39 protein-coding genes, 1 tRNA gene and 1 riboswitch (2 of these 41 only partly in view) are annotated in these 57,671 nt (G+C 68.5%); of the genes, 26 read left to right on the top strand and 14 right to left on the bottom strand.

All coding sequences use genetic code 11. The features are described 5' to 3' along the window. The 3 genes from A4F85_RS21615 to A4F85_RS21605 all read left to right on the top strand — a co-directional run. Window positions 1–79: the end of a sensor histidine kinase gene (locus A4F85_RS21615; protein ID WP_063327681.1), read on the top strand. It extends 2,264 nt beyond the left edge of the window; the window shows 79 of its 2,343 coding nt (coding positions 2,265–2,343); its start codon lies beyond the left edge, outside the window; the stop codon is at window positions 77–79. Between the two features lie 41 nt (window positions 80–120). Beyond that, on the top strand, window positions 121–792 hold the full coding sequence (locus A4F85_RS21610; protein WP_012202448.1) for a response regulator: 672 nt from the start codon (window positions 121–123) through the stop codon (window positions 790–792). A gap of 66 nt (window positions 793–858) precedes the next feature. After that, window positions 859–934: transfer RNA gene (locus tag A4F85_RS21605), tRNA-Phe, on the top strand. 104 nt (window positions 935–1,038) lie between these two features. On the opposite strand, the gene A4F85_RS21600 is transcribed toward A4F85_RS21605, so the two are convergent. Continuing rightward, complete coding sequence (locus tag A4F85_RS21600) at window positions 1,039–1,377, bottom strand: cupin domain-containing protein (protein ID WP_063327680.1); 339 nt, start codon at window positions 1,375–1,377, stop codon at window positions 1,039–1,041. Window positions 1,378–1,498: 121 nt separating this feature from the next. Here A4F85_RS21600 and A4F85_RS21595 point away from each other — a divergent pair, with 121 nt between their 5' ends. The 6 genes from A4F85_RS21595 (at window position 1,499) to recD (ending at window position 13,233) form a co-directional block, all read left to right on the top strand. Next, window positions 1,499–2,695 carry an NnrS family protein gene (locus tag A4F85_RS21595; RefSeq protein WP_063328053.1) on the top strand — a complete coding sequence of 399 codons (1,197 nt, stop codon included), beginning with the start codon at window positions 1,499–1,501 and terminating at the stop codon, window positions 2,693–2,695. A 13-nt stretch (window positions 2,696–2,708) separates the two neighbouring features. Continuing rightward, window positions 2,709–3,149: an RrF2 family transcriptional regulator gene (locus A4F85_RS21590; RefSeq protein ID WP_063327679.1), complete on the top strand. Its 441-nt coding sequence runs from the start codon at window positions 2,709–2,711 to the stop codon at window positions 3,147–3,149. Further along, window positions 3,146–3,598, top strand: coding sequence for a CopD family copper resistance protein (locus A4F85_RS21585; protein WP_063327678.1), 453 nt, complete (start codon window positions 3,146–3,148; stop codon window positions 3,596–3,598). Before A4F85_RS21590 ends, A4F85_RS21585 begins: the two co-directional genes overlap by 4 nt. Window positions 3,599–3,668: 70 nt before the next feature. Further along, window positions 3,669–7,193, top strand: coding sequence for an exodeoxyribonuclease V subunit gamma (recC, locus tag A4F85_RS21580; RefSeq protein ID WP_063327677.1), 3,525 nt, complete (start codon window positions 3,669–3,671; stop codon window positions 7,191–7,193). After that, a complete protein-coding gene (recB, locus tag A4F85_RS21575; protein ID WP_063327676.1) occupies window positions 7,190–11,041 on the top strand; it encodes an exodeoxyribonuclease V subunit beta in 3,852 nt (1,283 codons plus the stop codon). The genes recC and recB overlap by 4 nt, the downstream gene beginning before the upstream one ends. Further along, window positions 11,038–13,233, top strand: a complete 2,196-nt coding sequence (recD, locus tag A4F85_RS21570; RefSeq protein ID WP_063327675.1) for an exodeoxyribonuclease V subunit alpha — start codon at window positions 11,038–11,040, stop codon at window positions 13,231–13,233. The genes recB and recD overlap by 4 nt, the downstream gene beginning before the upstream one ends. An 18-nt stretch (window positions 13,234–13,251) precedes the next feature. On the opposite strand, the gene A4F85_RS21565 is transcribed toward recD, so the two are convergent. Continuing rightward, window positions 13,252–13,914, bottom strand: coding sequence for a glutathione S-transferase family protein (locus A4F85_RS21565; protein WP_012202455.1), 663 nt, complete (start codon window positions 13,912–13,914; stop codon window positions 13,252–13,254). A 119-nt stretch (window positions 13,915–14,033) separates the two neighbouring features. Between A4F85_RS21565 and A4F85_RS21560 the strand changes: the two genes are divergently transcribed. From A4F85_RS21560 to A4F85_RS21545, 4 genes are all read left to right on the top strand, one after another. After that, entirely contained in the window at window positions 14,034–14,393 is a 360-nt protein-coding gene (locus A4F85_RS21560) for a hypothetical protein (protein ID WP_013800287.1), read from the top strand. Between the two features lie 96 nt (window positions 14,394–14,489). Then, the gene (locus tag A4F85_RS21555) at window positions 14,490–15,002 is read left to right on the top strand and encodes a copper chaperone PCu(A)C (protein WP_013800288.1); all 513 of its coding nucleotides are present in this window, start codon (window positions 14,490–14,492) and stop codon (window positions 15,000–15,002) included. A 142-nt stretch (window positions 15,003–15,144) separates the two neighbouring features. Then, entirely contained in the window at window positions 15,145–16,113 is a 969-nt protein-coding gene (locus A4F85_RS21550) for a PhaM family polyhydroxyalkanoate granule multifunctional regulatory protein (RefSeq protein ID WP_063327674.1), read from the top strand. A gap of 76 nt (window positions 16,114–16,189) precedes the next feature. Beyond that, window positions 16,190–17,425, top strand: coding sequence for an FIST signal transduction protein (locus tag A4F85_RS21545; RefSeq protein WP_034397936.1), 1,236 nt, complete (start codon window positions 16,190–16,192; stop codon window positions 17,423–17,425). 41 nt (window positions 17,426–17,466) lie between these two features. On the opposite strand, the gene A4F85_RS21540 is transcribed toward A4F85_RS21545, so the two are convergent. Then, the gene (locus A4F85_RS21540; protein WP_063327673.1) at window positions 17,467–18,798 is read right to left on the bottom strand and encodes a D-amino acid dehydrogenase; all 1,332 of its coding nucleotides are present in this window, start codon (window positions 18,796–18,798) and stop codon (window positions 17,467–17,469) included. Window positions 18,799–18,890: 92 nt separating this feature from the next. Next, window positions 18,891–19,001: riboswitch (glycine riboswitch) on the bottom strand. A 651-nt stretch (window positions 19,002–19,652) separates the two neighbouring features. Here A4F85_RS21540 and A4F85_RS21535 point away from each other — a divergent pair. Together A4F85_RS21535 and A4F85_RS21530 are read left to right on the top strand one after the other, a co-directional pair. Beyond that, window positions 19,653–32,342, top strand: coding sequence for a beta strand repeat-containing protein (locus tag A4F85_RS21535; RefSeq protein WP_231890590.1), 12,690 nt, complete (start codon window positions 19,653–19,655; stop codon window positions 32,340–32,342). A 345-nt stretch (window positions 32,343–32,687) separates the two neighbouring features. Next, window positions 32,688–35,306, top strand: a complete 2,619-nt coding sequence (locus A4F85_RS21530; RefSeq protein WP_063327672.1) for a PepSY domain-containing protein — start codon at window positions 32,688–32,690, stop codon at window positions 35,304–35,306. Between the two features lie 137 nt (window positions 35,307–35,443). Here the strand turns inward: A4F85_RS21530 and A4F85_RS29825 are convergent, their stop codons facing one another. From A4F85_RS29825 to A4F85_RS21505, 5 genes are all read right to left on the bottom strand, one after another. Then, complete coding sequence (locus A4F85_RS29825) at window positions 35,444–36,604, bottom strand: CMD domain-containing protein (RefSeq protein ID WP_012202463.1); 1,161 nt, start codon at window positions 36,602–36,604, stop codon at window positions 35,444–35,446. A gap of 7 nt (window positions 36,605–36,611) precedes the next feature. Beyond that, entirely contained in the window at window positions 36,612–38,093 is a 1,482-nt protein-coding gene (locus A4F85_RS21520; RefSeq protein ID WP_063327671.1) for a SidA/IucD/PvdA family monooxygenase, read from the bottom strand. Between the two features lie 65 nt (window positions 38,094–38,158). Continuing rightward, window positions 38,159–39,166, bottom strand: a complete 1,008-nt coding sequence (locus A4F85_RS21515; RefSeq protein ID WP_034368821.1) for a Bug family tripartite tricarboxylate transporter substrate binding protein — start codon at window positions 39,164–39,166, stop codon at window positions 38,159–38,161. A gap of 162 nt (window positions 39,167–39,328) precedes the next feature. Further along, window positions 39,329–39,718: a YXWGXW repeat-containing protein gene (locus A4F85_RS21510; RefSeq protein WP_013800295.1), complete on the bottom strand. Its 390-nt coding sequence runs from the start codon at window positions 39,716–39,718 to the stop codon at window positions 39,329–39,331. 182 nt (window positions 39,719–39,900) lie between these two features. After that, a complete protein-coding gene (locus A4F85_RS21505) occupies window positions 39,901–40,641 on the bottom strand; it encodes a helix-turn-helix domain-containing protein (protein ID WP_012202467.1) in 741 nt (246 codons plus the stop codon). Between the two features lie 114 nt (window positions 40,642–40,755). On the opposite strand from A4F85_RS21505, the gene A4F85_RS21500 reads away from it, so the two are divergent. Then, the gene (locus A4F85_RS21500) at window positions 40,756–41,574 is read left to right on the top strand and encodes a hypothetical protein (protein WP_063327670.1); all 819 of its coding nucleotides are present in this window, start codon (window positions 40,756–40,758) and stop codon (window positions 41,572–41,574) included. A gap of 11 nt (window positions 41,575–41,585) precedes the next feature. Further along, window positions 41,586–43,550: an MFS transporter gene (locus tag A4F85_RS21495; protein WP_063328052.1), complete on the top strand. Its 1,965-nt coding sequence runs from the start codon at window positions 41,586–41,588 to the stop codon at window positions 43,548–43,550. On the opposite strand, the gene A4F85_RS21490 is transcribed toward A4F85_RS21495, so the two are convergent. Continuing rightward, window positions 43,547–44,731: a saccharopine dehydrogenase family protein gene (locus tag A4F85_RS21490; protein WP_063327669.1), complete on the bottom strand. Its 1,185-nt coding sequence runs from the start codon at window positions 44,729–44,731 to the stop codon at window positions 43,547–43,549. The two genes, A4F85_RS21495 and A4F85_RS21490, sit on opposite strands and share 4 nt — an antisense overlap. A 310-nt stretch (window positions 44,732–45,041) precedes the next feature. Here A4F85_RS21490 and A4F85_RS21485 point away from each other — a divergent pair, with 310 nt between their 5' ends. From A4F85_RS21485 to A4F85_RS21455, 7 genes are all read left to right on the top strand, one after another. After that, complete coding sequence (locus A4F85_RS21485; RefSeq protein ID WP_012202471.1) at window positions 45,042–45,515, top strand: YiaA/YiaB family inner membrane protein; 474 nt, start codon at window positions 45,042–45,044, stop codon at window positions 45,513–45,515. A gap of 37 nt (window positions 45,516–45,552) precedes the next feature. Beyond that, window positions 45,553–46,023 carry a hypothetical protein gene (locus A4F85_RS21480; protein WP_013800299.1) on the top strand — a complete coding sequence of 157 codons (471 nt, stop codon included), beginning with the start codon at window positions 45,553–45,555 and terminating at the stop codon, window positions 46,021–46,023. Between the two features lie 8 nt (window positions 46,024–46,031). Next, window positions 46,032–46,850, top strand: a complete 819-nt coding sequence (locus tag A4F85_RS21475; protein ID WP_180318608.1) for a DUF2145 domain-containing protein — start codon at window positions 46,032–46,034, stop codon at window positions 46,848–46,850. 67 nt (window positions 46,851–46,917) lie between these two features. Continuing rightward, the gene (locus A4F85_RS21470) at window positions 46,918–48,051 is read left to right on the top strand and encodes a zinc ribbon domain-containing protein (RefSeq protein ID WP_063327667.1); all 1,134 of its coding nucleotides are present in this window, start codon (window positions 46,918–46,920) and stop codon (window positions 48,049–48,051) included. 157 nt (window positions 48,052–48,208) lie between these two features. Next, a complete protein-coding gene (locus A4F85_RS21465) occupies window positions 48,209–49,423 on the top strand; it encodes a GGDEF domain-containing protein (RefSeq protein WP_034399116.1) in 1,215 nt (404 codons plus the stop codon). Between the two features lie 160 nt (window positions 49,424–49,583). Next, on the top strand, window positions 49,584–50,744 hold the full coding sequence (locus A4F85_RS21460; protein WP_231890589.1) for a GGDEF domain-containing protein: 1,161 nt from the start codon (window positions 49,584–49,586) through the stop codon (window positions 50,742–50,744). A gap of 97 nt (window positions 50,745–50,841) precedes the next feature. Next, a complete protein-coding gene (locus A4F85_RS21455; RefSeq protein WP_231890588.1) occupies window positions 50,842–51,618 on the top strand; it encodes a hypothetical protein in 777 nt (258 codons plus the stop codon). 39 nt (window positions 51,619–51,657) lie between these two features. Here A4F85_RS21455 and A4F85_RS21450 read toward each other — a convergent pair whose 3' ends face one another. Then, window positions 51,658–52,656, bottom strand: a complete 999-nt coding sequence (locus A4F85_RS21450) for a Bug family tripartite tricarboxylate transporter substrate binding protein (RefSeq protein WP_013800305.1) — start codon at window positions 52,654–52,656, stop codon at window positions 51,658–51,660. Then, window positions 52,653–53,783: an aryl-sulfate sulfotransferase gene (locus A4F85_RS21445; RefSeq protein WP_063327664.1), complete on the bottom strand. Its 1,131-nt coding sequence runs from the start codon at window positions 53,781–53,783 to the stop codon at window positions 52,653–52,655. Before A4F85_RS21445 ends, A4F85_RS21450 begins: the two co-directional genes overlap by 4 nt. Before the next feature lie 111 nt (window positions 53,784–53,894). On the opposite strand from A4F85_RS21445, the gene A4F85_RS21440 reads away from it, so the two are divergent. Then, a complete protein-coding gene (locus A4F85_RS21440) occupies window positions 53,895–54,845 on the top strand; it encodes a LysR family transcriptional regulator (RefSeq protein ID WP_012202480.1) in 951 nt (316 codons plus the stop codon). Window positions 54,846–54,935: 90 nt separating this feature from the next. Here the strand turns inward: A4F85_RS21440 and tgt are convergent, their stop codons facing one another. After that, complete coding sequence (gene tgt, locus A4F85_RS21435) at window positions 54,936–56,108, bottom strand: tRNA guanosine(34) transglycosylase Tgt (protein WP_012202481.1); 1,173 nt, start codon at window positions 56,106–56,108, stop codon at window positions 54,936–54,938. Between the two features lie 135 nt (window positions 56,109–56,243). On the opposite strand from tgt, the gene A4F85_RS21430 reads away from it, so the two are divergent. Further along, window positions 56,244–56,714, top strand: coding sequence for a universal stress protein (locus A4F85_RS21430; protein ID WP_034397960.1), 471 nt, complete (start codon window positions 56,244–56,246; stop codon window positions 56,712–56,714). A 26-nt stretch (window positions 56,715–56,740) separates the two neighbouring features. On the opposite strand, the gene A4F85_RS21425 is transcribed toward A4F85_RS21430, so the two are convergent. Continuing rightward, window positions 56,741–57,193: a hypothetical protein gene (locus A4F85_RS21425; RefSeq protein ID WP_012202483.1), complete on the bottom strand. Its 453-nt coding sequence runs from the start codon at window positions 57,191–57,193 to the stop codon at window positions 56,741–56,743. 167 nt (window positions 57,194–57,360) lie between these two features. Then, window positions 57,361–57,671, bottom strand: the 3' end of a protein-coding gene (locus tag A4F85_RS21420; RefSeq protein WP_063327663.1) for a phospholipase A. It continues 910 nt past the right edge of the window; the window shows 311 of its 1,221 coding nt (coding positions 911–1,221); the start codon falls outside the window, past its right edge; its stop codon occupies window positions 57,361–57,363.

The raw sequence follows: 57,671 nt of genomic DNA, 5'->3' as shown, positions 1-57,671 counted from the left end.
CCTGGGCAACAGGGAAGACGACGGGGTGATTCAAGGTGCGCAAGTGTCGCTATCATTTGCGCCTGAGCGTACGGGATAGGCCTGACGCCCCCCGCGCCTCAGCACATAGGCTTAAGACACATGGCAAACATACTGGTGGTCGACGACGAACTGGGGATCCGGGATTTGTTGTCGGAAATCCTCAACGACGAAGGTCATAGTGTGGACGTGGCCGAGAACGCCGGTCAGGCACGCTCGGCGCGCGCCTCCAACACCTACGACCTCGTGCTTCTCGACATCTGGATGCCCGACACCGATGGCGTATCGCTGCTCAAGGAATGGGCCTCGGCAGGTCTGCTGACCATGCCCGTGATCATGATGAGCGGCCACGCCACCATCGAGACGGCCGTGGAGGCCACGCGCATCGGTGCGCTGTCCTTCCTCGAAAAACCCATCACCATGCAAAAGCTGCTCAAGGCCGTGGAGCAGGGCCTGGCGCGCAACGCCGCCAGCCAGGCACCGGCTGCAGCGCCCGTGGCAGTGGTCGAGCCGGACACTGCGGCCGTGGTCACGCCTGCGGCCAGCCGCGTGCCGGTGGACAACAACGTGCCGCATGCACACCAGGGGTTCGACCTGGACCGCCCGCTGCGCGAGGCCCGCGACGGCTTCGAGAAGGCCTACTTCGAATTCCACCTGGCACGCGAAGGCGGCTCCATGACACGCGTGGCCGAGAAGACCGGCCTGGAGCGCACCCACCTGTACCGCAAGCTGCGCCAGCTGGGCGTGGACCTGGGCCGCAACAAGCGCGGATAGACTTTTTGAAGGAATTTTGGCTTTTTCGTTTTTGGGTCAAAAAATCCTGCATATAATCTAGTTCTCGGCCCGGTAGCTCAGTCGGTAGAGCAGAGGATTGAAAATCCTTGTGTCGGCGGTTCGATTCCGTCCCAGGCCACCAAATTCAGTAAAAAATTACGGACTGCTTCGCAAGAAGCGGTCCGTTTTTCTTTGTGCTGCTGAAAAGCCTGCCGTTGTTCAGCACGCCCAGGCCACACGCTTCAGTCACTCAGGCGGGGGCGGCTGCATTGTCACGGTCACCAGCAGCACGCAGCCCTGTTCGCCCCTGGCGTGCACGTCATGGGGTTCGCCCGCCGGCACCAGCACCACCGAGCCGGCCACCAGCCGCAGGCTGGCCACGCGCGTGGCGATGCCGGCTTCGCCCGCCAGGCAGTGAATGGTGGCCTCGCCGGGCACCTGGTGGCGCGGCAGTGCATGGCCGGGCGGCAGCACCAGCCGAAGCAGCTGCAGCTGGGGCGTTCTGATCAGGCTGGTGCTGATGTGCATGCCGTCGCGGGCGTGCAGGGCGATGACATCCAGTGGCTTTGCGTGTTCGAGTGCCATGCTTGGCTCCTGCTTGATGTGGGTCAGAAGGTGGTGCCGCAGCGGCCCCGCCCGCGCGCCTGAAGATGTACGCTGAATACATCTTATGCAGGCGCACGGCGGGCCGGAAGGAGTGGACATCATGGCGCAATGGCTGGAACTGGAGGAACCCCTGCGAACCCGGGAGCCGGCACCGCAATGGAAGGCCTTCCTGGAGCTGGGATTCCGGCCGCTGTACCTGCTGGGCTGCCTCTGGGCTGCACTGTCGGTGGCGCTGTGGGTCCATGCGCCGCAGTGGATCGCGGGGCGCATGCCCGGCGTGTTCTGGCATGCGCACGAGATGCTGTGGGCCTTCGTGGCCACCATTGCCGTAGGCTTTCTGTTCACGGCAGGCAGCAACTGGACAGGGCGCAACCCCCTGCAGGGCCGGGCATTGGGCGCGCTGTGCCTGCTGTGGCTGGTGGCCCGCGCAGGCTTCTTGCTGCCGGGGCCGCAGGCCTTTGTGGTCGCCGCGCTGTGCGAGACGGCCTTCTTCTGCTGGGCCGCGCTGGCGCTGGGCCGTGCCATTCAGGTGGCGCGCAGCCGGCGCAACTACGGGCTGCCCCTGCTGCTGGCGGGCCTGGGCGTGGCCGATGCGCTGTACCTGTGGTCCATCTGGCAAGGCGACTACGGCTCGCTCATGCAGCGCTTCAACGCAGGCCTGCTGTGCATGGCCGTGATTGCGCTGCTGATTGCGCGGCGTGTGATCCCCTTCTTCGCCATGCGCGCCGTGTCCGGCCTGCAGATCCCCATGCACACGGCCAGCGGCCAGTGGCAGCTGGGCGCGGGTGTGGTGGCCATCGCCTGCCTGCTGGCGGGCTGGTGGCCGGGCCTGGCCGCCGGCCTGGCCGTGGCGGGCCTGATGGCCCTGTGGCAGGTGCTGGCCTGGAAGCCCCAGGCCGTGCGCCGCGTGCCGTTGCTGTGGATTCTCTACCTGGGCCACGCGGCGCTGGGTGCGGGCCTGCTGGTGGCGGGCGCGCATGCGGCCGGATGGGTGCTGCGCCCCGCCTGGCCCGTGCATGTGATCGGTGCGGGCGGCTTTGCCCTGCTCATCATCGGCATGTGCACACGGACGTCGATGGGCCACCTGGGCCTGCCGCTGCGCACCGACCGCAGCATGGTCGCCGCCTATGCCCTGGTCATTGCCGCTGCCGTGCTGCGCCTGGCGGCCCTGCTGCCCACGGCGCTGTCGCTGGCGGCGCTGCATGCCTCGGCCGCTGCCTGGGTATTGGCCTTTGCGCTGTACCTGTGGCGTTTCGCCCCGCTGCTGGTGCGCCCGCGTGCCGACCGGCAGGCATGATCGCAGGCCTGCCATGCGCCTGACCCTGATGACCGACTACGCGCTGCGCCTGCTCATGCATGTGGCGCGCCGCCCCGGGCGGCTGTGCACGATTGCCGAGATCGCCCAGGCCCATGCCATCTCCGAAGCACACCTCATGAAGGTCACGCACCAGTTGGCGCTGCGCGGCTGGATCGTGACCGTGCGCGGCAAGGGCGGCGGCATGCGCCTGGCCCATGCGCCGGCCGACATCGGCCTGGGCGACGTGGTGCGCGGCATGGAGCCGGACCTTGCCATCGTCGAGTGCTTCACGGGCACCAGCCCGCCGGCCTGCACGCTTGCGCAGGACTGCCGGCTGGCCGGCGTGCTGGGCGGGGCGCTGGACAGCTTCATGGCCCATCTGGACGGCTTCACGCTGGCCGATCTGCTGCCGGCTCCCGCATCCCTGCCCCTGCCGCACAGGAGCCGCGCATGAGCTACGGACTGCTGCTGACCCTGCACCTGCTGGCGGCCATTGCCTTTGCAGGCACGGTGTTCTTCGAAGTCGTGCTGCTGGCCGGGGCGCGCCGCCACCTGCCCGCTGCCGTGGCGCGCGCCACCGAGCAGGCGCTGGGCGACCGCGCGGTCGCCGTCATGCCCTGGGTGCTGATGGTGCTGTACGGCGCGGGGCTGGGGCTGGCCTGGCAGCACCGCGCGGCATTGGCTGCCGCCTTTGCCGCTCCGCTGGCCAGCAGCTTCGGCCTGTTGCTGGCGCTCAAGATCGTGCTGGCGCTCAGCGTGTTCGGGCATTTCCTGGCGGCCATGTGGTGGCGCCGGCGCGGTGTGCTGGGCGGGCGCCGCTCGCAACGCCTGCACCTGAGCGTGTTCTGCCACGTGCTGGCCATCGTGCTGCTGGCCAAGGCCATGTTCTACCTGCACTGGTAAACAGCCTGCAGGCAGGCTCTGCCCGCGTTAAGCTCGCTGCTCGCATGGCTTGGAGCACGGGGGCGCAGAGGTGGCATCGCATTGGCAGCCGGGCTTGATCGCCCTGCACGGGAATCAGACGGAGGTGCTGGCCGACACGGTGCTGGCATGGCTGGCTGCGCACCCGCTGGATGTGCTGGAACCCGAGGTGGTGCTGGTGCAGAGCAACGGCATGGCCGAGTGGTTCAAGATGCGCATGGCCGAGCAGCTGGGCGTGTGTGCCGCCGCGCGCGTGGAACTGCCCGCGCGCTTTGTGTGGCGCAGCTACCGCCAGGTGCTGGGCCGCCAGGCCGTGCCGCGCGAATCGCCGCTGGACAAGACGCCCATGACCTGGCGGCTCATGCGCCTGCTGCCGCAGTGCCTTCATGACCCGGCCTTCGCCCCCATTGCAGGCTTTCTGCGCCCCGGCGAGCCCGAGCGGCTGCTGCAGTTGGCCCAGCGCCTGGCCGACCTTTTCGACCAATACCAGATCTACCGCGCCGACTGGCTGGACGCCTGGGAGGCCGGGCATGACGTGCTGCCCATGCCCTTGCGCCCTGGTGTGGCGGACGCCCCGGTGCCCGAAGGCCAGCAGTGGCAGCCGCGCCTGTGGCGCGCCGTGCTGGCCGAGCTGGACGAGGACCAGCGCGGCGCCACGCGCGCGCGCCTGCAGGGCAGGGTGCTGGCCGCGCTGCAGTCCGGCGAGCCGCCGGCCGCGCCGCTGGCGCGCCGCGTGGTGGTGTTCGGCATCAGCCAGTTGCCGCTGAGCCTGCTGGAATTCCTGGCCGCCATTGCCCGCCACAGCCAGGTGCTGCTGGCCGTGCCCAATCCCTGCCGCTTCCATTGGGCCGACGCCATCGACGGGCGCGAACTGCTGCGCATGGCGCGGCGCCGCCAGCCGCTGCGCGGCGGGCGCGATCTGGCGCAGCTGCCGCTGGAGGCCATGCACGCCCACGCCCATCCGCTGCTGGCCGCCTGGGGCCGGCAAAGCCGCGACTATGTGCGCCAGCTCGACGCCTTCGACACCACGGGTGCCGCCGCGCAGCTGCAGATGCCGCGCGTGGACCTGTTCGACGAAACCGATGCCGAGGACCTGCGCGCCGCGCCGCTGCTGGCCCAGGTGCAGCAGCGCATCCGCGACCTGGTGCCGCTGGCCGAGCACCCGCCGCTGGAGGTGGCGCGGGCCGACCGCTCCATCGTCTTTCACAGCGCCCACAGCGTGGTGCGCGAGCTGGAAGTGCTGCACGACCAGTTGCTGCAGATGCTGGCCCGGCCACCGGATCCTGCCCAGCCAGGGCAAGCGCCGCTGGCCCCGCGTGACGTGGTGGTCATGCTCCCGTCCATAGAGACGGCAGCGCCCTCGATACGTGCGGTCTTCGGCCAGTACGGCCGCCATGACCCGCGCCATATTCCCTTCGACATCGCCGACCTGGGTGCGCGCGCCAGCAGCCCGCTGGCCGTGGCCCTGCAATGGCTGCTGCGCCTGCCCCAGCAGCGCTGCCGGCTCAGCGAGCTGTGCGACCTGCTGGACGTCCCCGCGATTGCCGCGCGCATGGGGCTGGCGGCCGACGACCTGCCCCAGCTCACGCGCTGGATGGCCGGGGCCGGCATCCGCTGGGGACTCAATGCGCCGCAGCGCGGCGCCCTGGGCCTGCAGGCCTGCGGCGAGCACAACAGCGCCTGGTTCGGCCTGCAGCGCATGCTGCTGGGCTATGCCGGCGGCGTGGCGCAGGACGGCCAGGCCTTTGGCGGCATCGAGCCCTATGACGAAGTGGGCGGCCTGTCGGCCGAGCTGGCCGGCGTGCTGGCCGCGCTGCTGGAGCGCATGCTGGCCTGGTGGCGCGAGGCCGGGCGGCCCGCCACGCCCGAGGTCTGGGCTCAGCGCTTTCGCGCACTGCTGCAGGACTTCTTCAAGGCGCAGGACGATGAGGACGAGGCCATGCTGGCCGCGCTGGACGCCGCCCTCACGGACTGGCAGCGCGCCTGCGAGCAGGCCGGCTACGCGGACGCTGTGGAACTGGGCGTGGCTCAGGAGGCCTGGATGCAGGCGCTGGAGCAGCCCTCGCTGTCGCAGCGCTTTCGCGCCGGTGGCGTGACCTTTTGCACGCTGATGCCCATGCGGGCCATTCCCTTCGAGGTGGTCTGCCTGCTGGGCATGAACGATGGCGACTATCCGCGCCGCGCCATGCGCAGCGACTTCGACCTGATGGCGTTGCCCGGCCAGCAGCGCCCCGGCGACCGCGCGCGCCGCGACGATGACCGCCAGCTCATGCTCGAAGCCCTGCTGTCCGCACGCCGCGCGCTCTACATCAGCTGGACCGGCCACCATGTGCGCGACAACAGCGAGCAGCCGCCCTCGGTCCTGGTCTCCCAGCTGCGCGACTACCTGGGGACGGGTTGGCGCGGCGAAGGCGGCCAGCCGCTGCTGGCGCAGCGCACGCAGCAGCATCCGCTGCAGCCCTTCAGCCGCCGCTATTTCGAAGAAGGCTCGCCCTGGACCACCTATGCGCGCGAATGGCGGGCCGCGCATGCGCAGTCTGACGGCACGGACGCGTTGCCTGCGCTGCCCGCGCAGCCGCGCCCGCCCTTTGTCCCCGACGCCTCGGCGCCGCTGACGCTGGCTCGGCTCACCGATTTCCTGCGCCACCCGGCGCGCGCCTACCTGAGCCAGCGCCTGCAGGTGCGCTTCGAGCAGGAGGACAACCCCGTGGTGGACGAGGAGCTGTTCCAGCTCGACGGCCTGACCGAATACCTGCTGGTGCAGCAGTTGCAGCAGCAGGTGGCGGCCGGCCTGGACGAGCCCGGGCAGGCGCCCCAGGCCATGGAAGACAGCGTGCGAGCGGCCGTGGCGCGCCTCACGCGCTCGGGGCGGCTGCCGCTGGCGGGGCTGGGCGAGCGCGGCGCGCGGGCGCTGCAGTCCTCGGTCACGCCTTCGCTGCGGGCCTGGCGCCAGCAACTGGATCGGTATGCCCATCCCGCGCCGCGCAGGCGGCTGCTGATCGAGGACGATGGCCTGGTGTTCGACGACTGGATCGATGGGCTGCGCCAGTCCTGCGAAACCGAAGAGTCCCCCGATGCGGACGACGCACAGTGCTGGCTGCTGCTGGACCCGCGCAACCTGCTCAATGCCAAGGGCAGGCCCCATGCCGACAAGCTCATGCCGGTCTACCTGCGCAGCCTGGCGCTGGCCGCCAGCGGCTCGCAGGCCGAGTTGCGCGTGGTGGCGCGCGACGGCCTGGTGCAGGTGCTGCCCATGAACCCTTCCGACGCGCTGGCACGGCTGCGTGAATTGATGGCCCTGTGGCGCGAAGGCCAGAACGGCCCGCTGCCCCTGCCGCTGCGCAGCGGCCTGGCCATGGCCGAAGGCTTTCCCGCTGCGGCCCAGCAGGCCTATGAGGGCGGTCATCTGGTCGGCGGCGAAGGCGAGGACCCGTCCTGGGCACGCTGCTACCCGGACTTCGAACAGCTGAGCGCCGATGGCCGTTTCGAGGCCCTGGCACATGCCGCCCATGCGCCGCTGCTCGACTGGGTGGCCGCGCAGGTGCAGGTCCTGCCGTACCAGGGGGATGCCCAATGAGCGCGAGCGAAATGATCGGCGCCGCGACCGGCGATGTGGACGGCGATGTGGACGGCGACGTGACCGGCCATGTGCTCGACGCGCAGCGCTTCCCGCTGTGGGGCAGCCGCCTGATCGAGGCCAGCGCCGGCACCGGCAAGACCTGGACCATTGCTGCGCTCTACCTGCGCCTGGTGCTGGGGCATGGCGAGGGCAGCACGGCCTTCGAGCGCCCGCTGATGCCACCCGACATCCTCGTCATGACCTTCACGCGCGCGGCCACGCGCGAGCTGTCCGACCGCATACGCAAGCGCCTGATCGAGGCCGTGCAGTGCTTTCGCGGCGAGGCCGAGCCCGCGCCCCACGACGCCTTCCTGCACGCGCTGCGCGAGGCCTACCCCGAAGGCGCGGCCCGTGAACGCGCGGCCTGGCGCCTGGCCATGGCGGCCGAATGCATGGACGACGCGGCCATCCACACCATCGACGCCTGGTGCCAGCGCATGCTGCGCGAGCATGCCTTCGACAGCGGCAACCTCTTCGACGAAACGCTGGAGCCCGACGAAAGCCAGCGCCAGACCGAGGCCGCGCAGGACTACTGGCGCCAGCAGTGCTACCCGCTGTCCGACGAGTTGCTGGACGAGGTCCTGAAGATCTGGCCCCACGTCGGCGCCCTGGTCGATGACATGCGCGCCCTGCTGCGCGAGCCCCCCGTGCCCGGCGCGGGCGAGGGCAGCCTGGCCGACTGCCTGCAGCGCGCCATGGAGCAGCGCCGCAGCCGCCTGCTGGCCCTGGCGGCCGGCTGGGACGACAAGGCACAGCGCCTGCAACTGTGGCTGGATGGACAGCTCGACGGCCATGGCGCGCTGTGGGACAAGCGCAAGCTGCAGCCCGCGCGCTACACCGGCTGGCTGGCCGCGCTGGCCGACTGGTCGCGCGCGCCGCTGGACGGCCCGCTGGCGCTGACCGAGGCCGCGCGCCACCGCCTCAGCCCCGAGGGCCTGGCCGAGGCCTTCAAGGGATCGGCCGGCGATGTGCTCATGCCGCTGGAGCTGGACGAGCTGCAGGCGCTGCTGGTGCAGCTGGAGCAACTGCCGCCCGTCAGCGTGGCCGTGCGCCTGCATGCGGCCGCGCGCGTGGCGCAGCGGCTGGCCCACCTCAAGCGCCAGGCTGGCAGCTTCGGCTTTGCCGACATGCTGCAGCGCCTGGATACGGCCCTGGCCGGCGACAACGGCGCCGTGCTGCGCGAGCGCATCCTGGCCCAGTACCCGGTGGCGCTGATCGATGAATTCCAGGACACCTCGCCGCTGCAGTACCGCCTGTTCGACCAGATCTACCGCACGGCGGCCAACGACCCGCACAGCGCCCTGCTGCTGATCGGCGACCCCAAGCAGTCCATCTACGGCTTTCGCGGCGCCGACATCCACAGCTACCTGCAGGCGCGCCGCGCCACCCAGGGGCGCCACTACGTGCTGGGCACCAACTACCGCTCTACCCAGGCGCTGGTGGGCGCCGCCAACCATTGGTTCGCGCAGGCCGAGCAGCGGCCGGGCGAGGGCGCCTTCATGTTCCGGCGCGGCAGCCACAACCCGCTGCCGTTCGAGCCCGTGGCCGCCCAGGGCCGGCGCGAGCTGCTGCACACGCGCGACGGCGCCATGCCCGCCCTCACCGTGGCCTGGAGTGCGGGCCGTGACGAGGACACCGGCATCCCCCTGCCTTTGTCGGCCGACGAGGTGCGGCGCCGCTTTGCGGCCCATTGCGCCGAGCAGATCGTGCAGTGGCTGGCCGACCCGCAGGCCGGCTTTGTGCAGCCCGATGGCCGCCTTGTGCGCCTGCGGCCTGCCGACATCGCCGTGCTGGTGCGCACGGGCCGAGAGGCGGCCGCCGTGCGCCGAGAGCTGCAGGCGCGCGCCGTGGCCTCGGTCTACCTGTCGGACCAGGATTCGGTGTTCGCCAGCGACGAGGCCCATGACCTGCTGTACTGGCTGCGCGCCGTCGCCGCGCCGCTGGATGCCCAGGCCGTGCGCGCGGGCCTGGCCACGCGGCTCATCGGCCTGTCGCTGGACGAGCTGGCCTGGCTGGCCGCCGACGAGGAAGCCTTTGACGTGCGCAGCGAGCAGCTTCGCGAACTGCACAGCATCTGGCTGCGCCTGGGCGTGCTGGCCATGCTGCGCCAGACCCTGTACCGGCTGGACCTGCCCGTGCGCTGGCTGCAGGACCCGGCCATGGGCGGCGAGCGGCGCCTGACCAACTACCTGCACCTGGCCGAGCTGCTGCAGACCGCCAGCGCCCAGCTGGAGGGCGAGCAGGCCCTGATCCGCTGGCTGGCCACCCAGATCGAGACGCCTGGCAGCGGCAGCGAAGAGCAGGTGGTGCGCCTGGAAAGCGATGCCGACCTGGTCAAGCTCGTCACCGTGCACAAGAGCAAGGGCCTGGAGTACCCGCTGGTCTGCCTGCCGTTTGCGGGCAGCTTCCGCCCCATGGAACGGGCCAGAACGCCGTTCCTGACCCTGTCCGCGCAGGACGAGTCGCAAGACGATGCGGCTCCGGCCCGCCGATTGCTGCTGGACTTCAGCGACGAGGAGCTGGCCCAGGCCGACCGCGAGCGGCTGCGCGAGGACCTGCGCCTGTTCTACGTGGCGCTCACCCGCCCGCGCCATGCGCTGTGGCTGGGCCTGGCCCCGCTCAAGCGCGGCAACGGCAAGGCCTGCGTGAACGAGCAGGGCGCAGCCGGCTACCTGCTGGGCGGCACCGAGCCGCGCTCGGCCCAGGGCTGGCGCGACGGCCTGCAGCAGCTGTGCGGCGAAGACCCGCACATGGCCTGGCGCGACCTGGATGCCGTGCCACTGCAGCGCACGCGCTGGCAGCCCCCAGCGGGCGCCACGCCGCTGCACGATGCCCCGGCCTACGACGCGCGCTTCGACACCCGCTGGGGCATCGGCAGCTTCTCGGCCCTGGTGCGCGCCATGGCCGCGCCCAGCCTGCCCGTGCTGCCCGTAGCCGTGCAGCGCCCGGCCGAGGATGAGCAGGCGCTGGAGCCGCCGCCATCGCCGGAACTGGCGGACATTGCCGGCCTGGCCGGCCTGGCGGGCCTGCAGCCCCTGCAGGATGGACCGGCCGCTGGGCCTGCGGTCTGGCACCGCTTTCTGCGCGGCCCCGTGGTCGGCAACTTCGTGCACGACCAGCTGGAATGGCTGGGCGGCGAAGACTTTGCCCTGCCCGTGGACGGCCAGGGTGCGCTCGCTGATCGCCTGGTGCGTCGCTGCGAGCGCGCGGGCCGGGGCGAGCAGGCGCGCGACCTGCTGGCCTGGCTCACGGCCGTGGTCCACCAGCCGCTGGCGCCGCTCGATGTCACGCTGGCCACGCTGGGCCCGCAACTGTCCGAGATGGAGTTCTGGCTGCCCGCGCGCCAGCTGCCGGCCGAGCGCATCGACCAGCTGTGCCGGCGCTTCATCCTGCCGGGGCAGGAGCGGCCCGCGCTGCCCCAGCGCTCGCTGCACGGCATGCTCATGGGCTTCGCCGACCTGGTGTTCTGCCACGAGGGCCGCTACTGGGTGCTTGACTACAAGAGCAACCACCTGGGCCCGGACGGCGCCGCCTACGGGCAGGAGGCCCTGGCCCGCGCCATGCTCCACCACCGCTACGACGTGCAGGCCGCGCTCTACCTGCTGGCCCTGCACCGGCTGCTGCGCAGCCGCCTGGGCACGGCCTACGAGCCGCAGCGCCAGCTGGGCGGCGCGCTGTACTACTTTCTGCGCGGCATCGATGGCCCGGCCGGTGGCATGCATGCCATGGCGCCCGAGCTGCCCCTGCTCGATGCGCTCGATGAACTGCTCGGCCCCGGCCGCGCCGATATGCAGGAGCCGCCATGAGCCCGCGCCCCCGTTCGCGGACCGTCGATACGGCCACGCTGGACCTGTTCGACGAACGGCCGGGCGACGACTCGCCGGGCGGCGAACCGCCGGGCGACGCATCGCTGGGCGGCAAACCGCTGGGCGCCGTGCCGCCAGACACCAATGAAGTGCTGGCCCTGCTGCGCCGCTGGGCCGATGCCGGCCTGCTGCGGCGCCTGGATGCGGCGCTGGCCTCCTTCGTCGCCGGGCAGGATGCGCAGGCCGGGCCCGCCTTGCTGGTGGCCGCCGCGCTGCTGGCGCAGATGGAGGGGCGCGGCCACAGCTGCCTGCCCCTGGCACCGCTGGCCGGCCACCCCAACGACGTGCTGGCCTGGCCCGCCGAGGCGCTGCCCGCGCAGCAGGCCCTGTGGCAGATGCTGCCCGCGCGCCTGTCCGGCTGGGTGGCGGCGCTGGGTGCCAGCCCCGTGGTGCGTGTGATCGGCGACGCGGGCCAGGATGGCGGCGAGGACCTTGGCCAGCCCCTGGTTCTGGCCGGTGCCGACGGCCCCGCGCCGCTGCTGTACCTGCGCCGCTACTGGGACTACGAGCGCGCCGTGGCCACCCATGTCATCCAGCGCACGGTGGCGCAGGCCTTGGCCGGCCAGCCGCTGGACGAAGCCCTGGCCCGCCACTGGCTGGACCGCCTGTTCCCGCCTGCGGCGGAAGGCGGCCCCGTGGACTGGCAGAAGCTGGCCTGCGCGCTGGCGCTGCGCGGCCGGCTGTCGGTGATCACGGGCGGCCCCGGCACCGGCAAGACCTATACCGCCGCGCGGCTGCTGGCCCTGCTGTTTGCCACGGCGCCCGACGCCGGCCAGCTGCGCGTGGCCCTGGCCGCGCCCACGGGCAAGGCGGCTGCGCGCCTGAAGCAATCGATTGACGGGGCCTTGCTGCAATTGCAGGGCAGCATGGGCGGCGAGATCGACCTGGCGGGCCTGGTGCAGCGCATGGGCGCGGCGCGCACCCTGCACTCCATGCTGGGCGCGCGGCCCGATACGCGGCACTGGGGATTCCATGCGGGCCGGCAGCTGGACGTGGACGTGCTCATCGTCGATGAGGCCTCCATGGTCCACCTGGAGATGATGGCGGCGCTGCTGGAGGCACTGCCGGCCGGCGCCCGCCTGGTGCTGCTGGGCGACAAGGACCAGCTGGCCTCGGTGGAGGCGGGCGCCGTGCTGGGCGACCTGTGCCGCGATGCCCAGGCCGGACGCTACCTGCCGGACACGCTGGACTACGCGCTGCGCGTGGCCGGCCAGGCGGTGCCGCCGCAGTTCGCGGCGCCGGCAGGCGACCGGCCTCCGGCTCTTGCGCAGCACACCGTCATGCTGCGCGAAAGCCGGCGCTTCGGTGGCCCCATCGGCCAGTTGGCGCGCGCCGTGAATGCCGGCCACGCCGCGCAGGCCCAGGCCTTGCTCGATGCCGGCACGCAAGGCGGTACGCACTCCGAACTCTGGGAGCGCCAGGGCGGCGGCGTGCAGGCCGTGACCGAACTGGCCGTGCGCGGGCGTGGCGGCCTGGCCAGTTATGCGCTGTATGCTAGGGCGCTGCAAAACAGGCCGGCTGCGGACGGCGGCTACGAGGCCGCGCACCGGGCCTGGGTGTTCGATGTGCTGCAGGCCTTCGAGCGCTTCCGGCTGCTGTGCGCCGTGCGCGAGGGGGACTGGGGCGTGTCCGGCCTCAACCGGGCGGTGGAGCAGGCCCTGGAAGCGCAGGGCGCGATCCGCCGCAACGGCGAATGGTATGCGGGCCGGCCCGTCATGGTCACGCGCAACGATGCGCAGCTGGGCGTGTTCAACGGTGACATCGGCATTGCGCTGCCGGGTGGGTCGCAGGGCGGGTCACAGGGGGCCCCGCAGGGTGGGTCCGGGCAGCCGCTGCGCGTGTACTTCCTGCAGGGTGACGAGCTGCGCTCGGTCGGTGTCAGCCGCCTGGCCCATGTGGAGACCGCCTTCGCCATGACGGTGCACAAAAGCCAGGGCTCGGAGTTCGAGCACACGGCACTGGTGCTGCCCTCGCGCGGCGGCAGCGTGCTGGGGCGCGAGCTGGTCTACACCGGCATCACGCGCGCCCGCCAGGCCTTCTCGCTGTTCTCCGAGGTGCCGGGCCTGCTGGCCTCGGCCGTTGGCAGCCCCACGCAGCGCGCCAGCGGGCTGCTGCGCTGGCTGCAGGACTGAGGCGGGCAGGGCGGCGGCTCAGGCCGGAGTCTTGTCGCTGGCGTAGCGGGACATCATCAGCGCCGTATTGGTCTTGCGGTCGGCATTGACCTGCTGCACCGTGGGCCGCTCGGCCATGCGCGCCAGGTACTCGCGCACGGGCAGGTCGGCCAGCACGTCGCGCCCGCCAACGATCTTGCTGGCCGCGCTGACCAGGGGCAGGTGGACGATGGCGCAGCAGTCGGCCAGCGTGAAGCTGTCGCCCGCCACAAAGGGTGAGAAACGCGCGAGTTTGGCGAAGGCCGCCACGTTCTTGTCGAGCTGGGCCAGCGTGCGCTCCCGGGTGGAGTCGCTGACCTGGCCGCCGAAGAAGGCCTGCGGGTAGAGGATGCGCGCCACCAGCTCCAGGTGCAGGTCCAGGTACACGCACAGCTCGCGCACCTTGGCCGCCTCGAAGGCGTCGGCCGGCAGCAGGGCCGGCGAGGGCGACAGCGTCTCCACGTACTCGACCATGGCGGCCGACTCGCACAGGCCCCGGCCGTCGTCGATGCGCAGGTATGGCACCTTGCCCAGCGGCGACAGTGCCATGTCGGTCTCGCCCAGCCAGTCCAGTTCCTCGTTGAAGGGCAGCTGCTTTTCCAGCAGGGCCAGCTTGACCTTGTTGTAGTAGTTGCTGGCCGCGAATCCGCACAGGGTGAGCATGGGTGTCTCCTTGGGTTGTTTGTGGTGAAGGCGAGGGTGCGCGCCTGTGATGGTAGGGGCGGGCAGGGCATGGCGCGGTCCCGGAGATGACGACTGGGGCAGACCCCTAGAATGGCGCCATGCCGCTTCGCCTGCCCTCCACCTTGGCTGCCTGCGCCCGCTGGGTGCTGGGGCTGTGGCTGTGCGTGGCTCTGGCATCGGCGTTTGCGCCGCTGGCGCGTGCCTCGGGCTGGGAGCGCCTGTGCTCGGCCGCTGGCGAATCGGTCTGGGTGCCATCGCCGGCCGGTCAGGACAATGCCCTTGCCGGAAGCCACGGCATCGACTGCCCGCTGTGCCTGCCCCCGCTGGCGCCGCCGCCCGCCCGGTGCAGTGCGGCCCCGGCACCGCTGATGGCAGATGCGCAGCCACGGGCGCACCCGGCCTCCGTCCACAGCGTGGCCATGCCGGCCTTGCCGCAAGCCCGCGCCCCGCCCCGGTGACTCCCCATTTCAATCCCTGCCTCTTTCGCTTGGCTTTTGTTTTTGCAAGGCACACAGACCGTGCTGCAACGTATTGAATTTTCTGGAGAAACCGTGATGACACTGCGTCAATGGACCACCCCTTTCCTGATCGCCGCCTCCCTGTCCATGGGCCTGGCCCATGCCCATGCCGATGCCGCCCACGTCAAGGCCGACGCCGCCTGGGCGCGTGCCAGCGTGCCGGGCCAGCAGGCCACGGGCGCCTTCATGCGCCTGACGGCCGAGGAGCCGCTGCGCCTGGTGGGTGTGGAGTCGCCCGCCGCCGGCGTGGCCGAGGTGCATGAAATGAAGATGGAAGGCGATGTGATGCGCATGCGCGCCATCGACGGCCTGGACCTGCCCAAGGGCGTGGCCGTGGACCTGAAGCCCGGCGGCTACCACGTCATGCTGCAGCAGCTCAAGAGCCCGCTGCTCAAGGACAGCCAGGTGCCCATCACCCTGGTGTTCAAGGATGCCAAGGGCGAAACCTCGCGCCTGAGCCTGCAGGTCCCCGTGCGTGCCATGGCGCCCGGCGCGGCGGCTGCCCCGGCAGCGGGCCACGGCGGCGGCCACGCAGGCCATTCGCACTGAGCCAGCGCCATTGCACCGGGTTTGTGCGCAGCCGCATGCGCATGACTTGCCGTGGACTTGGCGTGTGCCTGGGTTAAGCTGGGAGCATGGCCGGCATCCTTCGCCGGCATGCTCTTCCAACCCAGTCCTAGCGAGTGCTGCCATGAGTGACGCGTCCTCCTTCGGTTTCGGCAAGTTCATCCCCGGTTTCGACTTCCTGCAGGGCCTGGCCCAGAGCGCGGGATCGGCCACCGCCCGGCCCCTGGGGCGCCTGCCCGAATGGGTGGCGCCCACGGTGAGCATCGAGGAGGTGGACAAGCGCATCACCGAACTCAAGGCCGTGCAGTTCTGGTTGGACCAAAATGGCAAGGCGCTGGCCGCCACCATCCAGGCCCTGGAAGTGCAGCGCATGACGCTGTCCACGCTGCAGGGCATGAACGTCAGCATGGGCGAACTGGCGCAGGCCTTCCAGTTCCCCGCCGCTGCAGCCGCCACCGCTGCTGCAGCCACTGCAGGCAAAGGCGCCGCCAGCGCGGGGCAGTCCGACCACTCGGACTGGCCCATGTCCTCCGCCGGCAAGGCCGGCAAGCAGGAAAAGCCGCAGGCCGCGCCCGCGCAGCCCCCTGTCGAGCCGCCTGCAGCTGCTGCGGCCGCTGCATCCGCGGATGCCGGCAGCAAGGCCTCCGGCCCTGAAGCTTCTGCGCCCAAGGACGAGCCGGCCCAGGCCGCCGCCATGGGCCAGGCCATGCAATGGTGGGGCGCACTCACCCAGCAATTCCAGCAGATCGCCGCCAAGGCCATGGCCGAGCCCATGGCCCCCGAGGCCGTGGCTGCCGCACAGCGCGCCACCGGCATGGCCGGCGACATCGCCAAGGCCGCCATGGACCGCATGACGGCCCAGGCTGGCGCCTTCGCCGCGCAGGCAGGCAAGGCGGCTGCACCGGCGGCCAAGGCCCCGGCCGGAGCCGCCAAGGCGCCTGCGAAAGCGCCAGCCAAGGCTCCAGCCAAGGCTCCAGCCAAAGCGCCAGCCAAGGCAGCGGCCAGGAAGACGGCGGCAAAGACCACCGCAAAGACAACAGCCAAGGCACCGGCCGCAGGCAAGGCGCCGGCCAAGAGCCGGCCACCGCGCTGAGCGGCACGGCGGCACCCATGGATGGTCTAGAGCCCTCCGCAAGCCGGGCGCTGGCAGGGCTAGAAAGAAGGTTGGAATGTCGTTGTTTCCTGTAGGCCATGCCAGCCATTCCGACTGGCGCGCCGCGGCCGACGCGGTGCTGCTGCAACTGCGCTCGCAGATGGCCGATCCGGGCCACGCGCAGCGGCCCCGACTGGGCCTGGTGTACCTGTCCCACGCGCATGCCGCCCATGCAAGGCCGCTGCTGCAGCATCTGGCCAGGGCCTTGCCCCATGTGGCGGACTGGGCTGGCTGCTCGGCCGGTGGCGTGCTGGCCATGTCCCATGAATACCTGTCCGGTTCCGCGCTCGCGGTGATGCTGCTCGATGTGCCGGCGGCGCACTACCGCCTGTATTCGGGCCTGGCGCCCTTGCATGCGCCGGGCGGCGAGGCCGGGTTCACGGCCCATTCGGCCCTGGTCCATGCCGGAGGCGGCCAGCCCGAGCTGGCCGAGTTGCTGTACGAGCTGTCCGAGCGCACCGAGTCCGGCCTGCTGTTCGGCGGCGTGGGCGATGACGGGGACGATGGCGTGGAGGGCGTGCAGATCGCCTGCCGCACCGAGGACCTGCATGCGCAGCATGCGGATGCGCGCGGCATTTTCAGTGGAGGCTTCTCGGGCGTGGCCTTCGGTGCGGGCGTGCCCTGCATCACGGGCATGGCCCAGGGCTGCGTGCCGCTGGGCGAGGGCCTGGAGATCACCGAGGCGCGCGGCGCCCTGGTCACCGGGCTCAATGGAGATCCGGCCTTGCAGCGCCTGCTGCAACTGCTGGGCGTGGAGCTGGAAGGCAGCGACTGGCAGCCCGCGCTGACCACGGTGCGCAGCACGCTGGCGGCCATTGCGCCGCCGGGCCGGGGCATGGCCCACGGCGTGCTCACCGAAGAGGCCCAGGTGCTGACCCTGGTCGGGCTGGACCCGCTGCGCCAGGGCGTGGCCCTGTCATCGGCCGTGGAGGCCGGGCATTCGGTGATCTTCTGCCGCCGCCAGGCCCAGGTCGCGCGCCAGGAACTGCTGCAACTGGGCGCTGCGCTGCGCGATGCGGCGGAGCCCGAGGAGGCGGCGCCCGAAGGCGAGGCACAGCCCCGCATCCGTGGCGCCATCTACATCAGTTGCCGGGGCCGCGGCGGCGGCCTGTTCGGCGGCCCCGATGCCGAACTGCGCACCCTGCGCCACGCACTGGGCGATGTGCCATTGATCGGCTTCGTCGCCGAAGCCGAGATCATGGACGCCCGCCTGCACCGCTTCGCCGGGGTGTTGACGGTGTTCACTGCCTAGGCATCGTACACGCCGTAGACACGGTACACACCGTCTGCACCTCAGACCGCGCGCGGGCGCACCGTGCCTGCGCTGCGATCCGGGTCCATGGCTGCAGCCCCCAGAAAATCGAAATCCACGGCCGGCTGCCTGCCGCTGACCAGGTCGGCCAGCGCCATGCCGGAGCCGCAGGCATGGGTCCAGCCCAGCGTGCCGTGGCCGGTGTTCAGGAACAGGTTGGCGATGGGCGAGCGCCCGATCAGCGGCACATTGCTGGGCGTGGCGGGGCGCAGGCCGCTCCAGAACTGGGCGCGCCCGGTATCGCCGGCGCCGGGGAACAGCTGCTGCACGCGCCGCACGATGGCCTCGCAGCGCACGGGGTCCAGGTTGCGGTCGTAGCCGTTGAACTCGGCCGTGCCGGCAATGCGCAGGCGGTCGCCCTGCGCGCCGGTGTAGCGCGAGAACACCAGCTTGAACTCATCGTCCGTGAGGCTGACCTGGTAGGCCTTGGCGGGGTCCAGCACCGGCAGGGTCACGGAGTAGCCCTTTGCCGGGTAGATGGGCAGGTGCAGCCCCAGCGGCTGGGCCAGCAGCGGGCTGAACGAGCCCATGGCCAGCACATAGGCGTCGCCCTGGATGCGTTCGTAGCGGCCGTCGGCATTGGTCACCTCCACATGGTCGATATGGCGGCTGGCGCCCGCACCCGTGGTGCGCAGCGCCATGACGTGGTGGCCGTGGCGGAACTGCACGCCCGTGGTGGTGGCAATGCGTGCCAGCTCGCGCGTGAAGAGGTTGGCGTCGCCCGATTCATCCTCGGCCGTATAGGTGGCGCCCGCTATCTGCCCGCGCACATGGGCCAGGGCCGGCTCCAGGCGCACGGCCTCGTCGGCGTCGATCAGGCGGCGGTCGCAGCCCAGGGCCTGCATCTGCTCGGTGGGCTTGAGAGCGCCCTCGAACTCGCGGGCGTTCGTGTAGAAGTGCAGGATGCCCTGCATGCGCTGCTCGTACTGGATGCCGGTGTCCGATCGCAGCTGCTGCAGGGCCTCGCGGCTGTAGGTGCCCAGGCGAACGATCTGCCGGATGTTGTGGCGCGTGCGCGCGGGCGTGCAGTTGCGCAGGAAGGACAGGCCCCAGAGCCACTGGCGCATGTCGGCGCGCAGGCGGAACAGCAGGGGGGCGTCCTGCCGGCCCAGCCAGCCCAGCAACTTCAGCGGTGCGCCGGGGTTGGCCCAGGGTTCGGCATGGCTGACCGAGATCTGCCCGCCGTTGGCAAAGCTGGTTTCGGCGCCGGGCGCAGCCTGGCGGTCGATGACGGTCACTTCATGACCGAGAGATTGCAGATAGTAGGCCGAGGCGGTGCCGATCAGGCCGGCTCCGAGAACGATGACGCGCATGACAATGCCCTTTCAAAGGCATGTGCCGGTCACGCGGAAGCTGGTAGCTATGGATTCAATAGCAAGCAGCCGGCGTCCGTCGTGACGCAGCTGCCGCTCCCCCTGTCCTTGGAACCTGAGAGATTCACCGCCGTCCATGGGAACGGGGCTTGCTCCTTCGGTGCGCCGCATATTGCGTGCGGCGGCTCTCCAGACGGCATGTTGTGTTTGCAGTACGGAACCTGAGCGTGTATGGGAGTTTGCGCCTTCGGTGAGGCTCGGCACCGTGGTGCCCGCCTGCTCTCCTGCAGCGGCGATTCTATGTGGCTTGCGCAGCCGGTTCCAGTCGTACTGGGGATACCACCAGTTACTACCTGTATGTGGTGTGGCTGATTCAGGGTATTCCCTAGATCGCTCAAGCGCCTCCCTCGTAGCGCTGGTATGAGTCTCCGATTTCATGTAAAAAAACTATTGAAATAGAAAAAAACATGATTTAGCCTATCGATGTGTGCAGTGGTTTGTCAGTGCATGTTCTGGTCGATTGGACCTGCATGGGTTAACCATGGGTTGTGTATATGTCTGATAGGCGACTTACCGTTGCACAGGTGCAGGTCCATGGAAACTGGCCCGGCACTGAAAAAATACAAGCACGGTGAATATGGTTTGTGGAGGGAGGAATGATTTGCGTCGCAAACCCGACTGAAAGCGTGTTCGGCTCAATGGGCAGCGGAGCAGCTCGCAAACGTTGATGGAAATCCACCTTTTTGATTGACGCGCAGGATCTGCGCGAAACATTTTGCTTCCAAACTCACCGGCTGCAAGGTGAGTTGTGAGCTCGTGATTCAAATAGAACTATTCGAGGTACGGCGATGCAAATGCGCTGGGTACAACTGATGGCCATTGCCATTGGGAAAATCATTTTCCTGTCATATCTCCTTGAGAAAACGGGGAATATCATGCATGCTCTCAATCGCCTGCCTGGTTCGGCATTTTTTCGCAAGTGGCGTGCAGCGAAGTGCCTTTTCTCTTTGCTGCTGCTTTCATGCGCGGGTATCTCATCCACGGCACTGGCGGCGACCGTCGTCTTCACGGTCACCGACAACAGCGACGCTCCCAATGCCAATGCAACGACACCAACCACCTGTGTCAGCACGCTGGGAGGCACCTTTGCTGGCGCATGTACGCTGCGAGCGGCCATTCAGGCAGCCAACTACACGCTGCAAACGCTGGATCCGAGTGCCGATGTTTCCATCGTCTTTGCGCCGACACTGACTACGTCGGTACGAACCATACAGAGTGGGACATCCAAGGATGCGGCCGGAAACCTCCATCCGTATGTCGACAATCAGACGGTTTACGTGCGCTGTGCCAACACATTCGTCAGCGGAGCCCAGTCCGGCGCCGTGACGGGAGCCACCAATGCCTGTGGTCAAACCCAGATGATCAGCGGCGGCGATACGGGCACCACCACTGGTGCCGGTGGTGCCTGGTACTGGCTCAAAGGCACCGTGCCAGCCGGCACGGGCTCATTGACCATCGATTTCGGGGGAGTCATACAAGTCCAGAACTGGGCGGACTCCGCCTGGGAAACCTTTTATCTTGGTGGGAAGAATATCACTCTCACCAATTCGCCCAACATGACCTGTGGCGAAGCGGTATTCGTCGTTGGCTCCTCAGCAAACAATGTCATCATTGATCGCGTCGGTCTGGTGAATGTGGCGCCAACCCCTGCGGGAGAGGGGACGCCGTTCAACTGCGAGCTGTACGCGGAGATTCATCAAGGCGCACAAAACGTATTCTTTGCCAATAGCACAATCAACTCCGCGATATGGAATGGAAATTACGGCAATAACAAGGGCTCGGCCATTTCCGTTGCCGCAAGCAACGGTGCAGGCACGGTTTCCAACATCGTTGTCGATAATTTCACGGTAACGAATCTGCCCAACCCTATCGGGGGAATGCAGCTCGAGCAGTTTTTCCAGGTCATGTCGAACATGACCGTCAACGGATTGACGATCAAAAATTCGAATATCGCACTGAGCCCGACTGGTGGAAATGCGCCCAGGGCCGTGGTGTCGGTTGATGGAACGATCAGCCTGGCCAATGGAATTGGTCTGGCCGTGACGGGTAATACCTTCTCGCTGCCTATCGCCGCCTATACCGGGTCATCGCCAACGCATGTGTCGGCACCAACGGTGAATACGGCAGCCTCAGGCACGACGCAGGTAGTGACGGTGACCGATAACAACTTCACTGGCGGCGGGGACGGGGTGAATATCGGTGGTACGGGTACGGCACCAGGATTGATTGGCAACAACAAGATGACAAGCCAGTCGAGAAGTGCCATTCGTATCACTACGCGTGATTTCTTCAAGATTTCTCAGAACACGCTGTTTTCCGTGCCTGTGGCTGCAAACTCAGGCATCAGTTTGCTGACGACGGGCAATGGACAAACCGGATGGACCCCCACCCTTGGCGTTGGCGCCAGTGACACCGCCGCCTGCACCTGGACATTCAATATCACGGCAAATGCCAATGCGAGCGAGCCGGCACCGTATACGGTGGAAGCCTTTTGGTCGCCGACCGGCGCGGGCGTCAACGATGCGCAGGTCTATCTGGGCTCCGAAACCATGGCCGGAGCCTCGGGAACGCTGACCGTTCCTTCGTATCTCAGCGGCCAGGTGCGAGTCACAGTGACGGACAGCAATTCCGGCGGAGCCCAGACCTCGCAGCTTTCAACGGCTGCAAGCGTCACCGGTTTTCCCTGTGCCCTGAAATCCGGCGTTCTGGCGACGACCAACAATCAACCTGTCGGCAGCAGCGACTTGCTGGAGGTCTACATTGTTGACGGCCAAGGCAATGCCTGGACGGGGGGCAGTGACACCGTCACCTTCGCGGCGCCGCCTGCAGGTGTCACGTTCAATGGCGGCTCCGCCGCAGTCAGCTGCACGACCAACTCCAGCGGAAAGTGCGCGTCTCCCATCAATGCCAGCAGCAGTGTCGCCGGAGCATTCACCACACCCGTGACCTTGTCGTCGTCAGTCGCTGGTGCCACGTTCTCCAATCTTCCATTGGGTGGAAGTCCGGTATCTGGCGCAGTGACCTATCAGCCTTCGCCGGTTGCTTACAGCTTCACCGGGCTGCCGGCCAGCACGAGCGGGTCTGAAATCGCCGCGAGTCCGCCATCGATTGCGGCCAACGGCGTCTCCACCAGCACCTTGGCCGTGCAGTTGAAGGATGCTTTAGGCAACCTTGTCACCACCTGTACCGATACGGTGGCCTTCACCCTCAATGCGGGGACGCAAGGCGTCCCTGCCGTCAGCGTCACGGGCTGCAGTGCCGGCATGTACACGGGGACGGTGACATCGCCGGTGCTGGTCGGCAGCGGAACCTTCGGGTTCACCATCAACGGGTCTGCGGCTGTTGCCACCGCAACGGTCTCCTATGTGGCCGCAACGCCGAGCACGAGTGCATCGACGATAGTCGCCACACCGACATCGATCGTGGCCAACGGCAGCTCCACCAGCGTGCTGCGCGTGCAATTGGTCGATGCCAGCAGCAATCCGATCAACACCTGCACGAACACGGTGGCATTCACCCTGAACGGCGGAACGCAGGGAACGCCGAGTGTGGGCGCGGCCTCGTGTACCGCCGGCATCTATACGGGCACCGTCACCTCGCCCACGGCCGTCGGCAGCGGGATCTTCGGATTCACCATCAACGGCTCTGCCGCAGTTGCTACGGCTTCAGTGAGCTACACGGCGGGTCCGCCAAGTACCAGCGCCTCGACCATCGTTGCGAGTCCGACCTCGATCATTGCCAATGGCACCGCAACCAGCACATTGACGGCGCAGCTCAAGGATGCGTCAGGCAATTCGATTGCAACCTGTGCCAATACGGTGGCCTTCACGCTGAACAGCGGAACACAGGGCTCGCCTGCGGTCGGCGCGGGGTCGTGCAGCGCAGGGGTGTACACGGCAACCATCACGGCACCTACCGCAGTCGGCAGTGGCACCTTTGGTTTCACCATCAATGGCTCGGCCGCCACGGCTACGGCTGTGGTGAACTACACGGCCGGCCCGCCCAGCAATGGCGCCAATGGAAACCTGATCAGTGCCAGTCCGCTCAGCGTTGTCGCAGACAACACTGCCACGAGCTCGATCAGCGTGACCCTGCGCGATGCCAATGGCAATCCCGCCACGGATACGGTGGCGCACACGATTGTCTTCACCAAAACGGGCGTGGGCACGACCACGCCAGCCGCACCCACGTGCACGATCGCGGCCAACGCCAATCCGGCCACCTGCTCCGTGACGGTGAAATCGGCCACGGTCGGCACCGCAAGTTTCACGGCAACGGACAACGGAACGGCCGTGAGCAATGGCAGTCCGGTATCGGTCAACTTCATTGCCGGGCCGCCCAGCAATACAGCCAGTGGCAATCTGCTCAGTGCCACGCCGCTCTCGGTGATGGCCGACGGTACGAGCACCGGCACGGTGACCGTCGCACTGCAGGACGCCAATGGCAATGCAACTGTCGATACGGTCGCCCACACCATCGGCTTTGTCCATACCGGCGCCGGCACGCCGTCGGCAACTTCCTGCACGATTGCGGCCAATGCGAATCCAGCGCGCTGCTCCATCACGGTGACATCCACCGTGGCGGGTGCGGCGAGCTTCACAGCCACGGACAACAACGGCACCACCACCCAGAGCGTGGCAAACGGCAGTCCGGCCGTGATCAACTTCACGGCCAATGCCGCCGACCCCGCCAAGTCGGGGGTGCGTACCGTCAGCAGTCCGGTCACGGCCAATGGCTCGGCGACAGATGTGCTTGAAGCGTTTGTGGGAGATGTCAACGGCAATCCGGTGGCCGGAAGCGTTGTCACGTTCTCTCCCACCGCAAACATCACCTTCAGCGGTACCTGCACCACCAATGCGGCCGGTACCTGCCAGGTCACCGCCAAGACAACCGTCGCGGGTTCCTACACTTCCGGCGCAAGCATCGCGAGCGGCGCATTGAGCGGCAGCGGCGTCAGCTCCGGTGGCAATACGTACGGTGCGACGGCTGCCTATGTCTTTACAGCAGGTGCCGTCGATCCCGCCAATTCGACCATGTCGGTCGATGTGAACAACCAGGCAGCCGGCGGCGGCCAGGACGTCGTTTCCGTGGTCACCAAGGATGCGTTCGGCAATCCAGTCACCGGCGTTGCCGTGAACTTCAGCGTGACGCCTGCCGGAGCGGCGCCTGCCACCGCCAGTTGCACGACTGCTGGTGCGGCGGCGACCTGCTCGGTGTCGTTCACCAGCGTAACCGCATCGACTTACTCGGCTGCCGCCACGGTGGGTGCAACTGCCATCGGCAACAGCCCGCAATCGATGGCCTTTGTCGCCGGCAATGCCTCGGCAAGCAATTCGGGCCTGCGTGTCGTGAGCGACAACGCGGCGGCAAATGGCACGGCAACCGATGTGGTGGAAGCGTATGTGCGCGATGCCGGTGGCAATCCCAAGGGCGGCGAGGTCGTCACCTTTGCCGGTGCTGCCGGCGTGAAGCTGAACGGTGGTGCGGCAGGCGCGTCAGCCACTTGCACCACTGGAACAAGTGGCGCAACTCTGGGCATTTGCTCGATCACTGCCACCAGTACAGCAAGTGGTACCTACAGCATCGCCACCAGCATTCCTGCAGGAACCCTGGGTGGCACGTTCACCGTGGGAGCAAACGCGTATTCGCCAAGCGCCGCACAAATTCATTTTGTGAGCGTGGTGAACCTCAGTGTCACCAAGGCCAACCCGGGCAGCTTGGCTGTGGGTACGCCCTTCAACTATGCGTTCTCCGTGTCCAATGCTGCCAGTGCCTTCGGTCCTGCCAACAGCGTGACCATCAAGGACCTGGTGCCTGCGGGTATCAGCATCACGGGTGTGCCGAGCGGTGCGAACGTGGCCAGTGCGACCTGCACGCCCAACACCTTCCCGTTTGCGGGTAACGGCAGCTCCGTGCTGACGTGTACGGTGAACTTCACTGCGGCAGTGGCGGCCGGTGGTAACACCAGCTTCAACCTGCCGGCTGTTCCGACGGCGGTGGGTTCAAGCACCAACACGGCCTCCTACGATCCATCGGGCGGCATCAGCCCGGTCAATCCGACAGCCGGTTGCACGACAGATTGCGCATCGACGCCTTCCACGCCGGTCACGCCTGGTACGCCAGCGCTGACGGTCACCAAGGCCAACCCGGGCAGCCTGGCCGTGGGCACGCCCTTCAACTATGCGTTCTCCGTGTCCAACGCTGCCGGTGCCTTCGGTCCTGCCACCAGCGTGACCATCAAGGACCTGGTGCCTGCGGGGATCAGCATCACGGGTGTGCCGACCGGTGCGAACGTGGCCAGTGCGACCTGCACGCCCAATACCTTCCCCTTCGTGGGCAATGGCACGGCGATCCTGTCTTGCACGGTGAGCTTCACCACGCCGGTGGCGGCTGGCAGCAACAGCAGCTTCAATCTGCCGGCTGTGCCGACGGCGGTGGGTTCGAGCACGAACACGGCTTCCTACGATCCGTCGGGCGGCATCAGCCCGGTCAATCCGACGGCCGGTTGCACGACAGACTGCGCTTCCACGCCGGTGACTCCGGTCACGCCTGGCACGCCTGCGTTGACGGTCACCAAGGCCAACCCGGGTAGCCTGGCTGTGGGGGCTGCGTTCAACTACGCCTTCACGGTAGCGAATGCGGCTGGAGCGTTTGGTCCCGCCACCAGCGTGACCATCAAGGACCTGGTGCCGGCAGGCATCAGCATCACGGGCGTGCCGACCGGCGCGAACGTGTCCAGTGCGACCTGCACGCCCAACACCTTCCCGTTTGCGGGCAATGGCAGTTCCGTCCTGACGTGTACGGTGAGCTTCACCACGCCGGTGGCGGCTGGCAGCAACAGCAGCTTCAACTTGCCAGCTGTGCCGACGGCTGTGGGTTCGAGCACCAACACGGCCTCCTACGATCCGTCGGGTGGCATCAGCCCCGTCAATCCGACGGCCGGTTGCACGACAGACTGCGCTTCCACACCGGTGACTCCGGTAACGCCTGGCACGCCAGCGCTGACGGTTACCAAAGCCAACCCCGGCAGCCTGGCTGTGGGCACGCCGTTCAACTACGCCTTCACGGTAGCGAATGCGGCCGGTGCCTTCGGCCCTGCCACCAGCGTGACCATCAAGGACCTGGTGCCGGCAGGCATCAGCATCACGGGCGTGCCGACCGGCGCAAACGTGGCTAGTGCGACCTGCACGCCCAACACCTTCCCGTTTGCGGGTAACGGTAGTTCCGTCCTGACGTGTACGGTGAACTTCACTGCGGCATTGGCAGCGGGTGGCAACACCAGCTTCAACCTGCCGGCTGTTCCGACGGCTGTGGGCTCGAGCACGAACACTGCCTCCTACGATCCGTCGGGCGGCATCAGCCCGGTCAATCCGACGGCCGGTTGCACTGTGAACTGTGCATCGACACCGGTGACTCCAGTCACGCCAGGCACGCCTGCGTTGACGGTCACCAAGGCTAACCCGGGTAGCCTGGCTGTGGGCACGCCCTTCAACTACGCGTTCTCCGTGTCCAACGCTGCCAGTGCCTTCGGCCCCGCCACCAGCGTGACCATCAAGGACCTGGTGCCGGCAGGCATCAGCATCACGGGTGTGCCGACCGGTGCGAACGTGGCTAGCGCGACCTGCACGCCCAATACCTTCCCGTTTGCGGGTAACGGTAGTTCCGTCCTGACGTGTACGGTGAACTTCACTGCGGCAGTGGCAGCGGGTGGCAGCACCAGCTTCAATCTGCCAGCTGTTCCGACGGTGGTGGGTTCAAGCACCAACACGGCCTCCTACGATCCGTCGGGCGGCATCAGCCCCGTCAATCCGACGGCCGGTTGCACGACGGATTGCGCATCGACGCCTTCCACGCCGGTGACCCCTGGCACGCCTGCGCTGACGGTTACCAAGGCCAACCCGGGTAGCCTGGCTGTGGGGACTGCGTTCAACTACGCGTTCTCCGTGTCCAACGCTGCCGGTGCCTTCGGTCCCGCCACCAGCGTGACCATCAAGGACTTGGTGCCTGCAGGCATCAGCATCACGGGCGTACCGACCGGTGCGAACGTGGCCAGTGCGACCTGCACGCCCAACACCTTCCCGTTTGCGGGCAATGGCAGCTCCGTGCTGACGTGTACGGTGAGCTTCACTGCGGCAGTGGCGGCGGGTGGCAACAGCAGCTTCAACCTGCCGGCTGTTCCGACGGCGGTGGGTTCGAGCACCAACACTGCCTCCTACGATCCATCGGGCGGCATCAGCCCGGTCAATCCGACGGCAGGGTGTACGACAGACTGCGCTTCCACACCGGTGACTCCGGTCACGCCAGGCACGCCTGCGCTGACGGTCACCAAGGCCAACCCCGGTAGCCTGGCGGTGGGCACGCCGTTCAACTACGCCTTCACGGTAGCGAATGCCGCCAGTGCCTTCGGTCCTGCCACCAGCGTGACCATCAAGGATCTGGTGCCTGCAGGCATCAGCATCTCAGGCGTGCCGACTGGTGCGAACGTGGCCAGTGCGACCTGCACGCCCAACACCTTCCCGTTTGCGGGTAACGGCAGCTCCGTGCTGACGTGCACGGTGAACTTCACTGCGGCAGTGGCGGCCGGTGGCAACACCAGCTTCAACCTGCCGGCTGTGCCGACGGCGGTGGGCTCGAGTACCAACACGGCCTCCTACGATCCGTCGGGCGGCATCAGCCCGGTCAATCCGACGGCAGGGTGCACAACAGACTGCGCTTCCACACCGGTGACTCCAGTCACGCCTGGCACGCCAGCGTTGACGGTCACCAAAGCCAACCCGGGTAGCCTGGCTGTGGGGACTGCGTTCAACTACGCCTTCACGGTAGCGAATGCGGCTGGAGCGTTTGGTCCTGCCAACAGCGTGACCATCAAAGACCTGGTGCCGGCAGGCATCAGCATCACGGGCGTGCCGACTGGCGCAAACGTGGCCAGTGCGACCTGCACGCCCAACACCTTCCCGTTTGCGGGTAACGGCAGCTCCGTGCTGACGTGCACGGTGAACTTCACTGCGGCAGTGGCGGCCGGTGGCAACACCAGCTTCAACCTGCCGGCTGTGCCGACGGCGGTGGGCTCGAGTACCAACACGGCCTCCTACGATCCGTCGGGCGGCATCAGCCCGGTCAATCCGACGGCAGGGTGCACAACAGACTGCGCTTCCACACCGGTGACTCCAGTCACGCCTGGCACGCCAGCGTTGACGGTCACCAAAGCCAACCCGGGTAGCCTGGCTGTGGGGACTGCGTTCAACTACGCCTTCACGGTAGCGAATGCGGCTGGAGCGTTTGGTCCTGCCAACAGCGTGACCATCAAAGACCTGGTGCCGGCAGGCATCAGCATCACGGGCGTGCCGACTGGCGCAAACGTGGCCAGTGCGACCTGCACGCCCAACACCTTCCCGTTTGCGGGCAATGGCACGGCGATCCTGTCTTGCACGGTGAGCTTCACCACGCCGGTGGCGGCTGGCGGCAACACCAGCTTCAATCTGCCGGCTGTGCCGACGGCGGTGGGGTCGAGCACGAACACGGCTTCCTACGATCCGTCGGGTGGCATCAGCCCGGTCAATCCGACGGCCGGTTGCACGACGGATTGCGCATCGACGCCTTCCACGCCGGTGACGCCTGGTACTCCTGCGCTGACGGTCACCAAAGCCAACCCCGGCAGCTTGGCTGTGGGCACGCCCTTCAACTACGCGTTCTCCGTGTCCAACGCTGCCAGTGCCTTCGGTCCCGCCACCAGCGTGACCATCAAGGACCTGGTGCCTGCAGGCATCAGCATCACGGGCGTGCCGAGCGGTGCGAACGTGTCCAGTGCGACCTGCACGCCCAACACCTTCCCGTTTGCGGGTAACGGCAGCACCGTGCTGACGTGCACGGTGAACTTCACCACACCGGTGGCGGCTGGCAGCAACAGCAGCTTCAACCTGCCGGCTGTGCCGACGGCGGTTGGTTCGAGCACCAACACGGCCTCCTACGATCCAGCGGGTGGCATCAACCCGGTCAATCCGACGGCGGGTTGCACGACGGATTGCGCATCGACGCCTTCCACGCCGGTCACGCCTGGTACGCCAGCGCTGACGGTCACCAAGGCCAACCCGGGCAGCCTGGCTGTGGGAACTGCGTTCAACTACGCGTTCTCCGTGTCCAACGCTGCCGGTGCCTTCGGTCCCGCCACCAGCGTGACCATCAAGGATCTGGTGCCGGCAGGCATCAGCATCACGGGCGTGCCGACCGGTGCGAACGTGGCCAGTGCGACCTGCACGCCCAACACCTTCCCGTTTGCGGGTAACGGCAGCTCCGTGCTGACGTGTACGGTGAACTTCACTGCGGCAGTGGCGGCCGGTGGTAACACCAGCTTCAACCTGCCGGCTGTTCCGACGGCGGTGGGTTCAAGCACCAACACGGCCTCCTACGATCCATCGGGCGGCATCAGCCCGGTCAATCCGACAGCCGGTTGCACGACAGATTGCGCATCGACGCCTTCCACGCCGGTCACGCCTGGTACGCCAGCGCTGACGGTCACCAAGGCCAACCCGGGCAGCCTGGCCGTGGGCACGCCCTTCAACTATGCGTTCTCCGTGTCCAACGCTGCCGGTGCCTTCGGTCCTGCCACCAGCGTGACCATCAAGGACCTGGTGCCTGCGGGGATCAGCATCACGGGTGTGCCGACCGGTGCGAACGTGGCCAATGCGACCTGCACGCCCAACACCTTCCCGTTTGCGGGCAATGGCAGCTCCGTGCTGACGTGTACGGTGAACTTCACGGCTTCGGTCGCAGCGGGTGGCAACACCAGCTTCAACCTGCCGGCTGTGCCGACGGCTGTGGGTTCGAGCACGAACACGGCTTCCTACGATCCGTCGGGCGGCATCAGCCCGGTCAATCCGACGGCCGGCTGCACAACAGACTGCGCTTCCACACCGGTGACTCCAGTCACGCCTGGCACGCCTGCGCTGACGGTCACCAAGGCCAACCCGGGTAGCCTGGCTGTGGGGACTGCGTTCAACTACGCGTTCTCCGTGTCCAACGCTGCCAGTGCCTTCGGCCCCGCCACCAGCGTGACCATCAAGGATCTGGTACCGGCAGGCATCAGCATCACGGGCGTGCCGACCGGCGCGAACGTGGCCAGCGCGACCTGCACGCCCAACACCTTCCCCTTCGTGGGCAATGGCACGGCGATCCTGTCTTGCACGGTGAACTTCACTGCGGCAGTGGCAGCGGGTGGTAACACCAGCTTCAATCTGCCGGCTGTGCCGACGGCGGTGGGCTCGAGCACGAACACGGCTTCCTACGATCCGTCCGGCGGCATCAGTCCGGTCAATCCGACAGCCGGTTGCACGACAGACTGCGCTTCCACACCGGTGACTCCAGTCACTCCTGGCACGCCTGCGCTGACGGTCACCAAGGCCAACCCTGGCAGCTTGGCTGTGGGCACGCCCTTCAACTACGCGTTCTCCGTGTCCAACGCCGCCAGTGCCTTCGGTCCCGCCACCAGCGTGACCATCAAGGACTTGGTGCCTGCAGGCATCAGCATCACGGGCGTGCCGACCGGTGCGAACGTGGCCAGTGCGACCTGCACGCCTAATACCTTCCCGTTTGCGGGTAACGGCAGCTCCGTGCTGACGTGCACGGTGAACTTCACTGCGGCAGTGGCGGCCGGTGGCAACACCAGCTTCAACCTGCCGGCTGTGCCGACGGCGGTGGGCTCGAGTACCAACACGGCCTCCTACGATCCGTCGGGCGGCATCAGCCCGGTCAATCCGACGGCGGGTTGCACGACGAACTGCGCGTCGACGCCTTCCACGCCGGTGACACCTGGTACGCCAGCGCTGACGGTCACCAAGGCCAACCCTGGCAGCCTGGCTGTGGGGACTGCGTTCAACTACGCGTTCTCCGTGTCCAACGCTGCCAGTGCCTTCGGTCCCGCCACCAGCGTGACCATCAAGGACCTGGTGCCTGCGGGCATCAGCATCTCAGGCGTGCCGACTGGTGCGAACGTGGCCAGTGCGACCTGCACGCCCAACACCTTCCCCTTCGTGGGCAATGGCACGGCGATCCTGTCTTGCACGGTGAGCTTCACCACGCCGGTGGCGGCCGGTGGCACCACCAGCTTCAACCTGCCGGCTGTGCCGACGGCGGTGGGTTCGAGCACCAACACGGCCTCCTACGATCCGTCGGGCGGCATCAGCCCCGTCAATCCGACGGCGGGTTGCACGACGGATTGCGCATCGACGCCTTCCACGCCGGTGACCCCTGGTACTCCTGCGCTGACGGTCACCAAGGCCAACCCCGGTAGCTTGGCTGTGGGCACGCCCTTCAACTACGCGTTCTCCGTGTCCAACGCTGCCGGTGCCTTCGGTCCCGCCACCAGCGTGACCATCAAGGACCTGGTGCCTGCGGGCATCAGCATCACGGGTGCGCCGACCGGTTCGAACGTGGCCAGCGCGACCTGCACGCCCAACACCTTCCCCTTCGTGGGCAATGGCACGGCGATCCTGTCTTGCACGGTGAACTTCACTGCGGCAGTGGCAGCGGGAGGCAACACCAGCTTCAATCTGCCGGCTGTGCCGACGGCTGTGGGTTCGAGCACGAACACGGCTTCCTACGATCCGTCGGGTGGCATCAGCCCGGTCAATCCGACGGCCGGTTGCACTGTGAACTGTGCATCGACACCAGCAACGCCGGTCACTCCCAGCACGCAGGTGCCGGTGGCTCCGACGCTGACGGTTTCGCCGACCACGGTGGGAGGCTATCCGCAGATTTCCGGCACCGGCACGCCGGGCTACACGATCACGGTGAAGGATGGCTCGACGACACTGTGTACGGCAATCGTCGCGGCCGATCAGACGTGGAGCTGCGCGCCAGGCGGCGGCTTGCCGACGCCGGGTCTGCATACGATCAGCGCGACCCAGACCAATCCTGGCAATGGCAACACCGGACCTGCCACAACGACTTCGCTCAACGTGCTCGGAACGACCTTCACGGGTCCGACAGCCACCGGGGCAGGCAATGCCACGGCGACCTTGAGCGGGGGTGGCGCGGGCTGCGGGTTCGATGTGTCGCAGTCGTCCTTCGTCGCGGCTGCGGCGGGTGCGCCGGGCCAGTTGAGCTTCCCGTATGGCAATGTGCACTTCGTGGCCCGGGGCTGTACGGCCAGCAGCTCGATCACGGTCAGCGTCACCTGGCCGGGTCCGGTGACCGGCATGGCGTACTGGAAGTTCGGTCCAGCGTCCGCAGGGGCGGCGGACTCCTGGTATCAGCCTCCGGGTGCGGTGGTGTCGGGCAATACGACCTCGGTGGTGGTCACTGATGGCGGCCAGGGTGATGATGATCGCGCAGCCAATGGCGTGATCGTGGATCCCAGCGGTCCGGCGCGTGTGGGTGCGGCACCGGATGCCACGCCGATCCCTGCGCTCGAACCTCGCATGCTCGCCATGGCCATGCTGCTGATGCTGGCCGCAGGCCTGTGGAATCTGCGCCGCAGACGCGGTTGACACACGGTTGAAGAGGAGCTGAACCATCGCCTGCCGAACCTGTTTCGGCAGGCGATTTCCATTGGGCGCAGGCACTGCATCCCGGCGGCTCAAGCCTGCCCGAAACCCCAGGCCGCTTTGCGGGCCTATCGCGCGTGCAACACGCCGTAAATGAGAACAATTTAGAATTTCCCGCTGATTGGCGCCTTCCGTCGACAAGTCCCGGCCAACGCCGCCCGGGGCCGATGCACAGGTGCCGCGCACTTTCATCTCTGCCCGCCTGCCTTCCATGCACCGTTCTGTCCTGATGTTCCGTTGCGCACCGCAATGGATTTCCGACCGACGTCGCCTGCTCGCCTGCTTCCCATGACTTTCAAGAAAATCTGGTTCCAGTTGCACTGGTTCGTCGGCATTACGGCCGGTACGGTGCTCATCGTCATCGGGCTGTCGGGCGCGGTGTTCTCGTTCCACGAGGAAATCCTGGGATGGATGAATCCCGGCACTGCCTCCGTGCCCGCGCGCGATGCCGCGCCGCTGGCGCCGCCGCAGATTGCGCAGGCGCTGCACGAGGCCGGTGAGCAGCGCGTGGTCCAGCGCATCACCGTCTTTGCCGAGCCCGGCCGCTCGGCCCAGGTGGCCTTCAAGCCGCCGGCCGGCCAGCGCCGGGGCCAGACGGTCTTTGTCGATCCCTACACGGGCGCGCAGCTGCCTGAGCAGCACGGCACGGAGTTTTTCGAATGGGTGGAGCGCCTGCACCGCTGGCTGCTGCTGTCGCGCGATGACGGCAAGCCCATCACCGGCACGCTGGCCGGCCTGCTGCTGATGCTGTCGCTGTCGGGCCTGTACCTGCGCTGGCCGCGCCGGCCGCTGTCATGGCGCACCTGGCTGACCTTCGATCCGGCGCTCAAGGGCCGCTCCTTCCTCTGGGGCCTGCACTCGGTGGCGGGCACCTGGGCCCTGGTGGCTTATGTGGTGTTCACCTGCACCGGCATGTACTGGGCCTTTGGCGTAGTGCGCAGCACGGTGGATGGCTGGGCCGGCGTGCCGCCGCGCGTGGCCGCTCCCGCGGCGCCGTCCTCGAAACCCGGTGGCGGCCGGCCTGAGCCGGCTGGCGCGCAGCAGCCCATCGACATCGCGCCCGGCTGGGCCGCCTTCGAGCGCATCGCCCATGGCTGGCAGTTCGCCCAGCTGCGCCTGCCCGAGCGCGCGGGCCAGCCCCTGCAGATCAGCTGGCTGGATGCCGATGCCGCCCATGAGCGCGCGCGCAACCAGATGGTCCTGCTGCCCGACGGCGCCGTGCAGCGCGACGAGCGCTATGCCGACCTGCCCACGGGCCGCCGCGCCGTGGGCGCCATCTACCCGCTGCACATGGGCACCTATTTCGGCATGCCGGGGCGCATCTTCATGACGCTGGCCTCGCTGATCATGCCCCTGTTCGCCATCACGGGCTGGATGCTCTACCTGGACCGCCGGCGCAAGGCGCGCGCCCTGGCCAAGGAGCGCCAGGCGCTGATGGCGGACCCGCCACCGTCCGCCCCTGCGGGCCAGGACACCGTGCTGGTCGCCTTCGCAAGCCAGGCCGGCCGCGCCGAGCGCCTGGCCGTGGCCACCGTGGCCGCGCTGCGCGGCGCAGGCATGGCGGCCAGCCTGCAGTCCGTGGCGGCGCTGGATGCCGAGCAAATGCGCCACCACCGGCGCGTGCTCTTCGTGGCCAGCACCTTCGGCGAAGGTGACCCGCCCGATGCCGCGCGCCGCTTTGCGCGCCTGCTGGGCGCGGCCTCGGGCTCGGCCCTGCCGCACCTGCAATATGGCCTGCTGGCGTTGGGTGACCGGCAGTACGCGGCCTTCTGCGGCTTTGGCCATGCGCTGGACCACCAACTGCGCCGCCTGGGCGCGCAGCCCGTGTTTCCGCTGATCGAGATGGATGGCGAGGAACCCCAGGCCTGGAATGCCTGGCAGCAGGCGCTGGCCGGACATTTCGGGGCCATGCCGCCTGCATCGGATGCGCTGCCTGCGTCTGCTGCAGGCCCGCTGGCCGATGCCACGGCCTTTGCCGCATGGCCGCTGCAGGCGCGCAGCCTGTGCAATGCGGGCAGCCAGGGCGCCGGTCTCTACGTGCTGGAACTGTCGCCGCCCGAAGGCGTGGCCCCGCTGTGGCGGGCTGGTGCGCTGGCCGAGGTGCTGCCACGCCATGGCGCAGCCACCGTGCAGGCCTGGCTGGCCGCCCAGGAATGTGACGGTTCGGCCCCCGTGCAATGGCGCCAGCAGACCTGCACGCTGGGTGAGGCGTTGGCCGCCAGCGTGCTGCCGGCCCCGGGCGACATCGCCCCCGGCACCGCGCCCCAGGCCGTGGCCGATGCACTGCGGCCGCTGCTGCCGCGCAGCTACTCGGTCGCCTCGCTGCCGCAGGACGGCCATGTGCGGCTGCTGGTGCGCCAGGCCCGCCATGACGGCGGCCTGGGCGTGGCGTCGGGCTGGCTGACGGCGCATGCGGCCCAGGGCACATCCGTGGCCATGAGACTGGTGGAAAACCGCGCCTTCGAGCCGCGTGAAGAGGCAGATGCCGAGCCCGATGCTCCGGCTATCTTCATCGGCAACGGCTCCGGCTATGCCGGCCTGCGCGGCCACCTGCTGGCGCGCATGCACGCAGGCCGCCACCGCAACTGGCTGCTGTTCGGCGAACGCCAGCGGGCCCATGACGGGTACTGCGAGGCCGAGGTCTCCGGCTGGCTGGCCGCAGGCAAGCTGCAGCGCGCCGACTTCATCTACTCCCGCGACCAGGCCCGGCGCCGCTACGTGCAGGACGCCCTGCGCGAAGCCGCCGACGCCCTGCGCGACTGGATCGCCGACGGCGCCGTGCTCTACGTCTGCGGCAGCGCCGACGGCATGGCCGCAGGCGTCGATGCCGCGCTGGCCGACATCCTGGGCGCTACCGCCGTCGAAGACCTGATCGTCGAAGGCCGTTACCGCAGGGATGTGTACTGAAGTGAAGCGCCGCGTCTTAATGCACAGCGCATGAAACTGGCGCGGCCCAAGTCAGGGACACCGAGCAAGGGCCGCCCCGCCGCGAGGGTGTCGTCCCCCTCCCGCGTAGCGAGAGAGGGGGAAGGCGCGTAAGCGCCTCAGGGGGTGATGTACCTCTCCTTGCCGAGATTGAGCATCAACCGGTTCGCCCAGCCGAACAGCGCGGCCGAATGCAGCATGTCCAGGATTTCCTGGTCCGTGAGGCCGGCATCGCGCAGCGGCTGCAGCTGGGCTGCGCCAAAGCTGCCCGGCGCGCGCGTCAGCGCCAGCGAGGACTGGATGATGGCGCGTTCGCGCGCATTGGTGCCGGCCGTGTCCGGGTCGTCGAACATCTGGGCCATGACATCGTTGCGCTTGGCCAGCTGCTCGAAGCGCTGGGCGTGGACCGATGCGCAGTACACGCAGCCGTTGGAGCGCGAGACGGCCGTGGCCGCCACCTCGCGCTCGGCGCGCGACAGGCCGCCGGGCGCGTACATGATGGCGTTGAAGGCCTGCGAGCGCTCCGACAGCACGCGCGGCTGGCGGGCCAGCAGCAGGTAGAAGTCCGACGTGCGCGCCTTGGGGTGGCTCAGGTCCAGCACGGCCTGCTGCTCGGCCGTGGCCGTGGCGGGGTCGAGCACGGGCAGCCAGGACGTCCAGTCCAGCGTTTCGCTGGTGTAGCCGTTGCGGCGCAGCGGCTCGCCCGGTGGCGGCAGGTTGGCGGGGTGCACGAAGGGTGCGGCGGCGGCTTCGGCAGCCGGTGCGCTGGCCTGGCCGCCCAGCGCGTCCATGGCTTGCACGCCCGCGAACAGGCGCAATTGGTAGGCGATGAAGCCCACCAGCTGGGCCACCAGCACGGTGTCGTCGATGGACAGGCCGGACTCGGGCATGGCCAGCAGGGCGGCGCGGTCGCTCTCGGCCGGGTGCAGGGCCAGGGTGCGCACAAAGTGCAGGGCCGCATCCAGGCGCGCATTGCCGGTCTGGGCGCCGGGCTGGGCCAGCACGGTGCGCAGCGCGGGCGTCAGGGCATCGCCCAGGGATTCGGCACGCTGGCGGTATTCATCGGCCAGGGCCTGCACGCCGCTGACGCGGCATTGCTCGCTGGCCAGCACCAGGCGCTCGGCGCGCGACAGGCTGTCGGCCAGGCCGTCGCCCAGCAGCAGGTCCTCGCAGGCCTGGGTGGCAATGGCCACCTTGTCGCGCTGGCGGCGCGTGGCGAAAACGGGGGACTGGTCGGTCAGGCCGGCCAGGCGGTCGATGGTGTCGTTGGCGGTGGTCATGGGTATCTCAGGTCTTGTCTGCCAGGGCCCGCACGCGGGCTTCGGGGTCGGCGGGCGTCCATTCGCTGCCGTCGAGCTCGGGCTCGGAATAGGACTGCAGCTGGGCGTAGTGGTGTTCCAGGTCCTCGCGGTAGAACAGCGAGGCCAGGCCCTGGGCCAGCTTGCGCGCGCCGTCGCTGATGGCGGGGATATCGCCCGACACCGTGCCGTGCGACAGCGCGGCCGGATAGCAAAAGCAGTGCACATGGTCCAGGCCGGGCAGGGCGCCGGGCGTCTTTTCCTGGAACTCGAACAGCGGGCCCAGGTCGGGCGAGTCCGACAGTTCCTGGTCCTCAGCACCCGCCTCGGGCACGAAGCGGTCGCTCCAGATGCGCACATGGGGCGCCAGGTCGGCGAACTCGGGGCGCTGGCGCCAGTCGATGGCAAAGCCGGTGGAGACGATCAGGAAGTCCAGCACGAACACGCCGCGCGGCGTGTCCACGCGCAGCCGGTCTCCGTCCTGCTCCACCTTCTGCACGGCGCAGCCCAGGTTGAAGTGGGCGTTGGCATGGCGCGAGACGCGCAGCGTGCTGCCGTGCGGAGGTGGCACCTGCTGCACGTTGATGTAGTGGCGTATGCGCCATTTCCAGGCGTCGGGCAGCAGGAACTGGCCGTGCGTGAGGCCGGGCGTGCCCGAGCCCTTGGATTTGTTGATGCGCGGCAGGTCGCTGCGGCGCACCAGCAGGTCCACGCTGGCGGCGCCGTTCTCCAGCGCGGTGGCTGCGCTGTCCATGGCCGACGAGCCCGCGCCCACCACGCCCACGTGCAGGCCTGCCAGGCGGCGGTAGTCGAGCACGTCGGAGGAGTGCGCCCAGCGGCTGCGGTCCACGCCCTGCATGAAGGCGGGGATCTGCGGGCCGCCCAGGCCGTCGCGGCCCGTGGCCAGCACCACGCGGCGCGCCAGCCAGGTGCGCGAGGCTCCATCGGCCGTCACATCGACCTCGACCGTGCCGTCGGCCTGCGGGCGGATGGCCGTGACCTGGTGGCCGTTGCGCACGTCGCAGCGCATCACGCGGCGGTACCAGCGCAGGTAGTCCATCCACTGCAGGCGCGGGATCTTGTCCAGCGCGGCCCAGGCTTCGCGGCCCCATTGGGCGATGAACCAGGCGCGGAAGGTCAGCGAGGGCAGGCCCAGCGCGGGGCCGGTCAGCTCCTTGGGCGAGCGCAGGGTTTCCATGCGCGCCGTCGTGGCCCAGGGGCCTTCGAAGTCCAGCGGGGCCTTGTCCAGCAAAACGGCCGCGATGCCCAGCTGGGACAGCGCGGCCGACAGGGCCAGGCCGGCCTGGCCGGCGCCGATGACCAGGACATCGTGCACGGGCTGGCCGTCGCGGGTGGAGGGAGGAATCCAGGCCTTGGCAGGCCAGCCCAGGGCGACGAGGTCGTCGCGCAGGCGTTCTTCAAGGGCAGCCAGGCCCGCAGGGGCCGGGGCTGCCGGTTCGGTCAGGGACATAGACTCACCAGGAACTCACGAGGAAAGGCGCGCCAGCGGGGCAGGGCCTGCGGGCGCGCGCGGCATCAATCGATGCTGATTTTCGCGTCTTTGACCACCTGTGCCCACTTCAGGCGGTCGTTGTGCACGGTTTTCTTGAACTGCTCGGGCGTTTCGATGCGGATGGCATTGCCCTGGGACTCGAAGCGCGCACGCACCTCGGGCAGCTCCAGCACCTCGCGCACGGCCTGGCTGAGCTTGGCCACGATGGCCGGGTCCGTGCCCTTGGGCGCGAAGATGCCGAACCAGATCGAGCTGTCGAAGCCCTTGGTGCCCGTCAGGCCGCTGGAGGCGATGGTGGGCACTTCCTTGATGACTTCCACGGGCTTGGCCGTGGTCACGCCCAGCAGGCGCACCTTGCCGCTCTTGTAGTGGGGCAGCACGGTCTGGACCTGGTTCATGATGCAGCAGGTCTCGCCGCGCAGCACCGAGGTGATGGCCTCGGGGCCGCCCTTGTAGGGCACGTGGACCATGTTCAGGCCCAGGCGCGCATTGAACTCGGCAAAGGCCATGTGCGTGCCTGCGCCGTTGCCCGTGGAGGCGTAGTTGTACTTGCCGGGGTTGGCCTTGATCTCGTCCACAAACTCCTTGAGGTTCTTGACGTTGATCACGTTGGGATTGATGGTCAGCACGTTGGACACATCGATCAGCGGCGCCACCGGCACGAAGTCGGTTTCCACGTCGAAGGGCAGCTTCTTGTACAGCGCGGCATTGCTGCCGTGCGTGGCGGCCGTGCCGAAGGCCAGCGTGTAGCCGTCCGGCTTGGCGCGCGCCACGATCTCGCTGGCGATGTTGCCGGCCGCACCCGACTTGTAGTCAATGATCAGCGGCTGGCCCAGGCGCTGGGACAGCGGCTCCTGCACGCCGCGCGCGATCACGTCCACGCCCGAGCCTGCCGGGAAGCCCAGGATCATGGTCACGGGCTGGTGCGGCCACGAAGCCGCCGAATCGGCTGCCACCGCTGCGGTGGAGCCGAAGACGGCCAGGGCCGCGGCGGCGGCGGGAATCCAGGAGCGGAAAAACGAGGGGCGCATGGTGTGCAGGGAAATCCGGTGAATCAATTCCCATATTTTCCTGAGAACTTAATGAGCCACTTTTATATGCATATGTTGGTATGAAGCCAGTGTGGGCATGGCCGCAGCGCTCAGCAAAAAGCCCGCCGATGGGGCGGGCTTCATGCCGGGCGCAAGCGCCCATCAATGGCGGTAGGGGTTGTTGGGGCGGCGGTCATGGCGGTCCGGCACGCCGTCGCGGTCACGGTCCCAGCGGCCGGGTGCGTAGCCCCAGCGGCCACCCTGCTGCGACCACACGGGCTGGCGGTACACATAGCCGGGACGCGCCTTGACCCAGTGGCCGGCCACCCACGCATGGCGGTGGCCCTGCGGGCGCCAGTAGCCGGGTGCCCAGACGTAGCCGCGGCGCGGTGCAGGAACCGCCTCGTAGCGCATGGGAGGCGGCGCGCCGAACTGGACCGAGATGGCGGCGCCCGGCGCCGCATAGGTCACGTTGGCCTGGGCCTGCGCGGTGCCGGCCCATCCGGCCAGGGCCAGGGTGGCGGCGATCAGCGGTGTGCGAAGGGAAATCATGGCGGCTCCTTGTCCTTGGTTCATCGGGCTGGAGTCCTGGTGAAAGGAATCCATGACTGCATGGTGCAGGTCCATCGTCAATCCCGGGTTGCCGCGCCGCGAAGTCTTGCAATCTTGTGTATCGCCTTGGTGAAGCCTTGTTGCCAGGCGCTGCAGCGCGGGCTGCCGTCCTGCTGCCGCCGTCAGACAGTGCCTCTTCGGAGCGCCGTGAACGCCGTGAATTCCCAGCTGCGCATGGCCAGCACCAGGGTGTAGCCCTCGCGCTGGCCCGGCGGCAGGCGCTGGTCCTGCAGGTGCTGCTGGGAAAAGTCATGGGCCAGCCGCTGTATGCGTTCCACGAAGCTGGGCGCCAGATGCCGGCCGATGGAGCCGTGCACCATCAGCATGCCTTCGCCCGGCTGGTCGAAGCCGCCGCCGAAGTAGTCGAGCACGGCGTTCTCGCGGAAGTACTCCATCACCGGCCCGCGCGCGCGCCAGCGGAAGGTCTTGGCCAGGCGCAGCCGGTAGCGGTTGCCGGGGCGCAGCTCAATGATGCCGATGCGGTCCAGCTGGGCCAGGTAGCGGATGCCTTCGGCTTCGGTCATGCGGTAGGTGGCCACGATCTGCTCCAGCGTCCACTGGCTGAGCACGCAGATGGCCATCAGCAGCAGCTTGCGGTCGGCGACCACGGCGTTCTCCTGCTCGGGCGTCATCTCCTGCAGCAGCGGCTGGCTGTCGGCCACGCGGCGCGCCAGGTCGGCGAAGTCCAGGCTCAGCGCGCGGCAGATGGCATCGATGCGCGACAGCGGCATGTCGCCCTTGGCCAGCATGCGCTTGACGCTGGACTCGGCCATGCCCAGGGCGCGCGCCAGGTCGGCATAGGTCATCTGGGCGGCCTTGAGTTCCTTCTTGAGGGCGATGACGAGGTCGGCAGTGGTGCTCATGGGTAGCGATTATCGATACCCGAGGTGCTGGTTTGCGCGGCGGGTGCAGAAAAACGATGCTGAAAAGGCCGATGGCTCGCCACACTCCGCCTCACTTTTCACGAGGAGCAACACATGCCATCCGTATCGATTTCACCGGCCGCCGCCCTGCGCGCGCTGTACTGGGGCGCTGCCCTGCTGCTGCTGGCCGCCTGGCTTGGCCCCGCCGTGCCGCAGCCGCAGGACTTTCACGCGTTTGCCGATCAGCGCGCCTGGGGGGCGCTGCCCCATGCGCTGGATGTGCTCAGCAACCTGGGCTTTGCCTGGGCCGCCGTGGCGGGCGCGCGCCTGCTGCTGGACCGGCGTAGCCAGGCGCTGGCGCCGGCCCTGCGCTGGCTGGCCGCGCTGTTCTTCACGGGGCTGGCGTGTTCGGCCATAGGCTCGTCCGTCTACCACTGGGCACCCCACGATGCCACCCTGGCCGGCGACCGGCTGGGCATGTCCATGGCCTTTGCCGGCATGCTGGGGCTGGCGCTGCAATCGCGCATTGCCGACCGCGTGGCCGTGCGCGCCGCGGTGGCCATGCTGGTCGCCGCCGTGGCATCGGTGCTGGTCTGGCTGCACGGCGGCAACCTGCTGCCCTGGGCGCTGGTGCAGGGCGGCGGCATGCTGGCGGTGCTGGGCCTGGCCTGCGTGGCGCCGCGCCATGGCGCGCTGGCGCTGCGCCTGGTGATCGCCTGGTATGGCGCGGCCAAGCTGCTGGAGTGGGGCGATGCGGCCGTCTTCGAGGCCACGGCCGGGCTGGTGTCCGGCCACAGCCTCAAGCATGTGGTGGCGGCGGCCGCCGCCCTGCCCGTGATCGCCGCGCTGCGTGCGGCCGGCACGGCGCGCATGACCAGTACGGGCACAATGTGCGCCGATGCGTGCGGCCACGGCGGCGCCACCAACCGTTGAGGGAAGACAAGATGTTCCAGCAAGAGACCGGCAGCCCGTCTGCCCCCACCGCAACGGCCGGCGCCGTGCCATCGGCCGCGCACGAGCACCCCAACCAGTTCGCCCTGCTGGGCCAGCGGCGTTTTGCGCCGTTCTTCTGGACGCAGTTCTCGGGGGCGGCCAACGACAACCTGTTCAAGTTCGCGCTCACCGTGATGGTGACCTATCAGCTCAGCGTCTCCTGGCTGCCTTCGGCCATGGCGGGGCTGGTGATCGGGGCGCTGTTCATCCTGCCGTTCCTGCTGTTCTCGGCCACCTCGGGCCAGCTGACGGACAAGTGGGACAAGACCCGCATGTTCCGCCTGGTCAAGAACCTGGAGATCGCCATCATGGCGCTGGCCGCCTGGGGCTTCATCCAGGCCAATGTGCCGCTGCTGCTGGGCTGCGTCTTCCTGATGGGCCTGCACTCCACGCTGTTCGGCCCCGTGAAATTCGCCTACCTGCCCCAGGTGCTCAGCGAGCGCGAGCTGACGGGCGGCAACGGCATGGTGGAGATGGGCACCTTCGTGGCCATCCTGCTGGGCAACGTGGCAGGCGGTCTGCTGGTGGCCGTGCCCGAGGTGGGCCATATGCAGGTGGCCGTGGCCTGCCTGGCGCTGGCGGTGATCGGGCGGATCTTTGCGCAGTTCATCCCCAATGCACCGGCCACCGACCCGCACCTGGTCATCAACTGGAACCCCTTCACCGAGACCTGGCGCAACCTGCAGCTGGCCCGCGAGCAGCCCGCCGTGTTCCGCTCGCTGCTGGGCATCAGCTGGATGTGGTTCTTCGGCGCCGTGTTCCTGGCCCAGTTCCCCAGCTTTGCCAAGGAGGTGCTGCATGGCGACGAGCATGTGGCCTCGCTGCTGCTGGTGGTGTTCTCGGTGGGCATTGGCACGGGCTCGCTGCTGTGCGAGGTGTTCAGCCGCCGCCATGTGGAGATCGGCCTGGTGCCGCTGGGCGCCATCGGCATGAGCGTGTTCGCCGTGGACCTGTTCTTTGCCTCGCGCGCGCTGCCGGCTTCCGAGCTGATGGGCGTGGGTGCCTTCTTTGCCCAGCCCGCGCACTGGCGTGTGATGGCCGACCTGGGCATGCTGGCCCTGTCGGCCGGCATCTACAGCGTGCCCATGTACGCGCTGATCCAGATGCGCAGCCAGCCCACGCACCGCGCGCGGATCATCGCGGCCAACAACATCCTCAACGCGCTGTTCATGATCGCCTCCAGCGTGCTGGCCGGCGCGCTGCTGGCGGCGGGCTTCAGCATTCCCCAGGTGTTCCTGATCACGGGCATTGCCAATGCCGTGGTGGCGGCCTACATCTTCTTGCTGGTGCCCGAGTACCTGCTGCGCTTCGTGGCCTGGGTGGCCTCGCGCTTCGTGTACCGCTTCAAGGTGCAGGGCGACGAGCACATTCCGGCCACCGGCGCGGCCATCCTGGCCTGCAACCATGTGAGCTTTGTCGATGCCGTGCTGCTCATGGCCGCCAGCCCCCGGCCCATCTACTTCCTGATGGACTACCGCATCTTCCGCGTGCCCGTGCTGGGCTGGCTGTTCCGCCTGGCCAAGGCCATCCCCGTCGCGCCCCAGAAGGAAGACCCCGCCACCTACGAGGCAGCCTTCGAGCGCGCCGCCCAGGTGCTGCGCGAGGGTGATCTGCTGGCCATCTTCCCCGAGGGCGGCATCACGCGCGACGGGCAACTGCAGGAGTTCCGTGGCGGCATCATGAAGATCATCGAGCGCGCCCAGGCCGATGGCCTGCAGGTGCCCGTGGTCCCCATGGCGCTGACCAATCTCTGGGGCTCGTACTTCAGCCGCTTCGAGCAGGGCGGCGCCATGGTGCGGCCCTTCCGCCGTGGCCTGTTCAACCGCGTGGGCCTGAACGTGGGCCAGCCCATGGCCCAGTCCGAGGTGCAGCCCGCGCTGCTGCGCGAGCGCGTGCAGCGGCTGCTGGCGGCCTAAGAGGGGTTCTGTTCCTCCACCGTGAAGCTCAGGCCGGCATTGGCCTTGAGCCTGGCGATGAGCGCGTTGCCCATGGCAGGCGCCGTGGTCCAGATGCCGCCGGGCGTGTCCGGGGCGTCCTGCAGCAGGCAGACGGCTGCCTCGGTGATCATCTTGGACGTGGAGCCGTAGCCCGGATCGCGGTCGCCCTTGACGCCCACGCGCAGGCTGTGGCCGGCCGTGTCGGTGCCGATGAACAGCACGTCGTAGAAGCCCGATTCACGCTCTTCGCGCGACGGCCCCTCGCCAGGCTTGGGGCCGTCGTCCGCGCCCAGCGACTTGTCGGCCGCCACGGCGTTGGCCAGGGCCTCGCCCTTTTCGCCCGCGCCTGTGACCATCATCTCGTCGTAGACAAAGTCGGCGCCATAGGCATGGCCCAGCAGAAAGTTGGAGCGGTGCACGTTGCGCGTGTTGATGGCCGCCATCACGAAGGGCGCCACCCACAGGCCCAGCACCTCGTCCACCATGGGCTTGCTGCCGGACGGCTGGCGCGGGCCTTCGAAGCCCGGCGTGAGCGAGAACGGATTGCGCAGCAGCTCCAGCACGCCCGGCTGGGCGGCGGCCGCCGCCATGGTGGCCTTGAGGCTGGCCGCCGTGCCGCCCGAGAACGTGCCCTTCATCTTGCGCACCCGGCCCCGCACGCGCTGGGCGGGCTGGCCGAAGCGGGCCTGCATCTCTCGCTGCAGTATGAACACGCCCAGGTCGAAGGGAATGGAATCGAAGCCGCAGGAGAACACGATGCGCGCGCCGCTGGCCTTGGCTGCGGCCTCGTGGGCATCGATCATCTGGCGCATCCACGCTGGCTCGCCGCACAGGTCCACATAGTCCACGCCGGCGCTGGCGCAGGCGGCCACGAGTTCGTTTCCGTAGAGCTGGTAGGGGCCCACCGTGGTCAGCACCAGGCGGGTCTGCTCCATCAGCGCCTGCAGGCTTGCGGGATTGCCGGTGTCGGTCACCACCAGCGGGGTATCGGCGGGCGCGCCCAGCTCGTCGCGCACGGCCGCGAGCTTGGCGGCATTGCGCCCGCCCATGGCCCAGCGCAGGCCACTGCCTGCGGGGTAGCGCCTGAGCAGGTACTCCACCACCAGCCGGCCCGTGAAGCCGGTGGCGCCGTGGACGACGAGGTCAAAGGGTTTGGTCATGGGAGATCTCCATCAATCAGCGTGGCGAACGTGCGATTGCCCGCTGCACTGCAGCCGGGGTGGGCGCATTGTCTGTGGCGCGCCGCAGGGTTCCTGTCGCCCAGGTGCCGCGCCCCATGTCCTGTGTGGTGGTGTCACATGCAGGAACTTTTTGGGGTGTAAACAACAGTCAAAAACTTGAAAAGTACCGTTTGAAGATACTCGATGGCCTGTGTCTGGCCACTGTTACGGTTGAATGCAGACACGCAAGTTACGTCTGGGCACCATGCGTCCCGTGTTCAACCAATGCCCTTGAGGGGCACCTCGGCAAATGTCCTCTTCTCCCATCGTCGTTCAGCGTGATACCCGGGCCTGGCAACTGCAGGTGTGGGTGTCGTTCGGCATTGCGGTCTCGCTGTGCGCCATCGGCCTGGCATGGCTGCCCGGCGAGCAGCTGGAGCAGGCCTTCATGGTGATGGGCTATGTGTTCTGCCTCTCGGCCGCCTTTGTGCTGGCCAAGTTCGTGCGGGACAACGAGGGCGGCCGCAGCGGCGCAGGCGACACGCCCATGTGGAAGCTGGTGGTCTGGGGCGGTTTTGCCGTGTCCATGGCGCTGACCGGCTGGGGGCTGGTGAGCATGGACATCAACGTGACCTACAAGGCCTTCCTGGGCGTGAGCTGGCTCTATCTCATCACCACCGCCTTCACGCTGGCCAAGATGCTGCGTGACCGCCACGAGGCCGACCTGGCGCAGGCCCGCATGCATGGCCGCCGCGAGGCCGCGCAACCGGCCGACGCCGAGTGATGTCCACCCCTTCCCCGCATTTCCAGGAGTCCAAGCAATGATGGTCAACCAATCCGTTTTCGCGCGCCTGCCGCGTGCCCTGCTGGCCGCTGGTGCGCTGTGCGCAGCCCTGGCCATGGCGCCTGCCCATGCGCAAAGCGAGGCCTCCGTGGCGCTGTCCATGCTGCCCGTGGCCTCCGTGGTGGGCACGGCTTCGGTGGCTTCGACGGCCGCTGGCGCCGTGGTGGCCTTGCCGGCCGCGCTGTCGGTGGGCGGCGCGGTGCTGACCGTGAAGGCGGTGCAGGCCTCGGCCACGGGCACGGTCTATCTGCTCGAGCGTGCCTCCGATGGCGCCCAGGCCAGCGTGGAAGTGGTGGGGCGGGGCGCCTCCGCCTCGGCCTATGCCGTGGGCACGGTGCTGACCTGCAGCGTGATCGGCGCAGGCGTTGTCATCTCGGCGGCCGGCAAGGTGCTGGCCTTCATTCCCAACGAGATGGGCAAGGCCCTGCTGCACAACGAACGCCTGTGATGCCCGCCATGAAACCGTCTCTTTCCCTTTCCCCGGTGGCCCGTTCCGCCTGCCTGGTGCTGCTGCTGGCCGCCGCGCTGGGCACGGCCCATGCAGGCCGCAGCTGCGAGGACAAGCCCCTCACCCCCCAATCCCTGCAAAAGGGGCTGGACCTGGCCCAGCGCACATCCCAGGCGCTGGATGCCGAATATGCGAAGAACGGCACCCGTGTCGTGCTGCTGGCGCGCGTGGGCCAGGACCTGAGCAAGTACGACCTGCACTACTCGCACTACGGCTGGGCCTACAGGACCCCCGAGGGCCCCTGGCGCGTGGCGCACAAGCTCAACGAATGCGGCACGGCCGGCGGCCATGTCTACCGCCAGGGCCTGGGCGAGTTCTTCCTGGACGACCTGTGGCGCTACGAGGCCGGCGTTCAGGTGCCCACGCCCGCCGTGCAGCAGGCGCTGTGGACCTTTCTGACCCAGCCCCAGACCGTGCTGCGCCTGCAGCACGAGCCCTACAGCATGGTCAGCTATGCCTGGGGCCAGCGCTACCAGCAGTCCAACCAGTGGGCCACCGAAACCCTGGCCGCCGCCATGGAGCCGGCCACGGTGCAGCGGCGCGAGCAGGCCCAGGCCTGGCTGCAGTTCAAGGGCTACGAGCCCGGCGTGCTGGTCATCCGCGCCCTGTCGCGGCTGGGCGGGCGCGTGACGGCTGCCAACATCGCCTTCGACGACCATCCCAACGACAAGCGCTATGCCAGCCGCATAGAGACCGTGACCGTGGAGTCGGTGACGCAGTGGCTGCAGCGCAGCCAGCTGGCGGGTCCGGTGCGCGTGCTGCCCTGAGCCAGGCCGGCTTTTCCTCCGCCTGCGGTCTTCCTCGGCCGCAGGACACTGAAACAGGAGTTTCCCCATGAGCAAGGCCCTGCGTCTGCCCGAAAAATGGTTCCGCCGAGGCCTGTGGCTGGTGGCGGTGGTGTTCGCGTCCTTCCTCATCGGCCTGGGCGGCCTGGTGGTGGGGGATCTGCCCCAGGTCGAGTCGCCGCGCACGGTGGAGGACTTCATCGCGCCCGCTGCGGCCGAGCCCGTCAAGGCCGAGATCAAGGCCGCCGATGCCGATCACGACAAGGCGGAGACGGCGCTGCAGAACGCGCGCCTCAAGTACCAGGCCACGCAGGCGCGCTACCGCTCGGCGCGCGAGACCTTCGACAACTGGGTGGCCACGCGCCGCGCCACGGCCCGGCCCGAGCAGGACAGCGAGCTGCTGTCGCGCACCCAGGCGCTGGATGCCATCAAGCAGGAAGAGAACACCGCACGCGCTGCCGTGGAGCGGCTGCAGGACGCCAGCCTGCAGGCACGCCAGCGCCTGGACGCCGCCAACCGCCAGTGGGACGGTCTGCGCGACGGTGCCATGGAGGCCTGGCGCAAGGAGATGCGCGCCATCGAGCTGCGCGTCTTCCTCTACCGCCTGGCGTTGACCCTGCCCCTGCTGCTGGTGGCCGGCTGGCTGTTCGCCAAACAGCGCAAGAGTACCTGGTGGCCCTTTGTCTGGGGCTTCATCTTCTTTGCGCTGTTCGCCTTCTTCGTCGAACTCGTGCCCTACCTGCCCGACTACGGCGGCTACGTGCGCTATGTGGTCGGCATCGTGGTGACGGTGCTGCTGGGGCGCGCGGCCATTCTGGGCCTGAACCGCTACCTGGAGCGGCAAAAGCAGCAGGAGTCACTGCCCGAGACGCAGCGGCGCCAGGAACTGGGCTACGACGTGGCCCTGGCCCGCCTGGCCAAGGGCGTATGCCCGGGCTGCGAGCGCCCCGTGGACCTGAAGGACGGCGCCATCGATTTCTGCCCCCACTGCGGCATAGGCCTGTTCGACCGCTGCGGCAGCTGCAATACCCGCAAGAGCGCCTTTGTGCACTATTGCCACAGCTGCGGCACCCAGGCCGATGGCAACCGCAGGAAGCCGGGAGCCGTGCTGCCTTCCACGTCTGCTGCGCCTGCCGTGGCTCCCCTGCCTCCCGTGCAGGAGGCCGGGCCGGCACCGGGTTGAGTCTGGCTGAGCCCGCCTGACCCCCGCCTGAAGTGGCCCTGGCGGCGGCTGTGGCGGTGTCGGCCGGAGCCGGCAAGACCCTTGAAGCTGCGCGGGGTTGTGGTACACCATGGCTTGCGCGCTCGGCCGGGGCGCAGATGTCTTCAGCGAGGATGCCATGTCACGCCAGCTGCCGTATCCCCCACAACACACGCCAGCGCAGCCCGCCCACCCACCGGCCGGCGCGTCCGCCCATCTTCTTCCCCTGGCGGCCTGGGCCGTGGGGGCTGCCCTGCTGGCCGGCCATGTGCTGGCCGGCCCTTCTTCATGGAAAGCCTGGGCGGCCTACGCCGCGCTGTCGGCCCTGGCCGGCATGGCCTGGGTCTGGCGCTGCCATGCTGCCGGCCTGCCGCTGACCCGGACGCTGCGCGGCCACGGCTGGATACAGGCCACGATGGCCTTGCTGCTGGCGGCCTGGCAGCCCTCGCTGGCCTGGGCCTCTGCCCTGCTGTGGCTGGCCGCCATCGCCTGGCTGCCCTGGGATGGCGAGCGCGAGCAGGCGCTGCACCTGCCCGCAGGCCAGATCGTGCTGCTGTGCGCCATGCTGGCCATGCTCTGCGCCGTGGTGGTGGCCAGGCCCATGCCGCAGATGGCACCGGGCTCGGTCGCCGTGCGCATTCTGTGGCTGGCCAGCGTGCTGCTGCCGCTGGCCGTGCATGCGCTGGCCCTGTGGCAGGCACTGAGCCGCATGCAGCGCCAGTACACCGAGGAACTGGCGCAGCTGTCCAGCTACTGCGGCCAGCTGGCCGACGATGTGCAGCAGCTGCAGACCCGCGTGGGCTCGCTGCAATTGCCCACGGGGCGCGACACGCTGACCGGCGTGGCCAACTACTCGCGATTGATGGATGCCGTCGATGGCCTGCGCGAGCGCCATGCGCGCAAGCCCGAACCGTTTTGCGTGGTGCTGCTGGAGCTGGACCCCTGGGTGGAGCGTGCGGGCGTGCACCCGCCGCACAAGGGACCATCGCTGCAGGAGCGGGTGCTGCTCATGCTCAGCGGCCTGCTGGTCACGCACCTGCGCACGGTGGACGGCATAGGCCGCTACCGCGATGACACCTTCATGCTGGTGATGCCGGATACCGCCTCCGTCCAGGCCGTCTGGGCGCTGCAGCGCGTGCGCGAGGGCGTGCGCCAGCAGCACTGGAGCGAAAAGCCCATCCCCGACCCCGACAAGGACCCGCTGACCCTGACCCTGGCCGTGGCGGAGTTCCAGGCGGGCGAAACCTCGGAGCGGCTGGTGCAGCGTGCCGAAGCGGCCCTCGCGCATGGCCGCGCCTGCGGGCGCAACCAGATCGTGGTGGCCGAGGACGTGCGGCCGCCACGTACCTCCTAGGCGAGAAGGATGCAATCCCCGGGATTTCCCGGATGCGGTCACAATGGGCGCCCATGAGGGCCGCCGGCCCGCCGCGCTTCTTCGCATGCCCGTGCTTTCCTCCATTTCTCGGAATTTCCCGGACCGTCTCCTGTGGGGGCCGAAGCCGGCGTCGCCGTTGGTGGACGAGGCGCTGCACCTGGAGCGCTGGAAGCGCCGCACCTGGCAACTGCACATCTCCGTGCTGGTCAGCCATATCTATGCGCTGCTGCTGTTTCTGGGCCATGCCTGGGCCGGCTATGCGCCCTGGGCCGTGGTGCTGGGCTATGGACTGTGGGTGGCGGCGGGCATGGGCTTCATCACCTGGGCCTATGCCAGCGACTGGTGTCACAGGCTGCGCGATCCCGGCATGTTCCTCACGCACCAGCTGGTGTCCATCATCGGCGTGCTGGGCATGGTCATGGCAGCCCCTGCGCTGGCGTTCCAGTCCATGGTGATGCTGATCGCCTTCAGCGCCGACGGTTTCCTGGCGCGCAGCCGCACGAGCTTCTGGCTGACCTGGATCGGCACGCTCATCGCCGTGGCGGCCATCATTCTCTGGCGGGGGCCGCTGATGCGCATGACCACGGACACGGCTGCAGGCCAGTTGCTGGCCTTCGGAGTGGTGCTCGGTGCCGTGGTGCGCTGCAGCGTGCAGGCCACCTTCTTTCGCAGCATGCAGTACCGGCTGGGCATCGCCAATGACAAGCTGGCCACGGCGCTGGCGCAGATCGAGGCCCTGCTGCGCCATGACGACCTGACCGGCATCAGCAACCGCCGGGGCGTGATCGAGCGGCTGCACGAGGTGCGCACCGCCGCCCACGACCGCGGCACGGTGCTGTGTGTGGCGCTGCTGGACATAGACCACTTCAAGCGCATCAACGACAGCTTTGGCCATGAGGGCGGCGACCGCGTGCTGCGCGCCTTCGGAACGCTGCTGAAGTCGCAGCTGCGCAGTACCGATGGCGTGGGCCGCTATGGCGGTGAGGAGTTCCTGCTGGTGCTGCCCGACACCGACCTGGCCCAGGCCAGCGAGCTGCTGGAGCGCCTGCGGCTGCGCATTGCCGAAGCCCCGTGGACGCAGACTCTGGGCGAGGGCGCCCGCGTCACCTGCACGCTGGGCGCCGCGCAGTACCGCGCGGGCGAGTCGGTGGAGGCGACCATTGCGCGCGCCGATGCGGCGCTTTACCGTGGCAAGGCCCAGGGGCGCAACTGCACCGTGCTGGAGCCGCAGCAGGCCCCGCAGGCCTTGAGCGGCGCCCCGGCCCCCCGGACTGATGCCGGAATGCCTGACCGCTTGTGAGTGCAGCTCACGACGGGTGACAGAAAACATCGTTATTCATGCGCACCGATCGTCCATAGCATCGGCATCCATGCTCGGAATGGACAAGGGTGCAAATATGAACCAATGGTTCGCTGAAATCGCCGGCAACGGGCCCGAGGGCGCTGGCATCGTGGTGTCTGCGCAAGGCTGGGATAGGCATCTGCAGTCTGGCCCCCGCCAGTTGCAGGCCGGCCCGCTCCGCGCCGAACTGGCCGACGGCGGCCTGCGCAATGTCCGCTATGGCGGCGTCGACATCCTGCGCTCCATGGCCTTTGTGGCGCGCGACGGACAAGGTGACCGCTGTGTGCATGGCGCGGGCGAACTGAGCCTGCGCGAGCGGGCCGGCCGCTTTGAGGCCTTCTACGAAACGGTGGTGGACTGCGAGGAGCTGAGCCTGGCCTGGCGCGTGCGCATCGTGGGTTCGGCGCGCGGACTGAGCTTCACGTGCTGGGCGCGTGCCCAGGGGGATGTCGACGGCGGCCTGCAGCGGGGCCTGCGCGCCGGGCGGGCAGGCCTGGAACTGGTGTATCCGCTCAAGGTCCTGGCTGGCCGGCCCGTGCATGTCCAGCATGTCGATGGCAGTGCCGAAACCACCGTGCTGCCCGAGCCCGATGCGCTGCAGCGCCTGTCGCAGCTGTCTGGCATCGCCCATGAGCCCGCACCGGGCCTGCAGGTGGACTGCCGCCTGGAAGGCGCCGAGTTCGAGATGCTGGGCCAGCGCTGTGGCGGCAAGGCCTTTTTCCGGCTGCAGCCGCGCGCGTTGTCTCCTTCGCCCTCCTACCCGTTGACCCGGGGCCGGACCCTGGTGCAGATGGCCGACCTCTTGTTTGTCTCGCCCGGCGCCCTGCAGTAGCACCGCAAGCAGCGCCTGGCCGGGCCGGGCCTGGCCGGGTCAGCCTGTGCCTTGCAGGCGGGCGGCGTGCACCGTGGCCTCCAGCAGCTTTCTCTCCCGCTCCAGGTGGGCAATGAACTGGGCTTGCTCCATGGCCATGGGCTTGAAGCCGGCGTCGGCGAGCTTGCGCACCAGATCCGGCTCGGCCAGCACGGCTGCGGTTTCCCGGGCCAGGCGCTCGGCAATGCGGGCGTCGGTGCGGGCCGGCAGCAGCAGGCCCTGCCAGGCCTCGACATCAAAGGACTGCCAGACCGGCGTTTCCTGCAGGCTGGGAGTCTGCGGCAAGGTGGCGGCGCGCAGGCGCGAGGTCACGCCCAGGCCGCGCAGCTTGCCTTCGCGCACGAAGGACTGGACCAGGGCCACGGGCAGCACGGCCAGGTCGATCTGCCCGCCCGCCAGCTCGGTCAGCGCCTGCGGGCCGGATTTGTAGGGCACATGCGTCCATGACAGGCCGGCCTGCTGCTGGAGCATTTCTGCGGTCAGGTGCAGGCTGGTGCCCACGCCATCGGTGCCCACGGTCAGCCGGCCCGGCTGCTGGCGCGACAGCTGCACGAGCTCGGCCGCCGTGGTGGCCGGCAGGTCGGGGCGGCCTGCCAGCACGAAGGCCGAAGAGGCCACGGGCGCCACGGGCAGCAGTTCCCTGAGGCCGTCATACCGGAAGCGCTCTGGCGACACCAGAGGTGCAATGAGCACGCAGCTGGCCACGCCGAACAGCGCGGTATGACCGTCCGGCCTGGCCTTGATCACCCGCTGGGTGGCGATGGTGCCCGAGGCGCCCACGGTGTTTTCTATGACCACGGGCTGGCGCAGCCGCTCCGCCAGGCGCGGCATGACCAGGCGCGCGGCCACGTCCACGCTGCCGCCCGGCGAAAAGGGCACGACCACGGTCAGCGGCTGGCTGGGCCAGGCGTCGGCCCCAGCCGTGGACGCACGGGCTGCCGGTGACAGCCAGGGCGCGCCCAGCATCCAGGCCGCCAGTTGCCTGCGGTTGAGGCTCATGACAGCCTCCCGGCGGCGCCCAGCCAGGGCAACTGGTCCGCGTGGTAGCGCCAGGTCTGGAACACGCTGTTGAGCCGTCCGGGGCCGGTGCGGCGTGCTGCGGCATCGGGGTACTCGGCGAACCAGGGCAGGATGTATTCCCAGACCACCTCCCCCGCAGGCGTGACCTCGAAGAGCCGGCCCGTGGCCGATTCGGTGATGTGGGTGTTGCCGTTCCACAGGCGCTGGGCATTGCCCATGAAGGCGGTGTAGAAGGCGTTGACCATCTCGTCCTGGTAGCTCCAGACCAGGCGGTGGTCGGCAGGATCGATCTCCACCACGCGCGAGAAGGCCACATGGGCGCCTTCGCGGAAGTTGCCGTTGTCGAAGGCCAGGATGTGGCCGTTGTCCAGCGCCACGGGCGCATGCTGGTGCGAGACCACCGAGGGTGGAATGTGCAGCGTCACCGCGCCGCTGGCCTTGTCCACGGCAATGATGCCGGAGGTGGTGCGCAGGCTCATGAGCACGCTGCCGTCGGCCCTCACGCCCAGCCCGTTGACCAGCGGCCAGTGGTAGCGGCCGAAGCCCGGGTGGATGGGGAAGTCCTGGGGCGCCAGATGCTCCCAGGCCTTCCACTCCCAGACCAGGCGGCCGCTGCGGTCCACTTCGCGGATCACGTCGCCGTACATCACCTCGCCGGGCCCATGCGCGGTGCCGCCGGGCACGCGCTCGGCAAAGCCCGCAGGCACGGGCGCGCAGGCGGCATAGAGCAGATGGCCGTTGGGCAGCCACTGCGCGTCATGGTGGTGGTCCGGGTCCTCGTGGCGCCAGACGATCTCGCCCTGCGGCGTGACCTCGTAGAAATCGCCGCCATGCCACATGGACCACGGCGCATAGCGATCGGGCGAGCGGGGGTGGTTGCCGTTGTAGCCCAGGTTGCCGTTGGGCTGGATCACGGCGTGCCGGCCCGCGCGCACGGGCAGCTTCCATTCATGGGCCACGCGGCCTTCGATGTCCACCAGGTAGACATGGCCGTCGGCCGTCTGCGGCGCGATCAGGGTGTAGCCGCCGGCCGAGAGGGCGGGGTCGTGGGCGATGAGTCCGACGCCGCGGCGGCGCTGGGTGACTTGGTCTACGGTGCTTGCCATGGGCTGCTTTCAAAGGAGGCCGGGAATGAGCGCCACTCTAGGCAGTCGCAAGCGTCAGGAATAGCTGTTTGTTTTGGATGAGGTGTCAGATAAAAATTTACACTCCGCGCCATGCCCGCAATCTCCCAGGCCTTTCGCTGTTTTGACGAGGTGGCGCGCCGTGGCTCGGTGCGCAAGGCCGCCGTCACGCTGCACCTGACGGCGGCCGCCGTGAACCAGCAAATCCTCAATCTGGAGGCCCAGGTCGGCGTGCCGCTGTTCGACCGCCTGCCGCGCGGCATGCAGCTGACAACGGCCGGGGAGCTGATGCTGGCGGCCGTGCGGCGCAGCCAGCGTGACTTCGACAACGCGCTGGCCCAGGTGGAGGACCTGCGCGCCCTGCGCCGGGGCCATGTGCGCGTGGGCGTGTCCCATGCCACGGCCGAGTACCTGCTGCCCCTGGTGATCGCCAGCCTGCACGGGCGCTATCCGGGCATTACCTTCAGCGTGCGTTCGGGCACGGGCGAGGAATTGCTGCGCGGCGTTGCGCAGGGAGAGATCGATGTGGCCTATTGCCTGCGCCGCCCGCCGCCGCCCGGCGTGCAGGAGGTGCGCGCCTGGCCCCAGCCGCTGGGCGCGGTGATGGCCCCCGGCCATCCGCTGGCCACCGAGCCGCGCCTGCTGCGCCTGCGCGATTGCGTGGACTATCCGCTGATCCTGATGGCGCCGGGCATGGAGCTGCGCAGCATGCTGGAGCAGATGGACAGCGCGGCCCTGCACCAGCAGCGGCCGCTGGTGGAGACCAGCTCCGTGCCCATGGTGCGGCGCCTGGTGGCCGGCAGCACGGCCCTGGGATTCCTGGTGCCCGACAACGTGGCCGAGGATGTGGCGGCCGGCCGCCTGCTCTGGCGGCCCCTGCATGACGCCGGCGCGCAGTTGCCCGGCTGCCTGTACCAGCGCATCGGCTACACCAAGGCAGCCGCCATGAGGCTGTTTCTGGACGAGCTGGAGCGCGTGGCCGACGAGATGCGCGCCGGCTTCGAGACCGGCGTGTCCTGGTCGCTCAAGGACCTGGCGACCTGAGTGACCTGAGTGACCTGAGTGACCTGAGTGACCTGAGTGACCTGAGTGACCTGAGTGACCTGAGCGACTCGAGCAATCGGCTGGGGGGCGTCAGACGCCCCGGGCGCGCTCGGCCTTGAAGCGTGCGCGCATTTCAGTGAAGTTGCCCGCCTCCAGCGCATTGCGCACTTCCTGCATCAGGTTCAGGTAGTAGTGCAGGTTGTGGATGGTGGTGAGCATGGGGCCCAGCATCTCGCCGCAACGGTCCAGGTGGTGCAGGTAGGCGCGCGAGAAGCCGTCGCGCCCGCCTTGCTCCCAGCTCACGCCGCTGGTGCCTGCGCAGGCATGGCAGGTGCAGCTGGGGTCCAGCGGCTGGTGGTCGGTCTTGTGGCGTGCGTTGCGGATCTTCAGGTCGCCATAGCGCGTGAAGATGGTGCCGTTGCGCGCATTGCGCGTGGGCATGACGCAGTCGAACATGTCCACGCCGTCGGCCACGCCCTGCACCAGGTCCTCGGGCGTGCCCACGCCCATCAGGTAGCGCGGCTTGTGGGCCGGCAGGCGGTGGGGCGTGTGGGCCATGATGGCCAGCATCTCGTCCTTGGGCTCGCCCACCGAGACGCCGCCCACGGCGTAGCCGGGGAAGTCCATCTCGACCAGGGCCTGCAGCGATTCCTCGCGCAGGTTCTCGTACATGCCGCCCTGCACGATGCCGAACAGCGCATTGGGGTTGCCCAGGCGCTGGAACTCGTCGCTGGAGCGCTTGGCCCAGCGGCGGCTCATCTCCATGCTCTTGCGCGCCTCGGCCTCGGTGGTCTTGTGGCCGTTGGTCTCGTAGGGCGTGCATTCGTCCAGCTGCATGACGATGTCAGAGTTCAGCACGGTCTGGATCTGCATGCTGACTTCGGGCGACATGAACAGCTTGTCGCCGTTGACCGGGCTGGCGAAGTGCACGCCTTCCTCGGTGATCTTGCGCATGGCGCCCAGGCTCCAGACCTGGAATCCGCCCGAGTCGGTGAGGATGGGCTTGTCCCACTTCTCGAAGCCGTGCAGGCCGCCGAAGCTCTGCATGATGTCCAGCCCCGGGCGCATCCACAGGTGGAAGGTGTTGCCCAGGATGATCTGCGCGCCCATCTCCTGCAGGCTGCGCGGCATCACGCCCTTGACGGTGCCATAGGTGCCCACGGGCATGAAGATGGGTGTCTGCACCACGCCGTGGTTGAGCGTGAGCTGGCCGCGGCGCGCGTGGCTGGAGGGATCGGTCTTGAGCAGGTCGAATTGCAGCATAGCCCTCCATTGTCCCAGATGGCCGCATGTGCGTGTCGGACGCTCCGCGACTGTCCCCGGAGCCCGTCTGGCATAGCCGGCCCGCGTCTACACTGGGGTGGTTGCGATTCGCCAGCTACAAAAAAGGAGGTCCGCATGCTGAAGATCATGATTGCCGTCGATGGGTCCGAGCCCTCGCTGGATGCCGTGCACCACGCCATCTCCCTGGTGCGCCAGGGCCTGCAGGCGCATTTCGTGCTGGCCCATGTGCAGCAGGAAGCCTCGCTGTTCGAGCTGGCCACGCAGGACTCGGACATGATTGCCGCCGCTAGCGTGGACGCCGGCATGCACTTGGTGGCGCCGGCCGTGGCCCTGGTGCGGGCGGCCGGCATTTCCTACGAGGTGGAGATCGGCCTGGGCGAGCCCGCCGCCGCGCTGGCCGACATTGCCGAGAGCACGGGCTGCGAGCAGATCATCATCGGCGCACTGGGCCAGGGCGGCCTGCGGCGCGTGCTGATCGGCTCGGTCTCGCGCGAGGTGGCACGCAACAGCCGGCTGCCTGTGACCATCGTCAAGCATGCCGAGCCGCACGATGAAGAAGGGGAAGAGGACCTGGGTCCCGAGTGAGGGGGGGGCCGGGTGCGCGCGGGCTTTCAGGCGGCCCGCCGTTGCTGGCCCTGGTGGGACTGGTGCCGGCCTGCATGGGCGCCGTAAGCTCCGTAGGCACCATGAGCGTGCGCATGCGCGTGGGGTTGCAGCTTGCCGTGCGGCAGGCTGGCCAGGCGCTGGAACATGCGGCGGCAGTAGCCGCGTATGCCCAGGCATTTGTTGATCTCATCCACCGGCAGGGGTCCGGAGACCACGACGATGCTGTCGGCCTGGTCCCAGTCGCCGGCCGCGCGCAGCCGCCTGCGCGTGCAAAGGGCCCAGGCATGGATGCGCGTGGGCGAGCCATGCTCATGGACCTGGCCCGTGACCAGGTCGAAGGCAATGGCCACCAGCTCGGTCCTGAGCCGGCAGCGGCGCTCGCCCGTGATGGCACTGGGCGTCTCGCGCATGTCGTACAGGCAGTAACTGCCGGCCTTGAGCTGGTATTGCAAATCCATGGCGGACCTCCGCGGTTCGTTCTGGGGCGGGTTCCGGGCCTGCCTGAAAAGGCCCGGGGCATCGGCGCATTCTGACGCATGGCCCCGGCCGCTGGCAATGCAGCCAGCGGGACGGGGCTTCCCCGCGAAGAGCAAGCGGCAAAGCGTACCCGGCGAGGGCCGGTCTTCTAGAAGTCCAGAAGACTGAAGCCCACGCTGAGCACGGTGCGCTTGTAGTTGTAATCGATCAGGCTGTCACCGTATCCGCTGAAAAGCTGGACATGCAGGCGCAAATTGCTCTTGCCACCGTTCCATCCTTCGCCTAGGGTGCGCAGCCATTCGACGCGGCCGGAGCCACGGCCCTGGCCCAGCGAGCCGCGCGCAGTGAAGCCCAGATAGTTCTGCGCATTGACGTTCCAGCCCAGTTTCACCTCGCCCCGGCCTATGTAGTCCTGGATGCGCGGGTTGTCGTCGTGCTCGGCGCTTTCGCGGATGCGCT

Origin of the sequence: Delftia sp. GW456-R20 (assembly GCF_001622915.1) — a bacterium.
GTDB classification, from domain to species: Bacteria; Pseudomonadota; Gammaproteobacteria; order Burkholderiales; family Burkholderiaceae_C; genus Comamonas; species Comamonas acidovorans.
This window is presented reverse-complemented; position numbering and strand designations above follow the sequence as displayed.

Excerpts from the sequence above, each read along its gene's own strand:
- A4F85_RS21610 (WP_012202448.1), top strand. The coding sequence starts at position 121 with ATGGCAAACATACTGGTGGTCGACGACGAACTGGGGATCCGGGATTTG.
- A4F85_RS21600 (WP_063327680.1), bottom strand. The coding sequence starts at position 1,377 with ATGGCACTCGAACACGCAAAGCCACTGGATGTCATCGCCCTGCACGCC.
- A4F85_RS21595 (WP_063328053.1), top strand. The coding sequence starts at position 1,499 with ATGGCGCAATGGCTGGAACTGGAGGAACCCCTGCGAACCCGGGAGCCG.
- A4F85_RS21590 (WP_063327679.1), top strand. The coding sequence starts at position 2,709 with ATGCGCCTGACCCTGATGACCGACTACGCGCTGCGCCTGCTCATGCAT.
- A4F85_RS21585 (WP_063327678.1), top strand. The coding sequence starts at position 3,146 with ATGAGCTACGGACTGCTGCTGACCCTGCACCTGCTGGCGGCCATTGCC.
- recB (WP_063327676.1), top strand. The coding sequence starts at position 7,190 with ATGAGCGCGAGCGAAATGATCGGCGCCGCGACCGGCGATGTGGACGGC.
- recD (WP_063327675.1), top strand. The coding sequence starts at position 11,038 with ATGAGCCCGCGCCCCCGTTCGCGGACCGTCGATACGGCCACGCTGGAC.
- A4F85_RS21565 (WP_012202455.1), bottom strand. The coding sequence starts at position 13,914 with ATGCTCACCCTGTGCGGATTCGCGGCCAGCAACTACTACAACAAGGTC.
- A4F85_RS21560 (WP_013800287.1), top strand. The coding sequence starts at position 14,034 with ATGCCGCTTCGCCTGCCCTCCACCTTGGCTGCCTGCGCCCGCTGGGTG.
- A4F85_RS21555 (WP_013800288.1), top strand. The coding sequence starts at position 14,490 with ATGACACTGCGTCAATGGACCACCCCTTTCCTGATCGCCGCCTCCCTG.
- A4F85_RS21550 (WP_063327674.1), top strand. The coding sequence starts at position 15,145 with ATGAGTGACGCGTCCTCCTTCGGTTTCGGCAAGTTCATCCCCGGTTTC.
- A4F85_RS21545 (WP_034397936.1), top strand. The coding sequence starts at position 16,190 with ATGTCGTTGTTTCCTGTAGGCCATGCCAGCCATTCCGACTGGCGCGCC.
- A4F85_RS21540 (WP_063327673.1), bottom strand. The coding sequence starts at position 18,798 with ATGCGCGTCATCGTTCTCGGAGCCGGCCTGATCGGCACCGCCTCGGCC.
- A4F85_RS21535 (WP_231890590.1), top strand. The coding sequence starts at position 19,653 with ATGCGCTGGGTACAACTGATGGCCATTGCCATTGGGAAAATCATTTTC.
- A4F85_RS21530 (WP_063327672.1), top strand. The coding sequence starts at position 32,688 with ATGACTTTCAAGAAAATCTGGTTCCAGTTGCACTGGTTCGTCGGCATT.
- A4F85_RS29825 (WP_012202463.1), bottom strand. The coding sequence starts at position 36,604 with ATGACCACCGCCAACGACACCATCGACCGCCTGGCCGGCCTGACCGAC.
- A4F85_RS21520 (WP_063327671.1), bottom strand. The coding sequence starts at position 38,093 with ATGTCCCTGACCGAACCGGCAGCCCCGGCCCCTGCGGGCCTGGCTGCC.
- A4F85_RS21515 (WP_034368821.1), bottom strand. The coding sequence starts at position 39,166 with ATGCGCCCCTCGTTTTTCCGCTCCTGGATTCCCGCCGCCGCCGCGGCC.
- A4F85_RS21510 (WP_013800295.1), bottom strand. The coding sequence starts at position 39,718 with ATGATTTCCCTTCGCACACCGCTGATCGCCGCCACCCTGGCCCTGGCC.
- A4F85_RS21505 (WP_012202467.1), bottom strand. The coding sequence starts at position 40,641 with ATGAGCACCACTGCCGACCTCGTCATCGCCCTCAAGAAGGAACTCAAG.
- A4F85_RS21500 (WP_063327670.1), top strand. The coding sequence starts at position 40,756 with ATGCCATCCGTATCGATTTCACCGGCCGCCGCCCTGCGCGCGCTGTAC.
- A4F85_RS21495 (WP_063328052.1), top strand. The coding sequence starts at position 41,586 with ATGTTCCAGCAAGAGACCGGCAGCCCGTCTGCCCCCACCGCAACGGCC.
- A4F85_RS21490 (WP_063327669.1), bottom strand. The coding sequence starts at position 44,731 with ATGACCAAACCCTTTGACCTCGTCGTCCACGGCGCCACCGGCTTCACG.
- A4F85_RS21485 (WP_012202471.1), top strand. The coding sequence starts at position 45,042 with ATGTCCTCTTCTCCCATCGTCGTTCAGCGTGATACCCGGGCCTGGCAA.
- A4F85_RS21480 (WP_013800299.1), top strand. The coding sequence starts at position 45,553 with ATGATGGTCAACCAATCCGTTTTCGCGCGCCTGCCGCGTGCCCTGCTG.
- A4F85_RS21475 (WP_180318608.1), top strand. The coding sequence starts at position 46,032 with ATGAAACCGTCTCTTTCCCTTTCCCCGGTGGCCCGTTCCGCCTGCCTG.
- A4F85_RS21470 (WP_063327667.1), top strand. The coding sequence starts at position 46,918 with ATGAGCAAGGCCCTGCGTCTGCCCGAAAAATGGTTCCGCCGAGGCCTG.
- A4F85_RS21465 (WP_034399116.1), top strand. The coding sequence starts at position 48,209 with ATGTCACGCCAGCTGCCGTATCCCCCACAACACACGCCAGCGCAGCCC.
- A4F85_RS21455 (WP_231890588.1), top strand. The coding sequence starts at position 50,842 with ATGAACCAATGGTTCGCTGAAATCGCCGGCAACGGGCCCGAGGGCGCT.
- A4F85_RS21450 (WP_013800305.1), bottom strand. The coding sequence starts at position 52,656 with ATGAGCCTCAACCGCAGGCAACTGGCGGCCTGGATGCTGGGCGCGCCC.
- A4F85_RS21445 (WP_063327664.1), bottom strand. The coding sequence starts at position 53,783 with ATGGCAAGCACCGTAGACCAAGTCACCCAGCGCCGCCGCGGCGTCGGA.
- A4F85_RS21440 (WP_012202480.1), top strand. The coding sequence starts at position 53,895 with ATGCCCGCAATCTCCCAGGCCTTTCGCTGTTTTGACGAGGTGGCGCGC.
- tgt (WP_012202481.1), bottom strand. The coding sequence starts at position 56,108 with ATGCTGCAATTCGACCTGCTCAAGACCGATCCCTCCAGCCACGCGCGC.
- A4F85_RS21430 (WP_034397960.1), top strand. The coding sequence starts at position 56,244 with ATGCTGAAGATCATGATTGCCGTCGATGGGTCCGAGCCCTCGCTGGAT.
- A4F85_RS21425 (WP_012202483.1), bottom strand. The coding sequence starts at position 57,193 with ATGGATTTGCAATACCAGCTCAAGGCCGGCAGTTACTGCCTGTACGAC.